Annotated in this window: 46 protein-coding genes, 1 tRNA gene and 4 pseudogenes (1 of these 51 running past the window's edge); 26 read left to right on the top strand and 25 right to left on the bottom strand. The window is 70.9% G+C overall.

Going from position 1 to position 57,671, the window contains the following annotated elements; translation table 11 throughout:
* A protein-coding gene (gene metH / locus ACFV9T_RS28755) for a methionine synthase (RefSeq protein ID WP_385445296.1) crosses the window boundary here: on the bottom strand, positions 1 to 105 show its 5' end (the start). Its footprint begins 3,402 nt before the window's first position; 105 of the gene's 3,507 nt are visible here — the first part of the coding sequence; its start codon is at positions 103 to 105; its stop codon lies off the left edge, out of view.
* Between the two features lie 233 nt (positions 106 to 338).
* Here metH and ACFV9T_RS28750 point away from each other — a divergent pair, with 233 nt between their 5' ends.
* The 9 genes and pseudogenes from ACFV9T_RS28750 to ACFV9T_RS28710 all read left to right on the top strand — a co-directional run.
* Positions 339 to 1,103, top strand: coding sequence for an IclR family transcriptional regulator (locus ACFV9T_RS28750; protein ID WP_385445294.1), 765 nt, complete (start codon positions 339 to 341; stop codon positions 1,101 to 1,103).
* Between the two features lie 337 nt (positions 1,104 to 1,440).
* Positions 1,441 to 2,235 (top strand): MIP/aquaporin family protein, encoded by a 795-nt coding sequence (locus ACFV9T_RS28745; protein ID WP_385445293.1) that lies wholly within the window; start codon positions 1,441 to 1,443, stop codon positions 2,233 to 2,235.
* Between the two features lie 37 nt (positions 2,236 to 2,272).
* Positions 2,273 to 3,820 carry a glycerol kinase GlpK gene (gene glpK / locus ACFV9T_RS28740; RefSeq protein WP_385445291.1) on the top strand — a complete coding sequence of 516 codons (1,548 nt, stop codon included), beginning with the start codon at positions 2,273 to 2,275 and terminating at the stop codon, positions 3,818 to 3,820.
* A gap of 5 nt (positions 3,821 to 3,825) precedes the next feature.
* Entirely contained in the window at positions 3,826 to 5,436 is a 1,611-nt protein-coding gene (locus ACFV9T_RS28735) for an FAD-dependent oxidoreductase (RefSeq protein WP_385445290.1), read from the top strand.
* 252 nt (positions 5,437 to 5,688) lie between these two features.
* Positions 5,689 to 6,159: a hypothetical protein gene (locus tag ACFV9T_RS28730; RefSeq protein ID WP_385445288.1), complete on the top strand. Its 471-nt coding sequence runs from the start codon at positions 5,689 to 5,691 to the stop codon at positions 6,157 to 6,159.
* Between the two features lie 110 nt (positions 6,160 to 6,269).
* Entirely contained in the window at positions 6,270 to 6,941 is a 672-nt protein-coding gene (locus ACFV9T_RS28725) for a FadR/GntR family transcriptional regulator (protein WP_385445287.1), read from the top strand.
* 593 nt (positions 6,942 to 7,534) lie between these two features.
* Positions 7,535 to 8,535, top strand: a pseudogene (locus tag ACFV9T_RS28720) (DUF6192 family protein).
* 2 nt (positions 8,536 to 8,537) lie between these two features.
* Positions 8,538 to 8,879, top strand: a pseudogene (locus tag ACFV9T_RS28715) (RacP protein); the annotation flags it as partial.
* Between the two features lie 6 nt (positions 8,880 to 8,885).
* Positions 8,886 to 9,726 (top strand): annotated as a pseudogene (locus ACFV9T_RS28710) (IS5 family transposase); the annotation flags it as partial.
* Positions 9,727 to 9,794: 68 nt separating this feature from the next.
* Here ACFV9T_RS28710 and ACFV9T_RS28705 read toward each other — a convergent pair.
* The 11 genes from ACFV9T_RS28705 to ACFV9T_RS28655 all read right to left on the bottom strand — a co-directional run bounded on the left by ACFV9T_RS28705 (position 9,795) and on the right by ACFV9T_RS28655 (position 21,621).
* Entirely contained in the window at positions 9,795 to 10,835 is a 1,041-nt protein-coding gene (locus ACFV9T_RS28705; RefSeq protein WP_385445285.1) for a hypothetical protein, read from the bottom strand.
* A 702-nt stretch (positions 10,836 to 11,537) separates the two neighbouring features.
* The gene (locus ACFV9T_RS28700) at positions 11,538 to 12,224 is read right to left on the bottom strand and encodes a hypothetical protein (RefSeq protein WP_385445284.1); all 687 of its coding nucleotides are present in this window, start codon (positions 12,222 to 12,224) and stop codon (positions 11,538 to 11,540) included.
* Between the two features lie 30 nt (positions 12,225 to 12,254).
* Positions 12,255 to 12,407 (bottom strand): hypothetical protein, encoded by a 153-nt coding sequence (locus ACFV9T_RS28695; RefSeq protein WP_385445282.1) that lies wholly within the window; start codon positions 12,405 to 12,407, stop codon positions 12,255 to 12,257.
* A complete protein-coding gene (locus ACFV9T_RS28690; RefSeq protein ID WP_385445280.1) occupies positions 12,404 to 13,219 on the bottom strand; it encodes a hypothetical protein in 816 nt (271 codons plus the stop codon). The genes ACFV9T_RS28695 and ACFV9T_RS28690 overlap by 4 nt, the downstream gene beginning before the upstream one ends.
* A gap of 478 nt (positions 13,220 to 13,697) precedes the next feature.
* The gene (locus ACFV9T_RS28685) at positions 13,698 to 14,549 is read right to left on the bottom strand and encodes an amidohydrolase family protein (protein WP_385445279.1); all 852 of its coding nucleotides are present in this window, start codon (positions 14,547 to 14,549) and stop codon (positions 13,698 to 13,700) included.
* Between the two features lie 9 nt (positions 14,550 to 14,558).
* Positions 14,559 to 15,554, bottom strand: coding sequence for an aldo/keto reductase (locus tag ACFV9T_RS28680; RefSeq protein WP_385445277.1), 996 nt, complete (start codon positions 15,552 to 15,554; stop codon positions 14,559 to 14,561).
* A gap of 46 nt (positions 15,555 to 15,600) precedes the next feature.
* Positions 15,601 to 16,641 (bottom strand): ABC transporter permease, encoded by a 1,041-nt coding sequence (locus ACFV9T_RS28675; RefSeq protein WP_385445275.1) that lies wholly within the window; start codon positions 16,639 to 16,641, stop codon positions 15,601 to 15,603.
* Positions 16,638 to 18,233 carry a sugar ABC transporter ATP-binding protein gene (locus ACFV9T_RS28670; RefSeq protein WP_385445273.1) on the bottom strand — a complete coding sequence of 532 codons (1,596 nt, stop codon included), beginning with the start codon at positions 18,231 to 18,233 and terminating at the stop codon, positions 16,638 to 16,640. The genes ACFV9T_RS28675 and ACFV9T_RS28670 overlap by 4 nt, the downstream gene beginning before the upstream one ends.
* A gap of 2 nt (positions 18,234 to 18,235) precedes the next feature.
* Positions 18,236 to 19,270 carry a sugar ABC transporter substrate-binding protein gene (locus tag ACFV9T_RS28665; RefSeq protein ID WP_385445272.1) on the bottom strand — a complete coding sequence of 345 codons (1,035 nt, stop codon included), beginning with the start codon at positions 19,268 to 19,270 and terminating at the stop codon, positions 18,236 to 18,238.
* A 201-nt stretch (positions 19,271 to 19,471) separates the two neighbouring features.
* On the bottom strand, positions 19,472 to 20,248 hold the full coding sequence (locus tag ACFV9T_RS28660; protein ID WP_385445270.1) for an SDR family NAD(P)-dependent oxidoreductase: 777 nt from the start codon (positions 20,246 to 20,248) through the stop codon (positions 19,472 to 19,474).
* Positions 20,245 to 21,621 (bottom strand): enolase C-terminal domain-like protein, encoded by a 1,377-nt coding sequence (locus ACFV9T_RS28655; RefSeq protein WP_385445344.1) that lies wholly within the window; start codon positions 21,619 to 21,621, stop codon positions 20,245 to 20,247. The genes ACFV9T_RS28660 and ACFV9T_RS28655 overlap by 4 nt, the downstream gene beginning before the upstream one ends.
* A gap of 256 nt (positions 21,622 to 21,877) precedes the next feature.
* Between ACFV9T_RS28655 and ACFV9T_RS28650 the strand changes: the two genes are divergently transcribed.
* Positions 21,878 to 22,942, top strand: a complete 1,065-nt coding sequence (locus tag ACFV9T_RS28650) for a PAC2 family protein (RefSeq protein ID WP_385445268.1) — start codon at positions 21,878 to 21,880, stop codon at positions 22,940 to 22,942.
* 442 nt (positions 22,943 to 23,384) lie between these two features.
* Here ACFV9T_RS28650 and mshC read toward each other — a convergent pair whose 3' ends face one another.
* The 4 genes from mshC to ACFV9T_RS28630 form a co-directional block, all read right to left on the bottom strand.
* The gene (gene mshC / locus ACFV9T_RS28645; protein WP_385445266.1) at positions 23,385 to 24,614 is read right to left on the bottom strand and encodes a cysteine--1-D-myo-inosityl 2-amino-2-deoxy-alpha-D-glucopyranoside ligase; all 1,230 of its coding nucleotides are present in this window, start codon (positions 24,612 to 24,614) and stop codon (positions 23,385 to 23,387) included.
* Between the two features lie 129 nt (positions 24,615 to 24,743).
* On the bottom strand, positions 24,744 to 25,619 hold the full coding sequence (locus ACFV9T_RS28640; RefSeq protein WP_385445264.1) for an SCO1664 family protein: 876 nt from the start codon (positions 25,617 to 25,619) through the stop codon (positions 24,744 to 24,746).
* Positions 25,583 to 26,173 (bottom strand): DUF3090 domain-containing protein, encoded by a 591-nt coding sequence (locus ACFV9T_RS28635; protein ID WP_385445262.1) that lies wholly within the window; start codon positions 26,171 to 26,173, stop codon positions 25,583 to 25,585. Before ACFV9T_RS28635 ends, ACFV9T_RS28640 begins: the two co-directional genes overlap by 37 nt.
* A 143-nt stretch (positions 26,174 to 26,316) precedes the next feature.
* Positions 26,317 to 27,012, bottom strand: coding sequence for a histidine phosphatase family protein (locus tag ACFV9T_RS28630; RefSeq protein ID WP_385445260.1), 696 nt, complete (start codon positions 27,010 to 27,012; stop codon positions 26,317 to 26,319).
* A 106-nt stretch (positions 27,013 to 27,118) separates the two neighbouring features.
* Here ACFV9T_RS28630 and ACFV9T_RS28625 point away from each other — a divergent pair, with 106 nt between their 5' ends.
* Entirely contained in the window at positions 27,119 to 28,111 is a 993-nt protein-coding gene (locus ACFV9T_RS28625; protein WP_385445258.1) for a magnesium and cobalt transport protein CorA, read from the top strand.
* Between the two features lie 36 nt (positions 28,112 to 28,147).
* Here the strand turns inward: ACFV9T_RS28625 and ACFV9T_RS28620 are convergent, their stop codons facing one another.
* Entirely contained in the window at positions 28,148 to 28,951 is an 804-nt protein-coding gene (locus tag ACFV9T_RS28620) for a ferritin-like domain-containing protein (protein WP_385445256.1), read from the bottom strand.
* Positions 28,952 to 29,181: 230 nt separating this feature from the next.
* Positions 29,182 to 30,231 (bottom strand): LLM class F420-dependent oxidoreductase, encoded by a 1,050-nt coding sequence (locus ACFV9T_RS28615; RefSeq protein ID WP_385445254.1) that lies wholly within the window; start codon positions 30,229 to 30,231, stop codon positions 29,182 to 29,184.
* 201 nt (positions 30,232 to 30,432) lie between these two features.
* On the opposite strand from ACFV9T_RS28615, the gene ACFV9T_RS28610 reads away from it, so the two are divergent.
* Complete coding sequence (locus ACFV9T_RS28610; protein WP_385445252.1) at positions 30,433 to 31,413, top strand: aldo/keto reductase; 981 nt, start codon at positions 30,433 to 30,435, stop codon at positions 31,411 to 31,413.
* A complete protein-coding gene (locus tag ACFV9T_RS28605; protein ID WP_385445251.1) occupies positions 31,410 to 33,797 on the top strand; it encodes a helix-hairpin-helix domain-containing protein in 2,388 nt (795 codons plus the stop codon). Before ACFV9T_RS28610 ends, ACFV9T_RS28605 begins: the two co-directional genes overlap by 4 nt.
* 530 nt (positions 33,798 to 34,327) lie before the next feature.
* On the opposite strand, the gene ACFV9T_RS28600 is transcribed toward ACFV9T_RS28605, so the two are convergent.
* The gene (locus ACFV9T_RS28600) at positions 34,328 to 35,017 is read right to left on the bottom strand and encodes a hypothetical protein (RefSeq protein WP_385445249.1); all 690 of its coding nucleotides are present in this window, start codon (positions 35,015 to 35,017) and stop codon (positions 34,328 to 34,330) included.
* Between the two features lie 47 nt (positions 35,018 to 35,064).
* Here ACFV9T_RS28600 and ACFV9T_RS28595 point away from each other — a divergent pair, with 47 nt between their 5' ends.
* A complete protein-coding gene (locus ACFV9T_RS28595; RefSeq protein WP_079038522.1) occupies positions 35,065 to 35,253 on the top strand; it encodes a DUF5703 family protein in 189 nt (62 codons plus the stop codon).
* 106 nt (positions 35,254 to 35,359) lie between these two features.
* Here ACFV9T_RS28595 and ACFV9T_RS28590 read toward each other — a convergent pair whose 3' ends face one another.
* Complete coding sequence (locus ACFV9T_RS28590; protein WP_385445247.1) at positions 35,360 to 36,274, bottom strand: chaplin; 915 nt, start codon at positions 36,272 to 36,274, stop codon at positions 35,360 to 35,362.
* A gap of 346 nt (positions 36,275 to 36,620) precedes the next feature.
* Positions 36,621 to 37,961 (bottom strand): M20/M25/M40 family metallo-hydrolase, encoded by a 1,341-nt coding sequence (locus ACFV9T_RS28585; protein WP_385445245.1) that lies wholly within the window; start codon positions 37,959 to 37,961, stop codon positions 36,621 to 36,623.
* Between the two features lie 245 nt (positions 37,962 to 38,206).
* Between ACFV9T_RS28585 and ACFV9T_RS28580 the strand changes: the two genes are divergently transcribed.
* Positions 38,207 to 38,291: transfer RNA gene (locus ACFV9T_RS28580), tRNA-Leu, on the top strand.
* On the opposite strand, the gene ACFV9T_RS28575 is transcribed toward ACFV9T_RS28580, so the two are convergent.
* From ACFV9T_RS28575 to ACFV9T_RS28565, 3 genes are all read right to left on the bottom strand, one after another.
* On the bottom strand, positions 38,273 to 39,967 hold the full coding sequence (locus ACFV9T_RS28575; RefSeq protein WP_385445243.1) for a recombinase family protein: 1,695 nt from the start codon (positions 39,965 to 39,967) through the stop codon (positions 38,273 to 38,275). The genes ACFV9T_RS28580 and ACFV9T_RS28575 overlap by 19 nt on opposite strands.
* Before the next feature lie 483 nt (positions 39,968 to 40,450).
* Positions 40,451 to 41,413, bottom strand: coding sequence for a TRM11 family SAM-dependent methyltransferase (locus tag ACFV9T_RS28570; RefSeq protein WP_385445241.1), 963 nt, complete (start codon positions 41,411 to 41,413; stop codon positions 40,451 to 40,453).
* A gap of 14 nt (positions 41,414 to 41,427) precedes the next feature.
* Positions 41,428 to 42,099, bottom strand: a complete 672-nt coding sequence (locus ACFV9T_RS28565) for a hypothetical protein (RefSeq protein ID WP_385445240.1) — start codon at positions 42,097 to 42,099, stop codon at positions 41,428 to 41,430.
* 585 nt (positions 42,100 to 42,684) lie between these two features.
* Here ACFV9T_RS28565 and ACFV9T_RS28560 point away from each other — a divergent pair.
* The 10 genes from ACFV9T_RS28560 to ACFV9T_RS28515 all read left to right on the top strand — a co-directional run bounded on the left by ACFV9T_RS28560 (position 42,685) and on the right by ACFV9T_RS28515 (position 55,108).
* The gene (locus tag ACFV9T_RS28560) at positions 42,685 to 43,464 is read left to right on the top strand and encodes a hypothetical protein (protein WP_385445238.1); all 780 of its coding nucleotides are present in this window, start codon (positions 42,685 to 42,687) and stop codon (positions 43,462 to 43,464) included.
* A 315-nt stretch (positions 43,465 to 43,779) separates the two neighbouring features.
* Positions 43,780 to 44,151: a pilin gene (locus tag ACFV9T_RS28555; RefSeq protein ID WP_385445236.1), complete on the top strand. Its 372-nt coding sequence runs from the start codon at positions 43,780 to 43,782 to the stop codon at positions 44,149 to 44,151.
* Positions 44,152 to 44,378: 227 nt separating this feature from the next.
* The gene (locus ACFV9T_RS28550) at positions 44,379 to 46,082 is read left to right on the top strand and encodes a hypothetical protein (protein ID WP_385445234.1); all 1,704 of its coding nucleotides are present in this window, start codon (positions 44,379 to 44,381) and stop codon (positions 46,080 to 46,082) included.
* A 6-nt stretch (positions 46,083 to 46,088) separates the two neighbouring features.
* A complete protein-coding gene (locus tag ACFV9T_RS28545) occupies positions 46,089 to 47,036 on the top strand; it encodes a PrgI family mobile element protein (protein ID WP_385445233.1) in 948 nt (315 codons plus the stop codon).
* Positions 47,033 to 48,883: a VirB4 family type IV secretion system protein gene (locus ACFV9T_RS28540; protein WP_385445231.1), complete on the top strand. Its 1,851-nt coding sequence runs from the start codon at positions 47,033 to 47,035 to the stop codon at positions 48,881 to 48,883. The genes ACFV9T_RS28545 and ACFV9T_RS28540 overlap by 4 nt, the downstream gene beginning before the upstream one ends.
* The gene (locus ACFV9T_RS28535; protein WP_385445343.1) at positions 48,880 to 51,279 is read left to right on the top strand and encodes a type IV secretory system conjugative DNA transfer family protein; all 2,400 of its coding nucleotides are present in this window, start codon (positions 48,880 to 48,882) and stop codon (positions 51,277 to 51,279) included. Before ACFV9T_RS28540 ends, ACFV9T_RS28535 begins: the two co-directional genes overlap by 4 nt.
* A 225-nt stretch (positions 51,280 to 51,504) precedes the next feature.
* Entirely contained in the window at positions 51,505 to 52,365 is an 861-nt protein-coding gene (locus tag ACFV9T_RS28530) for a replication-relaxation family protein (protein WP_385445229.1), read from the top strand.
* Entirely contained in the window at positions 52,362 to 53,294 is a 933-nt protein-coding gene (locus tag ACFV9T_RS28525) for an NlpC/P60 family protein (protein WP_385445227.1), read from the top strand. Before ACFV9T_RS28530 ends, ACFV9T_RS28525 begins: the two co-directional genes overlap by 4 nt.
* Positions 53,291 to 54,178 carry a hypothetical protein gene (locus ACFV9T_RS28520; RefSeq protein WP_385445225.1) on the top strand — a complete coding sequence of 296 codons (888 nt, stop codon included), beginning with the start codon at positions 53,291 to 53,293 and terminating at the stop codon, positions 54,176 to 54,178. The genes ACFV9T_RS28525 and ACFV9T_RS28520 overlap by 4 nt, the downstream gene beginning before the upstream one ends.
* 120 nt (positions 54,179 to 54,298) lie before the next feature.
* Entirely contained in the window at positions 54,299 to 55,108 is an 810-nt protein-coding gene (locus ACFV9T_RS28515; RefSeq protein ID WP_385445223.1) for a hypothetical protein, read from the top strand.
* Between the two features lie 176 nt (positions 55,109 to 55,284).
* On the opposite strand, the gene ACFV9T_RS28510 is transcribed toward ACFV9T_RS28515, so the two are convergent.
* Positions 55,285 to 55,482, bottom strand: coding sequence for a hypothetical protein (locus tag ACFV9T_RS28510; RefSeq protein ID WP_385445221.1), 198 nt, complete (start codon positions 55,480 to 55,482; stop codon positions 55,285 to 55,287).
* A 1,244-nt stretch (positions 55,483 to 56,726) separates the two neighbouring features.
* Between ACFV9T_RS28510 and ACFV9T_RS28505 the strand changes: the two are divergent.
* Positions 56,727 to 57,470 (top strand): annotated as a pseudogene (locus ACFV9T_RS28505) (PP2C family protein-serine/threonine phosphatase); the annotation flags it as partial.
* Positions 57,471 to 57,671 lie beyond the last annotated feature (201 nt).

The following is a 57,671-nucleotide window of genomic DNA, read 5'->3' as shown; positions in this document are numbered from 1 at the left end:
CATCGTGCCCATCGCACCATCGGCGACCACTACACGGGAGGCAAGTGCCTCGCGGAGGGCGTCGACTCGGGCGGCGGATGCGGACGATGACGTGTGCGAGGCCATGGATGTGCTCCCTGGAGTGCGACGGCTGTCGGCTTTGCGCCCTCACTTCAGAGGGCGCACCAGGCCAGCCTAGCTGCCGGGGGCCGCGGAGAGGCGGGCGTCCCATCAGCCGGACGAACGTCGTCCGGTCAGCCGCGGCGGCCTGGTGATCATTTACGTTTGGCTGTGTGTACCGCGGAGTCGACATGGACCGATAGTGTTCAGCATTGTCGAACCGCAGTCAGGAGGTTGCGATGGCACGGAACATCCAGTCGTTGGAGCGGGCTGCCGCGATGCTACGCCTGCTCGCCGGGGGCGAGCGACGGCTGGGACTGTCCGACATCGCCTCCACCCTCGGACTCGCCAAGGGGACCGCCCACGGCATCCTGCGCACCCTCCAGCAGGAGGGGTTCGTCGAGCAGGACGAGAACTCGGGCCGCTATCAGCTGGGCGCCGAGCTGCTACGGCTGGGCAACAGCTATCTGGACGTCCACGAGCTGCGCGCCCGCGCCCTGGTGTGGACGGACGACCTGGCGCGCTCCAGCGGCGAGAGCGTCTACCTCGGCGTCCTGCACCAGCAGGGCGTGCTCATCGTCCACCACGTCTTCCGGCCGGACGACAGCCGTCAGGTGCTGGAGGTCGGCGCCATGCAGCCGCTGCACTCCACCGCCCTGGGCAAGGTGCTGTCCGCGTACGACCCGGTGGCGCACAGCGAGGCGGCCGAGGGCGACCGGGAGCCGTTCACCAAGCGCACGGTGACCGAGGAGGACGCCTTCGAGGGCGTCCTCGCGCTCACCCGGGCGCGCGGCTGGGGCTCGGACGTGGAGGAGACCTGGGACGGCGTCGCCTCGGTCGCGGCCCCGGTGCACGACCGGCGGCGGCTGCCGGTGGGTGCGGTGGGGATCACGGGTGCGGTGGAGCGGGTGTGCGACGACGGGGAGCTTCGCTCCGAGCTGATCGCCGCCGTACGGGACTGCGCGCGGGCGGTCTCCCGCGACCTTGGGGCCGGGCGCTTCTGACGGGACCGCGCCCGACCTGGGCCTGACCCTGGCCCTGGCCTGGCCTGGCCTGGCCTGGCCAGGAGGCTGATCGTCCGTTCTGACCAGGACCTTTGGCCAGGTCTATGGTCATTCATCACGGTTTCACATCCTCCAGAGTTTTCCTCCACCCGACCCTTGACGGGGCATTCGCCGTGAAGAAAACTGCCGTTCATCGGTCGGCATTGTCGAACACCTGACGACAATATTCGCTATGGTGGACTCGCCGCGGGCCGACCAACGCCCTCCCACGAGGGCGCGGATCCCCGGCGGGACCGGGGGTTCGCCTTCCCCTGGACGAAGGACAAAGGAGTCGCGGGTGTCCAGCTCCGACATCTTCATCGGCGAGACCATCGGTACCGCCGTGCTCACCCTGCTCGGCTGTGGTGTCGTCGCAGGCGTTCTCTTGAAGCGATCCAAGGCGTTCGACGCGGGATGGGTGGCCATCACCTTCGGGTGGGGTTTCGCCGTCCTCACGGGCGCGTACATATCGGCGCCGCTCTCCGGCGCGCACCTCAACCCGGCGGTCACGATCGGTCTCGCCATCAAGGGCGGCATCGAGTGGGGCGACGTCCCGATCTACTTCCTCGCGCAGATCACCGGCGCCATCATCGGCGCGGTGCTGGTCTGGATCGCGTACGTGGGCCACTTCCAGGCGCATCTCACCGACCGCGAGCTGGTCGGCGGTCCTGGCGCCCAGGACACGAAGAAGGCCGACGCCGCGCAGGCGGGCGACGCGGGCCCGGTGCTGGGGGTCTTCTCCACCGGCCCGGAGATCCGGAACACCGTTCAGAACCTGGCCACCGAGGTCATCGCCACCACCGTGCTGGTCCTCGCCATCCTCACCCAGGGCCTGAACGGCGAGGGCAAGGGCCTGGGCGTGATCGGCGTCCTGATCACGGCGCTGGTCGTGGTCGGCATCGGCCTCTCGCTCGGCGGCCCGACCGGCTACGCCATCAACCCGGTACGTGACCTGGGGCCGCGCATCGTGCACGCCCTCCTGCCGCTGCCGAACAAGGGCGGGTCGGACTGGGGCTACTCCTGGATCCCGGTCGTCGGCCCGCTCCTCGGCGGAGCCATCGCCGGCGGCATCTACGAGATCGCCTTCGCCTAGCCCCCACCCCATCGGACTCGCAGGAGAGCAACCCACCATGACCGACACCCACACCACGAGCGCCTCCTCCCACGGACACGGTCCGTTCATCGCCGCCATCGACCAGGGCACCACGTCCAGCCGCTGCATCGTGTTCGACCGGGACGGGCGCATCGTCTCGGTCGACCAGAAGGAGCACGAACAGATTTTCCCCAAGCCGGGCTGGGTCGAACACAACGCGGCCGAGATCTGGCAGAACGTGCAAGAGGTAGTGACCGGCGCGATCACCAAGGCCGAGATCACCTCCGCCGACGTCAAGGCGATCGGCATCACCAACCAGCGCGAGACCACCCTGCTGTGGGACAAGAACACCGGTGAGCCGGTGCACAACGCGCTGGTCTGGCAGGACACCCGGACCGACGCCCTCTGCCGGGAGCTGGGCCGCAACGTCGGCCAGGACCGCTTCCGCCGCGAGACGGGGCTCCCCCTGGCGTCCTACTTCGCCGGGCCCAAGATCCGCTGGCTGCTCGACAACGTCGAGGGGCTGCGCGAGCGCGCCGAGGCCGGGGACATCCTCTTCGGCACCATGGACTCCTGGGTCATCTGGAACCTGACCGGCGGGGTCAACGGCGGGGTGCACGTCACCGACGTCACCAACGCCTCCCGCACCATGCTGATGAACCTGCACACCCTCGACTGGGATCCCAAGATCCTCACGTCGATGAACATCCCGGCCGCGCTGCTGCCGAAGATCCGCTCGTCCGCCGAGGTCTACGGGCGCAGCGCCGACGGCATCCTCCAGGGCGTGCCCGTCGCCTCCGCGCTGGGCGACCAGCAGGCCGCCCTGTTCGGCCAGACCTGTTTCGCCGAGGGCGAGGCCAAGTCCACGTACGGCACCGGCACCTTCCTGCTGATGAACACCGGCGAGACGCCGGTCAACTCGTACAACGGCCTGCTGACCACCGTCGGCTACCGGATCGGCGACCAGAAGCCGGTGTACGCCCTGGAGGGCTCCATCGCGGTCACCGGTTCGCTGGTGCAGTGGATGCGGGACCAGATGGGGCTGATCAACAGCGCCGCCGAGATCGAGACCCTGGCCAGCTCGGTGGAGGACAACGGCGGCGCGTACTTCGTGCCCGCGTTCTCCGGGCTGTTCGCCCCGTACTGGCGCGACGACGCGCGCGGCGTGATCGCGGGGCTGACCCGTTACGTCACCAAGGCGCACATCGCGCGGGCCGTGCTGGAGGCCACCGCCTGGCAGACCCGCGAGATCGTCGACGCGATGACCAAGGACTCCGGCGTCGAGCTGACCGCGCTCAAGGTCGACGGCGGAATGACCTCTAACAACCTGCTGATGCAGACCCTCTCGGACGCCCTCGACGCACCCGTGGTGCGCCCGATGGTCGCCGAGACCACCTGCCTCGGCGCCGCCTACGCCGCCGGCCTGGCCGTCGGCTTCTGGCCGGACACCGACGCGCTGCGCGCCAACTGGCGCCGGGCCGCCGAGTGGACCCCCCGTATGGAAGCGGACGTACGGGACCGCGAGTACAAGAACTGGCTCAAGGCCGTGCAGCGGACCATGGGCTGGATCGAGGACGAGGAGTAATCTCAATGACCCCCCTGCAGAGCGTTCCTTCCCTCGGGACGCACCCGGCTGCCGGTTCGCACCCGACCCGCGCCGAAACCCGGGAACAGCTGTCCAAGGCTTCGTACGACCTCCTGGTGATCGGCGGCGGCATCCTGGGCATCACCACTGCCTGGCACGCCGCGCAGTCCGGACTGCGGGTGGCCATGGTGGACGCCGGCGACTTCGCCGGCGCCACCTCCTCCGCCTCCTCCAAGCTGCTCCACGGCGGCCTGCGCTACCTCCAGACCGGCGCGGTCAAGCTCGTCGCCGAGAACCACTTCGAGCGGCGCGCCGTCTCGCGCAGCGTCGCGCCGCACCTGTCCAACCCGCTCACCTTCTACCTGCCGGTCTACAAGGGCGGCCCGCACGGCGCGGCCAAGCTGGGCGCGGGTGTCTTCGCGTACTCGGCGCTGTCCGCGTTCCGCGACGGCGTCGGCCATGTGATCAACGCCGAGAAGGCCGCGCGGGACGTCCCGGAGCTGCGCACCGAAGGGCTGCGGGCGGTCGCCGTGTACGGCGACGGGCAGATGAACGACAGCCGCATGGCCCTGATGACGGTCCGGGGGGCGGCCGACGCGGGCGCCACCGTGCTCAACCACGCCGAGGTCACCGGGCTGCGCAAGACGGACGGCCGGGTCACCGGGGCGGAGCTGAGGGACCGCACGGACGGCACCGAGTTCGGCGTGAACGCCCGGCTGGTGCTCAACGCCACCGGCCCCTGGGTGGACCACCTGCGGCGGATGGAGGACCCGGGCGCGGCGCCGTCCATCCGGCTCTCCAAGGGCGCGCACCTGGTCCTCAAGCGGACCTCCCCGTGGCGGGCGGCGCTGGCGACGCCCATCGACAAGTACCGCATCACCTTCGCCCTCCCCTGGGAGGACATGCTGCTGCTCGGCACCACCGACGAGCCGTACGAGGGCGACCCGGCCGATGTCGCGGTCAACGACGCGGACGTCACCCAGATCCTGGACGAGGCCGCCTTCTCCATCCGCGACCAGCAGCTCTCCCGCGACCTGATCACCTACTCGTTCGCGGGGCTGCGGGTGCTGCCGGGCGGTCCCGGCGACACCGCCAAGGCCAAGCGGGAGACGGTCGTCACCGAGGGCAAGGGCGGCATGCTCTCCATAGCCGGCGGCAAGTGGACGACCTTCCGCCACATCGGCCGCACCGTGATGAGCAAGCTCGCCCAGCTGCCGGGGCGTCCGCTCGCGGACGACATGGAGCCGATCGGGCAGCTGCCCAAGCACATGCCGCTGCCCGGGCTCGCCAATCCGCACGCGGTCGCCCACCGGCTGCTGGTGGACGGCGGCACGCCGGGCCCGCGCATGGCCGCGGACACCGCGCGCCATCTGGCGACCCACTACGGTTCGCTCTCCTTCGACATCGCGCGGCTGGCGAGCGGTGACGCGGCGCTCGCCGAGCGGATCCACCCGGACGCGCCGGAGATCTGGGCGCAGGTCGTCTACGCCCGGGACCACGAGTGGGCGCAGACGGCGGACGACGTGCTGCGGCGGCGCACCACGCTGACGATCCGCGGGCTGGACGACGACGGTATCCGGGGGCGGGTCGAGGAGCTGCTGGCCAAGCGGGGCTGAGTGCTCCGGTTGATCGATGCGCGGACGGCCGGGTGAGAAGACACGTTTCTTCTCACCCGGCCGTCCTTGTGCGTGGGCCGTGCGCGGGGCGCGAACTTACTCGTCAGTTAAAAATTCGCGGAATCACTCTTGCCTTCTTCGGCGGCACGCGCATCAATAGCTTTCCGTCCACGCGTGACGGACAGTCAGGAAGCGCGGACGCACCCCCCACAAGCCCACCGCTCACTTCCCCCACCCGGAAGGCAGTCCCCCATGAGACGCATCAAGCTCGGGATCGGCACGGCAATGGGAGCAGCAGCACTGGCCGCCGGCGCGCTCACGCTGGCGCCGAGCGCGGTCGCGGTCACCCCGACCACCGCGACCCTGACGGCCGACTGTGGAACGTACGGTTCCGGCCTGGCGACACTGACCGCCACGCAGAGCGGCACCGCCGCGACCATCACCCTCTCCTCGGCGGCCGTCAAGGCGCCGATCGACATTCCGGCGGGCGCGGTCAGTTCGACCCTGACGCTGTCGAAGAACGGCTCCGGCACGACGACGTTCACCGGCAACGCCAACCCGGCCATCAAGACCGGCGCCGACGTGACCACCGGCCCGCTCAAGGGCACCGTGGCCGCGGGTGACGTACTGGAGGCCAAGTCGCTGAAGCTGGTGGTCTTCGGCCTGATCACGGTGAACTGCACCGCCACCACCGCCCAGTCCCCGGGCCCCTTCACCTTCTGAGCCCACGCGGCGAAGACTGATAACGGACCGGCGGCGTCCCCCGAAGACGCCGCCGGTCCGCGCGCGTCATAATGGACCCATACATCGGATGTTTGACCCGGAGGTCCATCATGGCGGTCACCGACGAGGCGATCGAAAAAATCAAGGGCATGATCGTCTCGGGTGCGCTGCGCCCGGGTGACCGGCTTCCCAAGGAGAGCGAGCTGGCCGCGGATCTGGGCCTGTCCCGCAATTCGCTGCGCGAGGCCGTGCGCGCGCTGTCCCTGATCCGCATCCTCGACGTGCGGCAGGGCGACGGTACGTACGTCACCAGTCTGGACCCCCAGCTGCTGCTGGAGGCGCTGAGCTTCGTCGTGGACTTCCACCGGGACGACACCGTCCTGGAGTTCCTGGCGGTACGGCGCATCCTGGAGCCCGCGGCCACGGCGCAGGCCTGCACCCGGATCAGCGATGCCCAGCTGGACGCGCTCGGCGCGCAGCTGGACGCGCTGGGGCAGACGCCGTCGGTGGAGGAGCTGGTCGCCTGCGACCTCGAATTCCACCGGGGGATCGTGGCCGCGTCGGGCAACTCGGTGCTGTGCTCCCTCCTGGACGGCCTGTCCGGGCCCACGACGCGCGCCCGTGTCTGGCGCGGCCTCACCCAGGAGGACGCGGTGAGCCGCACCCTCCACGAACACCGGGCGATCCTGTCCGCCCTCCGTGACCGCGATGCGGAGGCGGCGCGATCTTGGGCGACGGTGCATGTGGCGAGCGTGGAGCAGTGGCTGCGGTCGACGCTCTGACGGGGCTTTTCCCCACCCCGCCCCTTCCCGAACCGGGGCCCAGCCCCGTCCCCCGCTCCTCAGTGCGTGTTTCTAAGCCCCGGTCCTGAGTAGCCTTGAGACCTACGCTGGCGGGGTGTCCGAGGGCGCCCGGCGGGCCGGGGAGAGGAACTGTCAGGCTTGTGGCGAGTGGCTGAGACCGGGGGCCCGGCCTGACGCGGTGTTCTGCTCGTCGGCGTGTCGTGCCAGGCAGTGGCGTACGGAACGGCGGTTGCGCATGCGGCTGGCGGCCGTACGGGACGGCCAGGGCGAGGCTGAGTGCCCGGAGTGCGGGGCTCGGTGGGTGGCTGGTGTCGACCGGCGGTCGACGGCCGTGTACTGCTCGCCGCGGTGCAAGGTGAGGGGTTGGCGGCGGGGAAAGGAACCGTTCAGCGAACGGTCACAGTGACCGCATCGCGAACGGCTGAAGCGGTCAGCTTCTGTCCAACTCCGGTCGTCCAAGGCCTTTTGTTGTGATCACGTCATTTCCGGTCTGACGCTCGTTGTGGATGCGGGCCCTGTCCCTTCACGGTCCGAAGTGCCGTGCCCTGGTACGTACTTGGGTGGTGGAAGCCATGTCCGAGGAGACCGAGAAGGTCGGAGCCGTCAGCCAGTCCCGATACGAACAGATCGTGGCCGAGCTGCGGCAAGTCGTCGAGCAGCAGACGCAGGGGCAGTTCACGATCGGCGACCGCGCGCTGGAGATTGAGCCGATGCGGCCCCGCGGCTGGGTGGTCGCGGCGGACCCGCAGTGGACCGTCGCCGAGTCGGTGCGGCGGCTGGCCGAGGACATCGGCCTGAAGGCGAACACGGTCAAGACGGCCAGGTGGGTGGCCTCGCGGTGGCCGAAGGAGCACCGGCAGACCGGGTGTCCTACACCGTTCACCGGATCCTGGCGGACATCGAGGACCCGGACGAGCGGTTCGCCGCGATCAAGACCCCGCCGGAGGGCAAGGCCCGGTGGGCGCCGGATGCGGCCAACCGGCGGGTCGGTCGCCAGGTCGATAACCCCGAGACGCCGCAGGAGAAGATCACGGCGATCCACTCACTGGCCCGGGATGAGGAGGTCGCCTCGTCGGTGACCACCGACTTCCTGAAGCGTCCGCAGGTCGCGGCCAAAATGCCCATGGAGGACAAGGTCCGGGTGGTGGAGGAGTTCACCCGCGACGAGTCGGTGGCGACCACCGCGGCCACCGGCCTGCTGCGGCGGCCGGACGTCGCGTTCAAGGCGATGAGCGACGACACCGCCCGTTTCCAGGTCAACCAGGCCCAGGCCGAACGCGGTCGGCAAGCCCGCGAGGACTTCGAGCGGACCAGCCCGGTTGCTCCGGCCGTCCGCAACATCGACCGGACGGTGGAGTTCCTGGACCTGGTGACCGCCTGCCACTCCTTCGTGGCCGCGACCGGCCGGGTCGTCCCCGGCCTGCGTGACCGGCAGCTCGGCGAGGACGAACGGACAATCGTGCACCAGAACGTCGCGAAGGTGCGGGCCACACTGGACTGGATCGAGACCGCAGTCGACACCGGCAAGGTCGACATGGACGACGAGCTGGCCCGCATGCTGCGGGGCGAGTAAGGGTGCCCCGTGCCTCGCGGCGACGGGGCGAGGCCGCCCAGCGGCATGCGGACACCCTCCGGTTCGTGCTGTTCGAGGCCCGACCGGCCGGGCTGCTGTTCCCGCAACTGGTCCGCGCCAGCGAACTCTCCCCCAGCCAGGTCAGAGCGGGGCTCGCCTGCCTGCGCGACATCATCGCCGAGAACGGCTGGCCGCCGCTGATCTGGACCAGAGCCGACGGCTACCAGCTCGGCGCCGACCGCGCGGCGCTTGAGGCATACGAGCGAGCCGTGCTCGCCGAGAAGCTCACCGAGTTCCGGCGGTTCATCACCGGCACGGTCGCCCCGCACGCCGCCGCTCATCCGCGCGCCGTGCGCCGCCGCCGCTATCCCTCCGACACCACCAACGCCGAATGGGCCCTGATCGAACCGCTGCTGCCCACCCCCGGTCTGCGAGACCCACCGCGGCGGCCGGCCGGAGAAACACCCCCGCCGCGAGATCGTCGACGCCATCCGCTACGTCGTCGATACCGGCTGCAAATGGAGGGCCTTGCCTGCGGATCTCCCGCCCTGGCGCACCGTCTGGGGCTTCATGGCACGCTGGGCCGCTGCCGGGGTCGTCGGACAGATCCGCGACCAGCTCGCCTCACGGATCCGCCGCGAGCTGGGCAAAGGCCCTCGCGCGGTCGCCACGGTCATCGACTCCCAGAGCGTCAAGGCCGCGGAGACCGTGGCGAAGGACACCCGGGGCTATGACGCGGGAAAGAAGATCAACGGCCGGAAGCGCCACCTGGTCGTGGACACACGCGGGCTGCCGCTGCTGGTCATGGTCACTCCGGCCGATCTGCACGACTCCGCGGCGGCGAAGGAAGTTCTCTTCCGTCTCCGGCTGATGCACCCCGAGATCACCATCGTCTGGGCCGACTCTGCCTACGCGGGAAAGCTCGTGGCCTGGGCGAAACGGCACCTCAACCTGACGATCAAGCCGGTCAGCCGTCCCAAGGACGCCTCCGGTTTCGTCGTGCTGCCCCGCAGGTGGGTGGTCGAGCGCAGTCTCGCGTGGATGATGCACGCCCGTCGGCATGCCCGCGACTACGAACGGCTCATCCAGCGCTCCGAGACGCTGATTACCTGGGCTGCCATCACCCTGATGAGCAGGCGCCTGGCCCGGAAGGGGGCCACCCCCAGCTGGCCGAGGAAACCGGCGTCGACCGACGGCTGATTATCCAGATGAAGGCTACCTCCACATCGACGCGGCGCACTTCAAACAGGCACACGTACTTACCGCCATTCCAAGACATATCCAGCGCTCAGTGCCTCTTCCGCACCTGGTTCGCTGATCTTCTTTGGGATGACGCCGGGGGCGGTTGAGGAAAGGTAGTACGTGAGGCGGGTGCCCTGGAGAGAAGCGAAGATCATCTGCTTGCCATCCGGCGAGATGGCCTGCACAGTGTTCTCCCGGTCCGTCGCCGGGATGATCGGCTTACCCATCGCGCTGTCCGGGACTTCATCGACACCGGCGAGGCCGGACGTGTCCAGCGTCCAAAACGAGTTCTGGCGCTCCGGGTCATCCGTTGAATTATCCGGCCCGCACAGCGCCCTCACCTTGTCGACCCAGCCGTAGCAATTGATGTCGGGTGAGATGTAAGACCCGTCCATCCCAGGGCTGAGCACGGCACTGCGCTGCGGGAGGTCGACGATGTGGTAGCCGTCGATATGTGCGAGCGCCTTCCGTCCATCGGGGCTGATTCGCACATCCGCCCCGTGGACGCCGCGCGCCGAATCACCAACGAGCGCGAGGCGTGCGTTGGCGTTGTTCAGGTCGCCGCTGTCCTGTTCGGTGCGTGCGTGGTCTCCCGAGACGGAGCGGCTGGCGATCCGCACGGTGCCTTCGTCGAACTCGGTGAACCAGACGGCACTGCCATCCCCGGAGAAGACGGCATTTTCCTCGTGAGGTGCGTCTGCAAAGTCCTCAGCCCCTTCACCGGACAGCTCGGTCACCTTGCCGCTGGTATCGACGTAGGCCACGCGCGTGGCCTCGGTCTCGCGGTCCATGAGCACGACCGCCATCCGGGTGTAGCCCTTGTCGAAGAGCTGTCGCAGAGAGGATTCTGGAATTGCGCGGGGGTCGTCATCGTTTACGCCGCCCTCGTCGAAGGCATTGCTGCACAGGTCCGCCAGGGGCGAGTCGGCCATCTGAGTGAAGTAACCGGAGTCGTCCACTGCCGCAGCTGGGACAGAGAAGGTACGCAATGCAGTCGGCTCCCAGGTCTGCGCATCCCAGCCCGTGACAGTCACGCGAGCCTGGTCATCCGTTGACATAGAGCATGATGCTGTGACAATCACGCCCTTGTCAGGGAAAGCCGTGGTTTTGGATTTCTGGTCTCCGTCTCCGTTGCGGCCCCGCCGATCCTCTGTGCCGCCGGAGTTCCCTGAGCCACCGCATGCCGTTACAAGGGTGAACAGCATCATCGTGATAGCTAGTCCCGCCCAACGTCGCGGTGTTTGCTGGCTGTCGGTTCTGCGCACTCCTCTTCCGCGCATGTCCTGCCCTCTTGAGGTTCTCGCACTTGACAGTGTCCGCACAATCGTAGGACGGAAAGACCGGAAGGGCGCCGACGTCGTTCAACGCCCCCTCGATATTGGCCACAGGGCGCGGTGGGATGGCCAGATCGCACCGATCGGGGAGCGTCTGCCACGGCAGGCACATGGCGACTGGCTACTCGGAACCGGAGATCAGAAACACTGAGGGCGCGCACCACCCGCGCGGGGTACGCACTCCGTGTCATCGTCCACTGCCGCGGCGTGCACGCTGCCGGTCCTCCTGCTGCGCTGCGGCTGTTCGGGGGGCCTGGGAATCGTCAGCCCCATTTGGCCGGCCGGGGCGGCGCTTGCCAGTAACCGACTTCGCCCGGGCGGCTGCGGTACTGATGCGCATGCCAGCCTCGGTGCTCTGGTGCCGTGGTGTGGGGGCATGCGGGCCGGGGGCGGGCGTTTCGGTCCAGGTACCGCGGTCGAGTTCGATCAGTCCCGCGAGGGCGCCTTCAGCGTGCAGTGGTAGGGCCACAGGCTGAAGCTGTCCTCTCGGACGAAAGGCCGCTCGATCAGCCGCATGACGGGCGCTTGGTGAGTCATACCGGCGGCGCGGGCGGCCAGGTCCAGGTCGAAAGCGTCCAGCAAGGCGACCGAGCGCAGGACATGCCGTTCGTCCGGGGTGAGGTCGGACAGCGTGCGGGCGATCAGGGCACCGAAGTCGTGGTCGAAGTCGCCGGGCTCCGGTGCCCGCCCGGAGCGGCGGATCTCCAGATACCGCATGACGGCCAGAGCGAGGTAGAGGGGCAGACCGTGGGAGCGGCCGGTGATGACTTGGCGGATAGCCGGGGGTATGAGGGGCTGGCCGTCGCGGGACAGCCGACGGGCCAGATAGTCGTCGCAGTCCTCGGCGGAGAAGTCCCCGATCAGGATCTGTCGGCCGTCGGCGGCCGGTGAGGCAGCGCTGGGGGGCGGGAGCGAGTCGGCTGCCAGCCCTGGCCAGGAGTCGGGGCCGGTGAAGTCGAGTTGCCCCTGCAGCCCCGGGTCGACCCACTGCAGCCGGGAGCGGCCGGTGATGATGAAGACGGCGTTGGGCATGAGCCACACCACGCGCTGCAGCAGACGTTCGAAGTCGCGGTGTGTGCGGTCGCCGATGTCCTCGAAGGTGTCCAGCAGCACCGCCAGGGTGGGGCGCTTGTCCGCCGGGATCTAGGCGATCTCCCACGCCAGCAGGTGCGCGTAGAAGGACAGCGCGTCAATGTCGGGGTCGGCCTCCAGCAGATCCGCCAGCCGCGTACACCCCGCCAGCGCGCGGACGGTCTGCCGTCGCTCACGCAGCGCCTGCACCAGTGAGCCGGTCACCTGCCCGATCGCAGAGCCGACGGTGCCGGGCAGCAGAAGCGCCTGGGCGACGTCGGACAGCGCGGACTGCATCTGCTGCGGCATGGACCGGCCGAACCGGGCCAGCGCGCCGCGGCGCAGGTACTCCTCCGGTTCCGGGTACTGCTCGCGCGAGCCCGCGGTGATCCACCTCTCCGGCGGGCCTCTGGGCTCAGCGCCTCCTCAGCCTCCAGGCAGCGGGCGATGACGGACGCCAGGAGGTCCAGGGTGACCGAGGTGAGGGAGGGGATGTCGGCTGGGGTGAACTCGCCGGCGCGTGCGTTGAGGTCGGACAGCCAGCGGGCGAGCACCCCGGCCATGCCATGGCGCCCACTGATCGGGACAGCGAGCAGGCGCTGCACCGTCTTCTCCGGCAGCGGCAGCAGCTTGTGAGGAAGCTGCACATTCAGTTGTGACCAGTTGTCCTGAAGAGCGTGGACGTGCGCGTCGAAGGGACGACTGCTGTCCAGCACCATGAGGTCGCCCACATGAAACGCCGTGTCACTCCTGGCCTGGGAAAAAGACCCCTCCCCACCGAGATGGTAATTGATCATGTACACCTCGGGGTCGGACTGCCGGATCACCTTCGCTGTCCGCGTGATCTCCAGATGCGGGTGGGACAGCGCGGACACCTGTAACTCCCCCAGGTCCAAGACACGCACCTTGGCACGGAAGTCCTCCCGTTCGTTGCTGCGCAGCCGAGTGCGTATGTGCGACCCTGCTGTGATTTCCTCGAACAGCGTGAACCGCTCCGGCACCGCCACGGCCTCCGTGCTGAACTCGGTTACCAGCATTCCCAGCCCCCTGTAGCCGATTCCCCTGCAGCTTCGAACGTGGCATGGGGAGGTACACGCAGCCCCGGACCCTGGCGGGGCTCCGCCACCGCACCCCGCTCCTCAAACGCCGGAGGGGCTGGATTTTGCCAGCCGGGGCTGGTGGTGATACGCGACCGGCCGGGGATGAGTGGCCGCAGGCGCCGGAGGGCTGGGGCGCGGGGCCACCCAGGCCGGAGACCGGTGGCGAGACCCAACCAGCCCGGGCCGGGTGGCCACAGGCACCGGACGGGCCGGAGCGCGGGGCACCCGGGGTGGAGGGGCTGGGGTTGCCGGGCGTCCCCCACTCCCCAGCCCGTCCGGCGCTTGAGGACCGGGGGACGGAGCAGAGCCCCGGATCGGGAAGGGGCGGGGTGGGGGAAACCGCCGGGGAGCGGTCCTCGGCCGCCAGAGGGATTGCCGTGCCTGCTCGGTGCGCTCAGGGGCCCGTACGTCTTGGCTACGTGGGCAGGGTGTAGGCGCGGGTTGCCGTGTTGCCGAAGACTGACGCGCGTTCGTCGGGGGTCAGGTGGGCGGTGGCCTGGGTCGCGAGGGTTACGACGGCTTCGTACGGGGCGGCCAGTTCGCATACGGGCCAGTCCGAGCCGAACAGGACCCGGTCCGGGCCGAAGGTGTCCAGGACGTGGCGGGCGTAGGGCAGGATCTGGTCCGGTTTCCAGGACTCCCAGTCGGCCTCGGTCACCAGGCCCGAGAGCTTGCAGTCGATGTTGGGGAGGGCGGCCAGGTCGGTCAGGAGGGTGGTCCAGGGGGTGCGGGCGCCGCTCGCGATGGGCGGCTTGGCCGCGTGGTCGAGGACGAAGCGCGCCTCCGGCAGCTCCCGCGCCGCGGTGATCGCGGCGGGGAGTTCGCGCGGGGTGACCAGCAGGTCGTAGACGAGGCCCGCGGCGGCCGTGGCGGTGAGGCCTCGGCGTACGTCGGGGCGGGCCAGCCAGTCCGGGTCCGGCTCGTCCTGCACCTGGTGGCGCAGGCCCACCAGCCGGTCCCCGCCGGGGCCCGCCGCCAGGGCGGCGAGGACGTCGGGCAGGCCGGGGTCGGTGAGGTCGGCCCAGCCGACGACGCCCGCGACGCGGTCGGAGGCGCCCGCCAGGGCGAGGAGTTCGCGGGTCTCGTCGTACGAGGAGCTGGACTGGACGATGATGGTGGCGTCGATGCCGTGCTCGTCGAGGTGGGGGATGAGGTCCGCCGGGGTGTACGTGCGGTTGATGGGGTCGGCCCAGGGGCCGTCCATCCACGGCTGCGGCCGGCGGGACAGGTCCCACAGGTGGTGGTGGGCGTCGATTCGGCGCGACACAGGCTCTCCTCAGACCGGCAGCGGGATGTCGTCGTCCAGCAGGCCGCGCCTGACCAGCGCGTGCCACAGCTCGTCGGGGATGTCGTAGCCGAACATCTCGGCGTTGTCCCGCACTTCGTCCGGCCCGGCGGCGCCGACGACCGCCGACGCGACGGCCGGGTGGCCGAAGGGGAAGCGGAGGGCGGCCGCCCGCAGCGGCACCCCGAACTCGGCGCAGACGGCGGCGAGCCGCCGGGCCCGCTCGGCGATCTCGGGGGGCGCCTCCGCGTAGTTGTAGCGCGCGCCGGGGCGGGGGTCGGCGAGCAGGCCGGAGTTGTAGACGCCGCCGACCACGACCGACGTGCCGCGCCGCTCGCACACCGGCAGCAGGTCGTCGTACGCGGTGCGCTCCAGCAGGGTCCAGCGCCCGGCGCACAGCACGACGTCGACGTCGAGGTCGGCGACGAAGCGGGCGAGGATGTCGCTGTAGTTCATGCCGAAGCCGATGGCCCGGACGAGCTTCTGGTCGCGCAGTTCGGCGAGCGCCGGGAAGGCCGTCTCGTACACCTCGCGGATGTGGTTCTCCGGGTCGTGGACGTAGACGATGTCGAGGGCGTCGACCCCGAGGCGTTCAAGGGAGGACTCCAGGGAGGCCCGGATGCCGTCCCGGGTGAAGTCCCACTCGCGGACGCGGTCGGGGGTGTCCGCGAAGCCGTCCGCCTGGACGGGTTCGCCGGGCGCCCGGTCCCGCAGCCGCCGCCCGACCTTGGTGGAGAGCGTGTACGAGGCGCGCTCGCGCCCCGCGAGGGCGCGCCCCAGCCGCTCCTCGGACAGCCCGACGCCATAGTGCGGCGCGGTGTCGAGGTAGGTGCAGCCGAGGTCCAGGGCGGCCTCGACGGTCGCCAGGGCGCGTTCCTCGGGCACGGCGGCGTACAGATTCGCCAGCGGGGCGCAGCCGAGCCCGAGGGGTGGTACGTGGACGCCCGAGCGCCCCAGTTCGCGCGGTCCGCGCGGTAGCTGCGCCATGACTTCTCGCCTCTGTTCCTGTTCTCGGTGAGCGTAGTGCCGCGGCTCAGTCCTGCTTCTCGCCGCTCGCGTAGCGGGAGATGATCAGCGCGACGATGATGATGGAGCCGTTGATGAACTGGTTCCACAGTGGCGGCACGCCGCCGAGGGTCATCACATTGACGACCAATTGCAGCGTAAGCACACCCGTGAGGGCTCCGAAGAGCGTGCCGCGGCCGCCCTTGAGGCTGATGCCGCCGATGACCGCGGCGGCGAACACCTGGAAGATCCAGCCGTTGCCCTGGGTCGCGGCGACCGAGCCGTAGTGGCCGGTGTAGAGGATTCCGGCGAAGGCCGCCAGCAGCCCGCCGACGGCGAGCACGATCCAGGTGACGCGGTCGACGCGGATACCGGCGGCGCGCGCCGCCTCCGGGTTGCCGCCGATCGCGTACAGGGAGCGGCCGTGCCGCAGATAGCCGAGCGCGAGGCCGCCGAGCGCGTACAGGCCCAGGCACAGCCATACGGCGGCGGGCGCGCCCAGCCAGTCGGCCTTGCCGAGGTAGCGGAACGACTCGGGGACGTTGACGATGGACTGGCCCTCGGCGATGCCGACCTGGAGCCCGCGCAGCATGGTGAGCATGCCCAGGGTCGCGATGAAGCCGTTGACGCGCAGCTTGAGCATCAGGAAGCCGTTGGCCGCCCCGATCAGCGCGCCGACCGCCAGGCACAGCGGGATCGCGGTCCATACGGGCAGCAGCCCGAGCCCTTCGAAGCGGGCGCCCTCGGACGGCAGGACCAGCCACAGGGCGATCACGGGCGCCACCGCGATGGTGGACTCCAGGGAGAGGTCCATCCGGCCGCTGATCAGGATCAGCGCCTCGCCCAGCACCAGCAGCCCCAGCTCGGTGGACTGCTGGACGACGCCGATCAGGTTGTCCTCGGTGAGGAAGGCGGGTGAGACGATGAAGCCGATCACGCCCAGGACGAAGATCACCGGGACCAGGGACAGATCGCGCCAGCGGGCGATGTCGATCCGCGGACGGCCCCGGGCCCCCGCCGGTCCGTCCGCCACCGCCTCGGCGGGCTGCTGCCGTGCGGTACCGATCATGTCTGTGATCCTCCTGTGCGGTCTTCGGTTCCCCCGGCCGTGCTCTCTGTCGTGCGGTCCGTGCCCGGTTCCGTGATGCCCTCCATCGCGGCGACCAGCTGACGGTCGCTCCAGCCGCTGCCGAACTCGGCGACGACCCGCCCGTGGAAGAACGCCAGGACCCGGTCGCAGACCCGCAGGTCGTCCAGCTCGTCGGAGACGATCAGCGCGCCGCTCCCGGCCGCCGCGACATCCCGTACGACGCCGAGCAGCGCGTCCTTGGACTTCACGTCCACCCCGGCGGTCGGCCGGATGGCGACCAGCACGCTCGGTTCGCGCGCCAGCGCCCGCGCGATGACGACCTTCTGCTGATTGCCGCCGGACAGGCCCGAGACGGGCTGCGACGGTCCCGAGGTCTTGATGTCGAGCGAGGTGATCATGCGCTGGGCGAACGCGCGGGTCCGGGACGGCAGCACCGTCCCGTACGGCCCGAGCTGGTCGGTGACGGTCAGCGTGGCGTTCTCGGCGACGCTGCGGCCCAGGACGAGCCCCTGGTCGTGGCGGTCCTCCGGGACGTAGCCGATGCCCGCGTCAATGGCGTGCGGCACGCTGCCGGGCCGTACCGGCCTGCCCCGTACGGAGACCCGGCCGCCGCCCGGTTGCCGCAGGCCCACCAGGGTCTCGCCGATCGCCGTGTTGCCGCTGGCGGTCGCCCCGGCCAGGCCCAGCACCTCGCCCGGCCGCACCACCAGGTCCAGCGGCGCGAACTCGTCCTCCAGGGTGAGCCCTTCGGTGCGCAATACCGGCTCGCTCCCGGGGTCGGCCTTGCGCACGGTGACGGGCGCGTGGACGGCGGCCCGGGCCTCGGCGGCGGCCTCGCCGTCGCCCGTCATCGCCGCGACCAGGTCCTCCTTGGGGAGGTCGGCGACCGGGGCGGTCAGCACATGGCGGGCGTCGCGGAAGACGGTGACGGTGTCGCAGAGGTCGTAGACCTCCTGCAGATGGTGCGAGATGAACAGGAAGGCGACGCCCTGGCGGCGCAGTTCGAGCAGCTTGGTGAAGAGCCGGTCGATGCCGCCCGCGTCGAGCTGTGCCGTGGGCTCGTCGAGGATGATCAGCCGGGCGCCGAAGGACAGCGCGCGGGCGATCTCCACGAACTGCCGCTGCTCGACGCCGAGGTCCTTCGCCCGGGTCTGGGGGTCCACGTCCACCCCGTACTCCCCCAGCAGCGCCCGCGCGTCCTCGCGCAGCGCGCGCCAGCGGATGCGCCCGGTGCCCTGGAAGCGGCCGAGGTAGAGGTTCTCGGCGACCGTCAGATGCGGGACCACCATCGACTTCTGGTAGACGCAGGCGACCCGGCGCTGCCAGGCCGCGGTGTCGCCGTAGCCGGGGGCGGGTTCGCCGGAGAAGGTCACCTCGCCCTCGTCGGGGCGTTCCATACCGGTGAGGACGGACACCAGCGTGGACTTGCCCGCCCCGTTGCGTCCGACGAGCGCGTGCGCCTCCCCGGGACGCACGGCCAGGTGGGCGTGGTCCAGGGCGACGGTCGGTCCGAAGCGTTTGACGATGCCCTCCGCCCGGACGACGGTGGGCTCTGCCTCTTCCTCTGCCATGGCTACTTCTTTTCGAGCTGGTTGGCCCACAGCTTCGGGTCGTCGACGTTCTTCTTGGTGACGAGCGGCGCCGGAAGCTGATCCTCCAGGCCGTTCTCGATCTTCACGATCTCCGAGCCGTGATCGGTCGGACCGGGCTTGAACGTCTTGTCCTCAAGCGCCGCCTTGGCGTAGTTCAGCGCCCACTTGGCGTAGAGGTCGGCGGGCTGGGAGAGGGTCGCGTCGATCTTTCCGGCGCGGATCGCGTCCAGCTCCTCCGGTATGCCGTCGTTGGAGATGATGGTGATGTGCCCGTCCGAGCCCGCGGGCTTGAGCAGCTTCTTCTGTTCCAGCAGTGCCAGGGTGGACTGCAGGAAGGCGCCACCGGCCTGCATGTAGATGCCGTCGAGCTTGCGGTGCTGGGCCAGCAGGCTCTGCAGCTTCGCGGAGGCGACGTCGCCCTTCCAGTCGGTGGGCAGCTCGTGCACCTTGATGCCGGGGTACTTCTTCTTCATGCACGAGGCGAACGCCTGCGAGCGGTCCCGGCCGTTGATGGAGCTGAGGTCGCCCTGGAGTTCGGCGACCCGGCCCTTGCCGCCCAGCTGGCGGCCGAGGTATTCGCACGCCTTGGTGCCGTACGCCCGGTTGTCGGCCCGCACCACCATGTAGATCTTCCCGGCGTCGGGGCGGGTGTCCACGCTGATGACGGGGATCTTCTTCTCCTCCAGCTGCTCCAGCGTGGAGGAGACGGCCCCGGTGTCCTGGGGGGCCATGACGATCGCCTTGGCGCCCTGGTCGGTGAAGGCCTGGACGTTGGAGACGAGCTTGGAGATGTCGTTCTGCGAGTTGGACAGGGGGAGCGCGGAGACCGTGCCCTTGTCGATGCCCTTCTCCAGGTACTGCTGGTAGGAGTTCCAGAAGTCGGTGTCGGTGCGCGGCATGTCGATACCGACCTTGCCGCCGCCGGCGCCGTTGCTCTCACGGTTGCAGCCGGCCAGCCCGGCGACGGCGAGCAGCACGGCGCAGGCCGCGGCTCCGGTGGTGCGGAGTCTCGTCATCGAGTCCCGTCCTAAGTCGAGTTGTGCGACGTGCGTGGTGCGGGCGTGCGGATACGAGGTGCGGCGGTGCGGGTGCGGGTGCGTGGTGCGGGTGCGGTGCGTGGTGCGGGCGTGCCGGTACGTCGTGCGGCGGTACGGTCGGTGCGCGGCGGGCGGTGCGTACGGCGTGGTGCTCGGGTGCCGGTGCGTACGGCGTGGTGCTCAGGTGGCGGGGCGCAGGCGCAGGCCCTGCATCCCGCCGTCGACGGCCAGCGAGGTGCCGGTGACGGCCGCGGCGGCGGGACTCGCCAGATACGCGACGGCCGCGGCGACCTCCTCGGCGGACACCAGCCGCCCGGTCGGCTGACGGGCCTCCAGGGCGGCGCGTTCGGCCGCCGGGTCGGCGGCCTGGCCGAGCAGCCGCCCGACCCACGGAGTGTCGACGGTGCCGGGGTTGACGCAGTTGACGCGGATGCCCTCGCGTACGTGGTCGGCGGCCATGGCGAGGGTCAGCGACAGCACCGCGCCCTTGCTGGCGCTGTACGCGGCGCGCTGCGGCAGTCCCGCGGTGGCGGCGATCGAGCAGGTGTGGGTGATGGAGACGGCGCCGGGCCGGTCGGCCGCCGCGGCGCGCAGATGCGGCAGCGCGGCCCGCGCGGTGCGCACCAGGCCCAGCACGTTGACGTCCAGCAGCCGCTGCCACTCCTCGTCGGAGTTGTCCTCGACGGTGCCGATCGCGCCGATGCCCGCATTGCCGACGACGGTGTGCAGGGCGCCGAATTCGGCCACCACCGCGTCCACCGCGGCCCGTACGCCCTCGTCGGAGGTGACGTCGGTCTTGACCGGCAGGGTCCCGGCCGGGGCGCCCGTCGGGTCCCGGTCGAGCACGGCGACCCGCGCACCGCGGTCGCGCAGCGTGGCGGCGATGGCGGCGCCGATGCCCGAGGCGCCGCCGGTGACGAGCGCGGCCAGCCCTTCGAAGTCGCCGGTGGGGCTCAAGAGGTCTCCTCCAGTCGTGCGTTGTGAGGTGCTGCGTGCTGTGGTGCGGCGTTGTGCGGTGCGGCGTTGCGGGCCTGCCATTCGGGCCCGTCCGGGTAGCGGTAGGCGGCGATCGACTCGGGCAGCATCCGGGCGGAGAAGCCGGGGGCGAGCGGTGTGCGGTACCGGCCCGCCTCGACCACCGCCGGGTCGGCGAAGTGTTCGTGGAGGTGGTCGACGTACTCGATGACCCGGTCGTCCCAGCTGCCCGAAACGGCCACGAAGTCGAACATGGCCAGATGCTGCACCAGTTCGCACAGGCCCACGCCGCCCGCGTGCGGGCACACCGGCACTCCGTACTTGGCGGCGAGCAGCAGGATCGCCAGGTTCTCGTTGACCCCGGCGACGCGCGCGGCGTCGATCTGCACGAAGTCGACGGCTTCGGCCTGAAGGAGCTGTTTGAAGATGACGCGGTTGGCGACATGCTCACCGGTGGCGACCTTGACCGGCTGTCCGGCGCGGATGGCGGCGTGACCGAGGACGTCGTCCGGGCTGGTCGGCTCCTCGATCCAGTGCGGGTCGTACGGCGCCAGGGCGCGCATCCAACGCAGCGCCTCCGCGACGTCCCAGCGCTGGTTGGCGTCGACGGCTATCCGGATGTCCGGGCCGACCGCCTCGCGGGCCAGCCGCATCCTTCTGAGGTCCTCGTCGAGGTCGCCGCCCACCTTGAGCTTGATCTGGCTAAAGCCGTCGGCGACCGCCTCCTGGGCCAGCTTGATCATTTTGTCGTCGGAGTAGCCGAGCCAGCCCGCCGAGGTGGTGTAGGCGGGGTAGCCGCGCTCGCGCAGCCGCGCGGCGCGCTCGGCGCGGCCGGGCTCGGCGGCGCGCAGGATCCGCAGCGCTTCGTCGCGGGTGAGGGCGTCGCTGAGGTAGCGGTAGTCGACGAGGTCGGCCAGTTCCTCGGGCGACATGTCGGCCAGGAACTGCCACAGCGGCTTGCCCGCGTGCCGGGCGGCGAGGTCCCAGGCGGCGTTGACCACCGCACCGGCCGCCATATGCATGACGCCCTTCTCGGGGCCGAGCCAGCGCAGCTGCGAGTCGTGGGTGAGGTCGCGGTAGAGGTCGGCCAGCCCGGCCGCGGTGAGCGGGGCGGGGCGGCCGACGACCTGCGGGCGCAGGGAGCGGATGGCGGCGGCGGTCACGTCGTTGCCGCGGCCGATGGTGAAGACGAAGCCGTGTCCTTCGGCTCCGGAGGTGTCGTCGGCGTCCGTACGGAGCACCACATACGCAGCGGAGTAGTCGGGGTCCGGATTCATCGCGTCCGAGCCGTCGAGCTGCTCCGAGGTGGGAAACCGGATGTCATGGACCTCGAACTCAGTGACGGTCGGGCGCAAACTCAATGGGGGCTCCCTGAACGACGCGCGATAGAACATCGGACCTTTAGCGGTGATCCGATGTATAGCGCTGACTTGGGGGGCTCGTCCAGAGGTGTGCCGCAACTTTCGGGAAACAGGTCGGATGAATCACTGTGGGTTGCTGTACGGGGGCTGCGGCGGGGGCCCCTTGAAGCCGTAGGCTTGGGGCGCACGTAAACGAACTGCAACCGGAGGCGGTACGAAGCCGTCCGCCCCGGTCGGAAGGAGGCGCTGGGTGATCGAGCTTGAGGGGGTTCCCGAGCTGATCGACCCGGTCATGATCTGTGCCTTCGAGGGCTGGAACGACGCCGGAGATGCCGCCTCCACCGCGGTCGGGCACCTGGACCGGGAGTGGAAGGGCGATGTCTTCGCCGCTCTCGACGCCGAGGACTACTACGACTTCCAGGTGAACCGGCCCACCGTCGCTCTGGACAACGGGGTCCGAAAGATCACCTGGCCGACCACCCGGCTCTCCGTGGTCCGCGCGGAGGGCGGCGAGAAGACCCGCGACCTGGTGCTGGTGCGCGGGATCGAGCCGAGTATGCGGTGGCGGTCGTTCTGCAACGAGATCCTCGGCTACGCCCATGAATTGGGCGTCGAGATGGTTGTCGTCCTCGGGGCGCTGCTCGGCGACACCCCGCACACCCGGCCGGTGCCGGTCAGCGGTGTCACCTCCGACCCGGACCTGGCCCGCAGCCTCGACCTGGAGGAGACCCGCTACGAGGGGCCGACCGGCATCGTCGGCATCCTCCAGGAGGCCTGCACCCACGCCGGGGTCCCCGCGGTGAGCCTGTGGGCGGCCGTCCCGCACTACGTCTCCCAGCCGCCGAACCCGAAGGCGACCCTGGCCCTGCTGAACCGCCTGGAAGACCTGATCGGCGTCCGCATCCCGCTCGGCGAACTGACCGAGGACGCGCGGGCGTGGCAGCTCGGCGTGGACCAACTGGCCTCGGAGGACAGCGAGGTCGCCGAGTACGTCCAGTCGCTGGAGGAGGCCCGGGACACGGCGGAGCTGCCGGAGGCGTCGGGCGAGGCGATCGCGCGCGAGTTCGAGCGCTATCTGCGGCGGCGCGATGGGTCGCCGGGGGCGCCGGGGGGTCATGCGACGGAGACGGGCACTGGCGGGGTGGCCGACGGCCCCTACCTACGCGACCCCGGAAGTTCCCACCCCCGCCCCCGAAAGCCGTCCGCGAAGGACGACGAGGGCGGCGAGGCCCCTGGCGGGAGCGGCGAGTCCGGCGCGGGCGCCGAGGACGCGGAGAGCACCGACGCGGAGGACCGCCCGGACGACCAGGGCTGAGCCTCCTGGGCCGCGCCCGCCGGGCGGACCGACCCTGCGGTCCGCCCGGCGGGTGCGCGCGGTCGGACCGGTCCGCAGCCCCCTGGGCTCTCGCCGCCGACCGCGGCCCGGTGGCCAGGTTGTGCCCACCCGTTCCTCCCCCAGCTACCGCTGGGAGGTGCCCCCTCCGCGGAACGATTGCCCACAACGGGTCCAACCTGCGGCCCTGGCCCGGCGGGGGCGCCCGCGAAGGGGGCAGCCCCCGCGCGGAGGCTGAGGGCGCGGCCCCGGCAGGGGCTGGGGAACCGGGGGGCCGGGGGCGGAGCCCCCGGTTTCGGGAAGGGGCGGGGCTGGGGAAAGCCCTCCGGCACCACGCCCAGCGGCGCCCCTCAGCCATGTCGCCCCGGCCCCCGGGTAGCGGGGACCGGGGCGACAGCCTCGGGTTCGAGGTGGGCGGGCGTCCCTACAGGGCTACGCCCAGGAGGGCGTCCACCGCGCGTGACACCAGGCCCGGCGCGCCCTCGTCCTCGCCGCCGGTCGACGACTGCGCGGCCGCCCAGCGGTCGACGGCCGCGAGGGCCGTCGGGGAGTCGAGGTCGTTCGCCAGGGCCTCGCGCATCTCCTCCACCAGCGCGTCCGCCGACGGGCCGTCCGGCCGCGAGACGGCGGCACGCCAGCGGGCGACGCGGGCCTCGGCGTCCCGCAGGACGCCGTCCGTCCACTCCCAGTCGGAGCGGTAGTGGTGGGCCAGCAGGGCGAGCCGGATGGCCGCCGGGTCGACGCCGTCACGCCGCAGCGCGGAGACGAAGACCAGGTTGCCCTTGGACTTGGACATCTTCTCGCCGTTCAGCCCGACCATCCCGGCGTGCACGTACGACTGCGCGAACGGCCGCTCGCCGGTGAGGACCTGGGCGTGCGAGGCGCCCATCTCGTGGTGCGGGAAGGCGAGATCGGAGCCGCCGCCCTGGACGTCGAAGCCCATGCCGAGGTGGTCGAGAGCGATGGCGACGCACTCGATGTGCCAGCCGGGGCGGCCGGGGCCGAGCGAGCCGCCGTCCCAACTGGGCTCGCCCTCACGGGCGGTCACCCACAACATCGGGTCCAGCGGGTTCTTCTTGCCCGGGCGCTCCGGGTCGCCGCCGCGCTCGGCGGACAGCAGCCGCATGGCCTCGGCGTCGAGGCGGCTGACGGAGCCGAAGGCGGGGTCCGACTCCACGGAGAAGTAGATGTCGCCCTCGACCTCGTACGCCGCGCCCGCGTCCCGCAGCCGCTCCACGAGCGGCACGATCCCCGGTATGGACTCGACGGCACCGATGTAGTGGCGCGGGGGCAGCATCCGCAGGGCCGTCATGTCCTCGCGGAAGAGGGCGGTCTCGCGCTCGGCGAGGGCCGTCCAGTCGTCGCCGTTCGCCACGGCCCGCTCCAGCAGCGGATCGTCGATGTCGGTGACGTTCTGGACGTAATGGACCTGGCGCTTGGTGTCGAGCCACACGCGCTGAACGAGGTCGAACGCGTTGTAGGTCGCCGCATGACCCATATGGGTCGCGTCGTACGGCGTGATGCCGCAGACGTAGATGCGGGCGACGGGGCCGGGGGTGAGGGTGATCGGTCCCCCGGTCGCGGTGTCGTGGATCCTGAGGTCGCGGCCACTGCCAGGCAGGGCGGGAACCTCGGAAGCGGGCCAGGCATACATGCAATGAGCGTAACCGGATGCCGGTTCCGGATACGAACCGGACCGGCCCTACTGACCGTTTGTTGGCCGGATAGGCGGTCTTGCGTTGTCGCCCGTGAGCTGCTTGGCCACCCTTCCGCAGCGGTCAGCTCAGACCGGCGGCCACGGAATGGCGGGCCACTGACCGCTGGGTGCGGGGTGCACACCGGACCGCAGCAGCGCCGCCACCCGGGCCCGCAGCGCCTCGATCTCGGCGCCGGTGATCAGCTTCGCCAGCCGGGCGCGGAGCGGCCCGTCGTCGGCGAGCTGGTCCGACAGCCCGCGCAGCACGGCCAGCGCGTCGTCCGGCAGGGCCTCCCCGGCCCATCCCCACAGCAGGGTGCGCAGCTTGTCCTCGGCATTGAAGGTCACACCGTGATCAATCGCATAGAGCCGACCGCCCGCGGCGGGCAGCAGATGGCCGCCCTTGCGGTCGCCGTTGTTGATCACCGCGTCGAGTACGGCCAGCCGCCGCAGCCGTACGTCATCGGCGTGCACCAGCAGCGCGGTGCGGCCCTCGCCCACCTCCGCGAAGCCGACCGCCTTCCAGCCGGGCCCGGGCTCGTCCCCCTCGACGAGCGCGAGCAGCTCGGGCTCGCCGGAGCCGTCCCCATCCCGGGATTCACCGGCATCGCCGGAGCCGTCGTCCGCGACCTCTACCCACAGCTGGCACATGCCCTGCCCGTACGGCCCGTCGCGCAGCACGGTGGGCGGGACCAGACCCCACCCGGTCGCCTCGGAGATCTCGTACGCCGCGACCTCGCGCTGGGCGAGCGTGCCGTCCGGGAAGTCCCACAGCGGCCGCTCCCCGGCGACCGGCTTGTAGACACAGGGGGCGCTGTGGCCCTCGTACTCGACCGTGCAGTACAGCACCGCGTTGGACGCCTCCCGGACCCGGCCGCGCACCGTCAGCTCGCCCAGGGCCAGCAGCTCGGACGGCTCCGGGGGCGTCAGGCTTCGCGGCGGTATCCGTTCTGGCGCGGACATACGTGTCCTTCCGGGTCGAGCGGCAGGCTGCACAGCGGGCAGGGCGGCCGGCCGGCGTTGACGACGTCCAGCGCCCGCTTGGCGAAGGCGCGGGCCTGGGTGCCGGTGAGCCGCACCCGCAGCATGGGCGGCCCGTTCACGTCGTCCTGCAGGAGCCGTTCCTCGGCCTCGGCGAGGTCCTCCTCGGACTCCGCCTCCAGCTCGACGAGCGCCTGCGCCTCGACGATCATGCGCTGTTCCTCGCCGTCCCAGGCGAGGGCCATGGTGCCGACGCGGAATTCCTCTTCCACGGGGGCGTCGAGGGGCGCGGTGTCGGAGAGATCGGAGGGGGCGACGGCCGGTACCGGGGCGTTGCCCCCGGTGCGCCGCACCACCTCGTCGAGCAGCTCGTCTATCCGCTCGGCCAGCGCCGCGACCTGGGTCTTCTCCAGTGCCACGCTGGTGGTCCGGCCACCCGCGGACGCCTGCAGGAAGAAGGTACGGCGGCCAGGCAGCCCGACCGTACCGGCGATAAATCGGTCCGGCGGGTCATAGAGGAACACCTGACGGGACAACGTCCTGCTCCATTTACGTCGACTGGTCGGCTGGTTGACTACTGCGGCGGGTGGTTCCGGCGGGGCTGCCGGGGGTCACGACCGCCCGGTCGCGGCTGTGGCGGCGCGGCCGCGCCGCGGCACCACCCTACTGCGCTCGGAGATCATGGTGCCCCCGCGTCGCCGCCCACCGCCGCGTCCCCGCCGCGGTCGGCCGGGGCGTCCTCCCGGGGCGCGAGCCCCGCGAAGTCGCCCGTGTCCCCCAGCCGTACGACGAAGGGCCGGGCGGGGGTGTAGCGGATCGCGGTGACCGAGCAGGGCTCGACCGAGATGCGCTGGAAGAGGTCGAGGTGGAGACCGAGCGCGTCCGCGACGATCGCCTTGATGATGTCGCCGTGCGAGCACATGAGATAGATCGCGTCGGCGCCGTGCTCCGCCTCGATCCGGGCGTTCCAGTCGCGCACCGCGTCGACCGCGCGTGCCTGCATGGCGCGCATGGACTCGCCCCCGGGGAACGCGGCGGCGGACGGATGCTGCTGGACGATGTTCATCAGTGGTTCATCGCCCAGCTCGGCGAGTTTGCGGCCCGACCAGTCGCCGTAGTGGCACTCCCCGATCCGCTCCTCGGTGTGCGTCGGCAGTTCGGGGCGGGCGGCGAGCAGCGGCGCGAGGGTCTCCTGGCAGCGCTGGAGCGGGCTGGTGACGGCGGCGGCGAGCGGCAGCCGGGCGAGCCGCCCGGGCAGTTCCGCGGCCTGCGCGGCGCCGCGCTCGTCGAGGGCGACACCGGGCGTCCAGCCCGCGAGGACGCCTGCCGTGTTCGCGGTGGACCGGCCGTGCCGGACGAGGATCAGCGTGGGCATGCCTGCCACCCTACGACCCCTCCGGGCCCGATCAGGGTGGGTGTGCGCCCGTCTTCGGCCGTCTTGTGACGTCCCCCGGTGCGCTTTCTTACCCGGGCGAGGCAGAATGCCCCGCGTGATCGTGGATTGTGCCATCTACCAGGACGGGTGCCGCACCGAGGGCCCCGCCGACTTCTCCGACGCCCTCGACCAGGCGCGCGCGGCCGGGGACTCGTTCCTCTGGATCGGGCTGCACGAGCCGACGGAGAAGGAGTTCGGGCTGGTCACCAGCGAATTCGGGCTGCACCCGCTGGCCGTTGAGGACGCGCTGACCGCGCACCAGCGGCCGAAGCTGGAGATCTATGACGACTCGCTGTTCCTCGTGCTCAAGCCGGTCCAGTACGAGGAGAAGGCCGGGACCGTCACCGCCGGTGAGCTGATGGTGTTCGTCGGTGACTCCTTCGTGGTGACCGTACGGCACGGCGAGGCCAACCCCTTGAGCGCGGTACGGGAGCGGCTGGAGCACACCCCCGAGGTGCTGGCGCACGGGCCGACGGCGGTGATGTACGCGGTCGCCGACGCGGTCGTGGACCACTACCTGGATGTCGCGGACGGGCTCCACGAGGATCTGGACAGCCTGGAGACGGAGGTCTTCGCGCCGGACGGCAACGGTGGCCACAACACGGCGGGCCGGATCTACGCCTTCAAGCGCGAGGTGCTCGAATTCCGGCGCGCTACGGGCCCGTTGGCGGAGCCGATGACCCGGCTCGCGGGCGCCGGGGTGCCGTTCGTACACGAGGGGTCGCGGCCGTTCTTCCGGGACGTCCATGACCATCTGACCCGGGTGAACGAGCATGTGGAGGGCCTGGACCGGCTGCTGTCGGACATCCTCTCGGCCCATCTGGCGCAGATGGGGGTGCGGCAGAACGACGACATGCGGAAGATCTCGGCGTGGGCGGCGATGGCGGCGGTGCCGACGCTGATCGCCGGTATCTACGGCATGAACTTCGAGCACATGTGGGAGCTGCGGCAGCCGTGGGGCTATCCGGCCGTGGTGGGGCTGATGGCCGGAGTGATCGGGCTGCTGTACCGGATGTTCAAGCGCCGCGGCTGGCTCTGAACGTCCCGCACGCTTGGGCCGAGCCGGAGGCGGGGCTCAGGCGAACTCGGGCTCCTCCGGGGTGGCCGTCTCCGTACCGCCGCCGCCCAGCGCGTCCCGCCGCTCGGGCATCCGCAGCGTCACCATGCGGCGCCAGCCGCCCAGCCGCTCGTACCCGTACCCGGCCTTGACGCCCGCCCTCAGCACCGCGGACTTCCGCTGCGACCAGCCGAGGATGCGCCCCATGTGCCGCATCACGGCGAGGCTGACGCAGCGGTGGACCTCCATCTCGACGAGCGCGCACTCGCGCAGCGCCCGCTGGATGGTCCGGCCGTATCCGGCGGCGGCCAGCCGCAGCAACTCCTCGTGGCAGTAGGCGAGGTGGTTCTCCTCGTCCTTGGAGATCATCGTGACGGCCCGGCCGACCTCCGGATGGTCGCCGAAGCAGCCGCACAACATGGCCATCTGCGCGGCGGCGCGCTGCTCGGTGACCCGGCTGTGGGCGAGGTAGATCACGATGTCGTGCTCGGTGAGCGGTTCGTCGCGGCGCAGCTTCTCGTGGGCGAGGCCGACGCCGCGGGCCTCCAGCAGCATGGTGTAGTCCGCCTCGCGCGGCACCTCGACCGGCTCCAGGCCGCGCTTGCGGAGCAGGGCGTTGAAGATCCGGCCGTGCTTGTCCTCGTCCGCGCCATGGCGGGTGATCTTGGAGGCGAGGGCGCGCTGGGTGTCGGGCACGAGCGCGGCGATCCGGCCGTTCTCCCAGCCGCCCTGCGCCTCGCCGCTGGCGGCGATGGAGCAGAACAGCCGGAACGACTCGTCGTTGCCCAGGATCTCCTGGAAGACGCTTTTCGCCGAGAGCACGATGGCCACCTCCGTAAATTGAGTCAAATGCCGGGTATCGGAAGTGGCAACAGGTGGGACGCCCGGCTCATCCGTACGAGGGAATCACGAGCGATTACGGAGGGTCCCGCCGGGCGCGTAACCCCGGGGCAGCGGAGGCGTTGTGCTCGGTGACGGCCGTGGCGGGGAAGACCCCCGAGCCCCCACCACGGCCGCGGAACCTCCCCGTACGCATCGGCTCCGCGAGTGGGCTACGCGAGCCCGGCGCGCTCCAGCGCCTCGACACCGGCCCGCAGCCCGGCCACCCGCTCCTCCAGCGTGAAGCCCGCCGGGGTGAGCGACAGGGTGGTGACACCGGCCTCCGCGTACGCCTTCATACGGTCGGCGACGCGCTCGACCGGGCCGAGCAGCGTGGTGGAGTCGATCAGCTCGTGCGGGATGGCGGCGGCGGCGCCCTGCTTGTCCCCGGCCAGGTACTTCTCCTGGATCTCGGCGGCCTCCTTCTCGTAGCCCATGCGCTGCGCGAGCTTGTTGTAGAAGTTCTGCTTGGCGCTGCCCATGCCGCCCACGTAGAGCGCGGTGTACGGGCGGAACTGGTCGGCCAGGGCGTGGACGTCCTCGCCGATCGCGAGCGGGACGGTGGGCACCAGGTCGAAGCCGTCGAGGGTCTTGCCCGCCTTCTCCCGGCCGGCGCGCAGCGAGCCGACAGTGGTCGCCTCGGCGTGCTCGGGGGCGAAGAAGATGACCAGCGCGCCGTCGGCGATCTCGCCGGTCTGCTCCAGGTTCTTGGGGCCGATGGCCGCGATGTAGAGCGGGATGTACTCGCGCACCGGGTGCACGGTGAGCTTGAGCGGCTTGCCGGGGCCGCCGGGCAGCGGCAGCGTCCAGTTGGCGCCCTCGTGGGTCAGCCGCTCGCGGGACATCGCCTTACGGATGATCTCCACGTACTCGCGGGTGCGGGCCAGCGGCTTGTCGAACCGCACGCCGTACCAGCCCTCCGAGACCTGCGGCCCAGAGACGCCGAGGCCGAGGCGGAACCGGCCGCCGGAGAGGGAGTCGAGGGTGGCGGCCGTCATCGCCGTCATCGCGGGCGTACGGGCCGGGATCTGGAAGATGGCGGAGCCGACGTCGATGCGCTCGGTCTGCGCGGCGACCCACGAGAGCACGGTGGCGGCATCCGATCCGTACGCCTCCGCGGCCCAGCAGACCGAGTAGCCGAGACGGTCGGCCTCGCGGGCGACCGCGAGGTTGTCCGCGTCCATCCCGGCACCCCAGTAGCCGAGGTTGATTCCGAGCCGCATACCCATGCCACACCTCTTACTGATCAGTAACGTCGCTGTTCCGGGGACTCTAGCGCGCGGAACCCCGGTACGTCAGGGGTGGGTCCGGGGTAGGCCCGGGGTGGCTCGTGGGTGATCCACCGGGGGCTGATGGTGGGTTATCCACAGGCTGACACGGTCCGCTTTCCGGCCAGTAATCTCGATGTTCATGGAGCGACGTACATGGAGCTAAGGCACCTGGGCCGCACCGGCCTGCGCGTATCCCGGCTCGGGCTCGGCACGCTCACCTGGGGGCGGGACACCGGAGAACACGAGGCGGCGGACCAGCTCAAGGCGTTCTGGGAGGCGGGCGGGACGCTGATCGACACCGCCGATGTGTACGCGGACGGGGAGGCGGAGTACCTGCTGGGGCGGCTGATGGAGGGGCTGGTGCCGCGCCGCGATCTGCAGATCGCCACCAAGGCGGGCAGCGTCCCCGACCCGGACCGCCGCTTCGACGGCTCGCGCGGCCACCTTCTGGCGGCGCTCGACGCCTCGCTTGAGCGGCTGGGCACGGACCATGTCGACCTGTGGCAGGTGCACGCCTTCGACCCCGTCACCCCGCTGGAGGAGACCCTGCAGGCGCTGGACATAGCCGTCAGCAGCGGGCGGGCGCGGTATGTCGGCGTGTCCAACTTCTGCGGCTGGCAGCTCGCCAAGGCCGCCACCTGGCAGCTGGCCTCCTCCGGGGCCCACACCCGGCTCGCCAGCACCCAGATGGAGTATTCGCTGCTCCAGCGCGGCATCGAGCGCGAGGTGCTTCCGGCCGCCCTGGACCTGGGCATCGGCCTGCTGCCGTCCTCGCCGCTGGGGCGTGGCGTACTGACCGGAAAGTACCGCCACATGACGCCCGCCGACTCCCGTGGCGCCTCCGAACTCGCCGCCTTCGTCGCCCCGTACCTCGACGAGGAGGCGAGCCGGATCGTCGACGCCGTCGCCATCGCGGCGGACGGCCTGGCGACCAGCGCGCTGCACGTCGCGCTCGCCTGGGTGCGCGACCGCCCGGGTGTGACCGCGCCCATCGTGGGCGCGCGCAACGCCCAGCAGTTGCGCGCGGCGCTGTCGGTGGAGGCCCTTAGTCTTCCGGACGAGATCTGCCAGGCGCTCGACGATGTGTCGGCGCCCGTGCACCGCTATCCCGATCAGGACTGGAGCACGCTGTGACAACCGACCACCTCGCCGGCGACCCCCCGCCCGAGGAGGCCACCGGGGCGAGCGCGGACGCCGCGCCCGCCGCCGCGCCGGAGCCGGATGGGGCCGGGGCCCCGGCCCCCGCTGAGGCGTCAGCCCCCGGGCTGGGCGACGGGCCCGAGGCACAGCCCGGCGAGAGCACCACGGCAGACTCCCAACAACCCGCCGCCGGTGCCGCCGCCCCCGAGCAGCCGAGCCCCGAGAGCCCCGCGCCCGGGGCGGCCGGGGCCGGATCGCCGGACGCGGCGACGTCAACAACTCCCCCGGCAGACCCCGAGCAGGCAGCCCCCGGAACCGGTGCACCGGCCTCGGGCGGCGCTGCCGCCGGGGTGGAGCCGTCTGGGGGCGCCGCCGCGCAGGACACTTCGGGGGCCGACGCATCCGGCGGGAGCCCTGGGGCGGCGGGCGCTGGCTCGGGGGGTGGGCGGTCGGCGGCGGCTGAGGCTTTGGCTGCCGCCGTGCGGGCCGTGGAGAGCGGGGAGCGATCGGCGGCCTCGTTCTTCAACGAGCCCCGACCGGCCCCCGCCCGGCCGCAGCCTGCCGCCGCTCCCCCGCGCGAACCGGCCCGTGCCGCCGCTCCCGTCCCGCCACCGGCGCGGCCTGCGGCAGCGGGGGTGGCCGGAGTCCGGGAGGTGCTGGCGGCGGGCGGAGCGCCCGAGACGCTGGCCGTGTCGGTCGCCGAGACCCTCGGCGAGCGCGCCGCCGAGGCGCTGCGCGAGGATCCCTGGCAGCTGCTGGCCGTCCCCGGGGTGCGCCCCGACCAGGCCGATGGGTTCGCCCGCGCCCTGCTGGGCCCGGACTGCGAGCCGGGCGACGAGCGCCGTTCACAGGCGCTCACCGGCTGGCTGCTGGAGCGCGCCGCCCTCGAAGGGCACACCGCGCTGGAGTCCTCCGCGCTGCGCGCCGCCCTCGCCAAGGTGTCCGTACCGGACCCGGACGAGGCGCTGCGGGCGGCCATCGCAGGCGGCGGCGTGCTGGTCTTCCAGGACGCCCTGGAGTCGTTCCCGGGCGCCCAGCCGCCCGCACCCGCCGCGTCCGCCACGTCCGACGACGAGGAGGACGCCGAGCAGCCGGTCCGGGTGCTGCTCGGCCTCGACCGGTACGCCCTCGCGGAGGAGAGCCTGGCGGACGGGTTCGCGCGGCTGATCAGCACCTTCGCCGATGTGCACAAGCCCGCGCCGGACTGGGGCGCGGCCGCCACCGCCGCGCCGTCCCCGTCCGCCGCGGAGCTGATCCGTACCGCCGCGGCGCACGGCCTGGTCGCGCACAGCGGCGGCGAGGCGGCCCGCGCCGAACCGGCGGCGCTGGTCGCCGCCGCACGGTCGATGGGGCTGCGGGTCTGCGCCGCCGCGCACAGCGAGGACGGCAGGCGGCGGCTGGCCACGGAGGTCGGCGCCGACGCGGCCGTGACCGTCGCCGGGCTGCTCTCCGGCGGCGAGGGCCCGGGGCGCGACGAGGAGGGCACGCTGGCGCTCGACCTGCTCGCCGTGCTGGACGCGCCCCAGCTGGACGTGGAGACGGCGGCGATGCTCGTCGAGTCCCTGCCGGACGGCGCCCGGCTCGTGCTGAGCGGGGACCCGGGCGTGCTGTGGTCGGCCGGGCCCGGCCGGGTGTTCGCGGATCTGCTGGCAGCCCGCCGCTGCCCGCAGGTGGTCTCCCGTACGCCCGACCCGGGGCCGATCGGCGAGCTGGTCTCGGGCATCGGCATCGGTGAGCTGAACCAGGTGGAGGCGCCGGGCAAGGAGGTCGTGATCGTCCCCGCGCGCGACGCGGGCGAGGCGGTGCACCGCACGGTGCAGCTGGTCGCGGACTCGGTTCCGCGCGCGATCGGCGTGCCGTCGGAGCAGACGCAGGTGATCACGCCGGGCCATGGTGGCGCGGCCGGTACGCGGACGCTCAACGCCGCGCTGAAGGAGCGGCTGAACCCCGGCCCCGGCCGGTTCGCCGGTTTCGACCCCGGCGACCGCGTCGCCTACACCCCGGCACCGGGCCGCGCTCTCCCGGGCACCGTGGTCTCGGCGGACGCGGAGGGGCTGCGGCTGGACTGCGCGGGTGCGCCGGTCGTGGTGCCGCGTGAGCAGGTCGGCGACCTGGTACGGCACGGCTGGGCCCTCACCGCCCATCAGGCCGCCGGTATGCGCTGGCCCGCAGCGGTCGTGGTGCTGCCGGGGGATGCGGCGGCCGGGCTGACCCGGGCCTGGGTCTACACCGCCTTCAGCCGGGGCGAGCGGCATCTGTCCGTGGTGCACGGCGTGGAGGCGGCGCTGCCGCGGGCGGTCGCGGAGATCCCGTTCAAGGACCGCACCACGCGCCTGCGGTCCCTGCTCCAGGGCCAGATCCCGCCCACGACGGGGTGACGGGGGGAGCGTGCGTCGCACAAGGCGAAGGGCGTCCCAGCGGGGGATCTCCCGGACGGAGATCGGGGGCGCGGGCCTCCTCTGGCGAGCCGGGTACGCCTCACCGCGGCAGCGGGGGGAACATGCGACCGCAAGGTGGCGGGCCGCCCTCGCGGGGCACCTCCCGTGCGGAGTCCGGGGCAGGCGTACTTGGGCGCGCCGGGCGGCCTCCCAGCGGCAGCCGGGGGAGCGTGCGATCACATGGCGGACGCTCGGGCGGGCCCGGCAACGCGGCGAGAGGGGCGCCTCCCAGCGAGAGCTGGGAAGGCGTGCCATCTCATGGCGGACGGACGCCTTCGCGAGGCGTATCCCAGCGGCAGCCGGGGAAGCGTGCGATCACATGCGGAAGGGGCGTCCTCGCGGAGCACCGGGGCGGGCCTTCACGGGCGGGGCGGGTGCGGCCCCAGTCGTAGCCGGGGCGGCGGGCCGGGCTTCGTGGGTACGGCCTCCGGCCGCGGGGGCGCGGCCGGAGGGACCGGGGTGCGGCCGGGTCAGGTCCCCGGGCCCAGCACCTCAAGGTCGTCCTCGTCCTCGTCGTCCAGCTCCTCGTCGAAGACCGAGCTGACGTCGAAGCGGCACACGATCTGCTCCGGATCGGCCTGGTCGAACGGGGCGGACAGCCACTCGCCCGGTTCGGCGGGCTCCTCGACGGCCGCGACCCAGAGGGTCGAGTCGCCCTCCTCCAGGCCGAACTCCTTGTGCCGGGAGGCGATCTCGTCCGGCTCGAACTCGCCGAACACCACGCCGAGCGCGGCATGGACGCTTTCCCCGGCACTGGCACCGGAACCAGCCGCCCCACCGCCCAGGCGGCCGTTGCCGGTGTCGAGGTCCGGATCAAGGTCGACGATGCGCTGGGCCTGCGACAGCAGCCGCTGCGGTTCGACCACCGCGTAGTCCCGGCGGATCAGCACACTGAGCGCGCTGGGTTCATCCGGACCCGCATAGGCGGGCAGGCTGTCGTCGCCCGGGATCTCGAAGGGCGTCACTTCGTCGTAGGTGTCGTAGAGCAGCTCGTCGTACACCTCGGCTGCCGCCGCCAGTTCGTTGAATGCGGCGTAGACGGCCGGGTCGCCTTCCCCCGACCGGCGCTCGACGGCGTCGAGGTGACGGTCCAGTGCGGCTTTCACCGCTTCAGCGGCGGCGCGTACCTCGGCAGCGGATGGCTGCGCAGCATCAGACATAGTGCAGACGCTATCCGTACCAGGGCAGTTCCCGCACAATAGATGCGATGCCGGAATACGAATTCTGCGACGTGTACGTGCCACGCGGGGTGTCCCGCAACGCCGCTACCCGCCTGCTCACGGACCATGCCGAATACGGACACTGGGAGTTGGATCGACTAAGACTCAACCCCGACGGCAGCCGAAGAGTGCGGCTGCGGCGTCGAATCATCCGCCAGCTCCGCGCCACCTGGTGACGCGCTGCGGGCCCCGCATCAGGCGGGGCCCGCAGTGATCGACCGGATCGGACCGGCTCAGACCGGACCATCAGACCAGGTCAGGCGCCCGGGGGCCGGGTGCGGGTCAGCGCCGCGCGGTGCGCGCCCGGCGGTAGAGCACCGTACCGGCGAGCAGCATGCCCGCGGCCGCCGGAATGGCCAGTTCCATCGGTCCGGCACCGGTGTGAGCGAGCTGCTCGCTGCCCGTGAGGTGGGACCCGCCGAGGTTCGCGGCCGGGTCGGCGCCGTGGGATCCGTTCTGGTTCTGCCCGTTCCCGTTGCCGCCGCCGTCGCCGTTGTCACCGTTGTCGCCGGGGGTGTCATCTCCCGGGTTGTTCGGCTGACCGGGGGTGCCGGGGTTGCCAGGGTTACCGGGCTGACCCGGGTTCCCGGGGTTGCCCGGAGTGCCAGGCTCACCCGGGTTACCGGGGTTGCCAGGGTTTCCGGGGTTACCAGGGTTCCCCGGGTTGCCAGGGTTACCGGGGTTTCCCGGATTCCCAGGGTTCCCGGGATTCCCCGGGTTGTTCGGCACGGCCTCGACCACGCCGCAGCCGCCCGAGCTGCTGTTCCCCGCCGCGATCACCCCGATGCCGTTCCCGCACACGTTGACCGGAACGTGCACCGGGGCCTGGATGTTGTTGCCGGAGGCGATCCCCGGCGAGGACTCGGTGCCGCCCTCGGCGGAGGAGCCACCCGCCTGGGAGCTGGAGGTGCCGGACGTGCTGGACGAACTGCCCGAGCCGCCCGAGCCGGAGCCCGCCTGCGACGCCCCGCCGCCGCACTGCGCGTCGTTGAGGAACCCGAGGACGTTCACCGTGTTTCCGCACAGGGTCACCGGCACATGCACCGGAGCCTGGATGTTGTTGCCCGACACCACCCCGGGTGAGTACCCGGCGCTGCCGTTCGCCCCCGAATCGGCTTGTGCGTAGCCCGCGGTCACGGCCAGAACGCCACTCGCCGCCGCTACGGTGATCAGGCCCTTTTTCGCAACCTGTCGCATAACTCTTCGTCTCCCCTGCCGGTGGCCCGGCCGGAACGCGTGCGGGCGGTGTTCGCCCGAACCCCCATGCCCGGACGGCCCCGGAGCGCGTGGCACGCACTCCGGGCCGCCGGGATCACGTTCCGGTGGACCGTGACTCAACGTCACGTGATCGATGCGGTAGTCGCCGAAGGCCGGGGTTCATCGTCCCGCCCCCTTTTCGGCTTCGCGGCCCGGTCACGAGCCGCACACCCCATGTAACGAGGAGGGAGCAATCAAGCTATCAAGCTACGACACCATTCACCCTTTTGTGATGCATTCAGTATGTGTGAACGATTAGGCCATTCAGGCAGGCCTCAGCACTGCCTCAGCACCCGTCGAGGAAGCGGTCCAGGACCCGTACGCCGAACTTCAGCCCGTCCACCGGAACCCGCTCGTCCACGCCGTGGAACATCCCGGCGAAGTCCAGCTCCGGGGGCAGCTTCAGCGGCGCGAAGCCGAAGCAGCGGATGCCGAGGTCGTCGAAGGACTTGGCGTCCGTACCGCCGGAGAGGCAGTACGGCACGGCGCGCGCGATCGGGTCCTCGGCCTTGAGCGCCGTCTGCATGGCCTCGACGAGCGCCCCGTCGAAGGTCGTCTCCAGGGCCTTGTCCGCGTGCACGTCCTCGCGCTTGACCTTCGGGCCGAGGATCCGGTCGAGGTCGGTCAGGAACTCGTCCTCCAGACCCGGCAGGAAGCGGCCGTCCACGTGGGCCGTCGCCTGCCCGGGGATGACGTTGACCTTGTACCCGGCGCCGAGCATGGTCGGCGCGGCGGTGTTCTGCAGCGTCGCCCCGATGAGCTTCGCGATCCCGCCGAGCTTGGCCAGCGTCTCGTCCATGTTGTCCGGGTCGAGCGGGGTGCCGAGCGCGTCGGACAGCTCGTCCAGGAAGGACCGTACGGTCTTGGTCACCCGGATCGGGAACTTGTGCCGCCCGAGCCGCCCGACCGCCTCCGACAGCTCGGTGATGGCGTTGTCGTTGTTGGTCATCGAGCCGTGCCCCGCGGTGCCGTCCACCGTGAGCCGCATCCAGTGCATGCCCTTCTGGGCGGTCTCGATCAGATACAGCCGCAGGTCCTCGTTGACGGTGAAGGAGAAGCCGCCGACCTCGCCGATCGCCTCCGTCACGCCCTCGAACAGGTCCGGATGGTTGTTGACCAGGTGCCGCGCCCCGAACACGCCGCCCGCCTCCTCGTCGGCGAGGAACGCGAGCACGATGTCGCGCGGGGGCTTGCGGCCGGTGCGCAGCCGCTCCCGTACGACGGCGAGCGTCATGGCGTCCATGTCCTTCATGTCCACCGCGCCCCGGCCCCAGACGCAGTCGTCCACGATCTCGCCGGAGAAGGGGTGGTGGGTCCAGTCCTCGGCGTTGGCCGGTACGACGTCGGTGTGGCCGTGGATGAGCAGCGCGGGCCGGGACGGGTCCTCGCCCTCGATGCGGGCCACCGTCGAGGCGCGGCCCTTGCGCGACTCGAAGATCTGCGGTTCGAGCCCCACCTCGGCGAGCTTCTCCGCGACGTACTCGGCGGCGGCCCGCTCACCGGGTCCTGAGTGGTCGGGGCCGTAGTTACTGGTATCGATCCGGATCAGATCACGGCACAGATCGACGACCTCGTCCTCGCCTCTGACCGTTCCGGCTTTCGTCCCGCCCGCTTGCGACTCACTCACGCTGCCTCCTCATCATTCCCTGCCCCCGGGGCGGGTCCACCCGGACCGGCCCGCCGCGGGGCTATCCCGCCATCCTCCACCTCCCGACGCCGCAGCCCAAGGCCGCAATAGGGCTGTCATATCCCGTACACACCGCGTGCCCCCTCGCGCACTCCCCGCCCCCGACCTCACGTGATCGAGCACGCCCGGATGTTTGCTATGGTTTTCCACGTCGGAACGGCCGCAGGCCGGACGGCAGACACCTGGTCCGGGTGGCGGAATGGCAGACGCGCTAGCTTGAGGTGCTAGTGCCCTTTATCGGGCGTGGGGGTTCAAGTCCCCCCTCGGACACGCACTGATGGCCCACGGGCTTCGCGTAAGTGCTGGTCGAGTCTCATCTCGGCCAGCACTTTGTGTTTCCCGGAGTCGTACGTGAGCCGCACCCCGAGCTGCCGATAGATCTCGGCCTTGTCCTCGGGCTCGGCTTGGCGTACCACAGCGGCCAGATCCTTGATCGAGCGGACGAGCCGGGCAATCTCGTCGCGGGACATCCGGGCCCACGCCCCCTTGGATGACGCGCGCAGCTCGGCTTCGGCCCTGGCCCGGCGGGCCTGGGTCTCGGCGATCCACTGGGTGACGACGACGGGGTCGGCGCCCGCTTCGAGGGCGGCGCGGTGGGTGGCGAGCTTGGCGTCGCAGTCGGTGATCACCTTACGGACAGCCGCAACGGCAGCGGTCTCTTGTTCGGGGGCCGCCGCGGTGGTCATGAGGTCGATGGTGTCGTCGAGACGATGTGGGAGGAACACTTTGGCCAGCCAATCGTCGAGGGGCGGGACGACCCAGCTCTCACGCAGGTACACGTTGCGGGGATGCTGGACACGGTTGGCGAGCGCGTACTGGTCGGGAAACCGGCAGCGGTAGTACGCCTGCTCATGTGCCCAGTGGCCCTGCATCTTGCGCTCGCAGGCCGCACAGACGATCGCCCCTCGGAGCAGGTAGGGGTTGCGGGTCCGCTTGATCCCGTGGGCGGGACTGGTCCGGGTGCGGGCTTGGAAGATGTCCTGGACACGGGCGAAGGTGTCATCGTCGACCAGCGGGGTATGGACGATCTTCTTCGAGACGATCCACTTGTCCTGGCTGTTCCAGCGCATGGCGGTCGTGTAGCCGAGGGTGACGTCGTCGATGTCGAGCAGTGCCTCGTGCTTGTGCTGCCGGTTCCAGACTTGGCGGCCGGTGTAGCGGGGATTGCCGAGGATCGCGCGGACGGCGCTTTTCGCCCAGGCGCGGGTGTCACGGTGGGGGTTGCGGGCCCGGTCGTGGGCGGAGGGGCTGGGGATGCCGTCGCGGGTCAGGCCCTCGGCGATGGCGAAGATGCCAAGGCCGCTGAGGAACTCGGTGAAGATCCTGATCACGACCGGGGCGGTGTCCGGGTCGGGTTCGAGGCCGTACAGGCGTTTGCCGTCCTGGGCCTTGGCGGGGTTGGGGTGCGGGCCGAGGTCGACGAGCCGGTATCCGTACGGGGGTCTGCCGCCGAGGTAGCGGCCTTCCATGAGGGCTTGGGAGGCCATGGCGGCGTGCACGCGGACCTTGATGCGGTTGCGCTCGCCCTTCGACATGCCGCCGAAGACCGACATGATCAGGTCGTGGGCCTCGTTGTCCGGATCGATGGGACCGCCCACCTCCGGCACCCACAGCGGCACGCCGTAGTGGACGAAGAGCGGGAAGGTGTTGCCGAACTGGCTGCCGTAAAAGGCTCGCTGGGGCTCACCGATCACCACCGCGTCGAACCCGCGGCGGCTGTCGGCGAGCGCGGCCAGCAGCGCAGCCGCCCGGGGACGGCGTTTCCAGGGCAGGGCGCGGCTCTGGCCGACGTCGAAGTGCTCGGCGACGATTTTCCCACCCGCGGGTTCGATCAGAGCCTGGGCCCGGTTCAGCTGCCATAGACGCGAGGCTTCCGGGTCCTGCTGGTCCTCGGTGGAGACACGCCCGCAGAAGGCGAACAGCATCCTGCGGTCGGCAGCCGGCACGGGTGAAGGCGCGGGCCGGTCTCTTCGGAGCCATGGAAGCGGACGGTCGTCATCAGCCATCGGGGCACCCTCTCGACCCGTGGTGGTCCTGGTGGACCACCACCGATAGCTGCGCCTCTTCCAGAGAGCCAGCCCGCCCGGCGTGGCGGGTGAGGATCCGCAACAGGACCTCGGCTGCCGGCCGTGTCAGCGTCGGGCCATCAGGCGGGAGAACTACTTGGAAGCCGTCCGGGGGTGCTTCGCCGCCGCTTCGGGAGTCGCGGCGGCGCCCGCCTCGTTGGGAGCGGCCACCGGCGATTCGGCAGCCAGGGACGCGAACTCGTGTGCTGGCGTCGGCGCATGAACCGCCGCTGGGGTGGGGCGAGTCGATGTGGCCGCCGTGGGCGGCCTGGATGCTCACCCCGGAACACAGGCCGCCCATCCGCGGGCCGTCGCCATCGCCGTGGTCGTCACGGTGCACGCTGCCGCCCGGCTGGTACCGGTTCACCCGCTGCTCCGTCTGTCCGCCCGCCGATAGCCGCAGTGGTCTGTCGTCAGCCGAGTGGGGTGCTGCACGCGGCTGGTGCAGGGGGCCCTCCGGGACACGTCGGGGTGCGCCGCAGAGGGGTCGGGCCGGGTGAAGACCAGCACGTCTTCGTGTTGGACGAGGTGGAGGGGGATGCCCTGGCGGCGGGCGTCGCCGACGTTCTTCATCTGGAAGAAGGAGGGTCGGGCGATGAGTCGGTTGTCGCGGATACCGGCGAGGAGGGCGACGCAGCGCTCAGTGGGGATCAGTCCTGCGGTGCGTCCGGCGGCAAGGACGGCAGAGGGAAGATCGATGAGTTCGCCGCGTGACCGCCAGGGCCGGGTGGTGACGACGGCCGTGCCGCCGGGACGCAGCATGGTGTGGCACTGGGTGAGGATCTGGGTGAACGCGTCCAGGAGGTGATCCGTGGAGACGTGGGCGAGGTTGTGCGGGTCGCGGCTGTAGCGGTAGTCCCGTTTGACCACGCCCCTTTCTCCGGTTTCGCGGGTGGAGCGGACCTGGCCATGGACCGATCGCCCGTACGGGGGTGAGGTGACGACCAGCGCGATCGTCCCGTGGTGGTGGGCGTCGATGAGCTGGGTGAGACGGCGGGCGTCGCCGCACACCACGTGCCCGCTGCCGTGTCCGGTTCGCCGCACGGTGCGGGCGATGTTGGCGCGTGCGAGCCGGGCCCAGCGGGACTCGTACTCGACTCCGAGGGCGGGGCGGCCGAGGCGGAGGGCTTCGACCAGGGTGGTGCCGATGCCGCACATCGGGTCGAGGACCGTTTCCCCCGGCCGGGTGTAGGTGCGGATGGCGTGGGCGGCGATCGCGGGCAGCATCTTGGCCGGGTGCGCGTTCGAGCCGGACACGTAGCGGCCGGCGCGCTGGGCGGGGGCGGAGGTGGGCGCGGTGTTCCACACCGATTCCCGGACAGACATGACGTACTCCTTGTCTACGCGCTGGCGATGGCGGACAGGACGAGCAGGTCGGAGTGGATCAAGCCGGGCGGAGCGCCCTCGATCGGTGTGGGCTCGATGCGGTCGCCACTGGGGTGGCCGTGGACGATCACGATGTGCTGCAGGTAGGAGAACCCGGCGGTGCGTGCTGCGGCGATCAGAGGGCCGAGGGGGTCGGTCAAGCGTCCGGCGTCGCGGCGCTGGCGTGCCGCGAGCAGTAGGAGTCCGTCGCCGGGGAGGAGGCGGTGGGCGCGGTGGAAGAAGCCCGGCCAGCCGTTCTCCATCGCCCCGGGCATGTCGTCGGCGTTGGGGAGCAGCGTGTCGTCGGGGGCCGGGAGGGTGTCGGGGTGCAGTTCGGCGAGCAGTACCGGCCCCCGGCTGGGGCGGCTGGCGCCACTGGGGTCGGTGGCGTAGGTGACAGAGCGGGTGCGGGCGTCCATGCCCGGTCCCGTGTCGTGGATGCGGATCGTGATCAGAGGCGCGGGCACGTGCCCGGGGCGGTGGGAGAACTCGGCGCGGATCCTGTCGATCGCCCACACCGGCAGCACGCCCTCGGGGGCGGGCACGTGCTCCGGGTCGTTCGGGTTGGGAAGCCAGATGGTGGTCGGCAGCGGGCGGGAGGCGCTGGAATTGCTGGACGCGCTTCGGCGGTCGTGAGCCTTGGGCATCGGGTGGCGGCACCCGGGTAGGGGATCCGGCCGTCTGGTGCTGACGTGATCAATAGAGATTCCGCGGGTGGCTCTTTGCCGTCTTCTGCGGCCGCTTCGATCTCCTGCACGCCCTGGCCGTTACGTCCGCGCGGGCGCTGCGCCGGGCAGTGAACCACCTAAAAGCCCAGGTAGACGGTGCTGCGAGCCGGTCGCGAGCCACTGGCGAACCACCTCAGCCTCCTCATTCATCGCCGCTTCGCCAATGCCTGCCCTGCTGCCAGGAATCCCGCGCGACGCATCGCAGACGGACTCCGCACGAATCCGCGTAGTGATTCCGGCACCCCCTCACTCGCACGGGACACCGAGGGTGGGCGCTGAATGGTCCGGAGACGTCTTCAAGATTTTTTAGTTCGATTCTCGCTGAGGAGCTGCGAGCACCGATCCTGCTCGCAGCAGGCGGGCCAGACGTGGGCCATCGCACGGGGCGGGCCATGCGGCGGGGTGTTGTCCGGTGGTGGGGCGCGGGTGGGTCTGTGCTGGCGCGGCGGGGTGAAAGGGCTGGCGGCGGAAGTTGTCCGAACCCCCATCTCGCAGGAGACCGCCATGTACCACCGTCCTGTCGCCCGCTGCCCGCACACGACCACGCTATCGCCGCTGGAGGAGCTGGAGCAGTCCTTCCTCGCCCTGGCCCGTACCGCCACACCGCTGACCATGCCCGCACGCCTGGTCTGTGACGAGCCGTCGGAAGAGGTGTGGCCGGTGGATCAGATCCGTGTCCGACTGGCTCATCCCAGCACCCGGCCCGAGTTGCGGGCACTGACGTGGGGCGAGGTCGTGCGTCGTGCGCACGACCTCGGTGAGCCGTGGCCGGTGGTTGCGATGGCTATGACGATTCCGGTGCTGCGCCGGATGCTGTCCCGCTTGGCCCGTCCAGCTCATCTGGAGCGTCAAGAAGTCGAGCAGGAAGCTCTCGCCGCGGTCGCGGTCGCCCTTGCGGAGGTGGATGCGAGTGATCCAGGGGTGGACCGAGAGCTGTTCGCGGCGGCTGACCGCGCGGTTCACCGTCTGGTCTACGCGGCTCGCCGCCGCGGTGAGCGGGAGGCGGGCGAGCTGATGGTCCATCTGGGACGCCTGCGCACCCGTGCAAGCGTCGAGGACATGGAGGGCTCGATGGTGTCGGATGAGTACCAGGTGTTGGCTCGCGCGGTACGGGCCCGGGTCGTGGACTTGGCCGAGGCGCAGTTGATCGCCCGTACCCGGCTGCACGGTGAGTCGATGGGGGCGCTCGCCGGCGAGCGTGGGGTGAGTATGCGTCAGCTGTACCGGCATCGCTCCGCTGCCGAACAGCGCCTGGCTTCTCACCTGCGTCATCAGGCTGAGTAAGGAGCCATACGAGGGACGTCCGGCGCTGGGGCGTCAACGCTCCGGCGCCGGATTCTCTATCAGAAGGCAGACGGGGCCGCTTCCGATTTCCTGGATCGGAAGAAGCTCCGGGGCCTGGCAGGGGCCGTTGCCTCAACGCTCCTGTGCTGTCGGGCCGTGTGCTGGGTGGGGTGTGCGCTCCGTCTCGTGCTGACACCCCGAGAACCATCCGGTAGCCGCCGAAGGAGGCCGGCCCCGGGCGAAGGATCTGGCTCACCCCCACCCAGCTTCCCGCTTGCCTTTCGTTGTTCTTGTGCCTGATGGAGGTGTCCTGCCATGTTCAGCCGCTTCCGTCGGCCGCCCGGCGTACGTCACGTCGCGCGCGGTGGGGTTCCAGTGGTGTTCACCGCGGTGATGACGGCCGTAGTGCTGTTGGCGGATCCGCCAGCGGTGTGGGCCGTGGCCACGATCCCGCAGGTGATCTCGAATTTGCGGGACTGGATCGTGGGACTGCTGACCGGGTTGGCCACGCTCTTCCTCACCTTCGGCGGTCTGCGCTACCTCATGGCCGGCGGTGACCCGGGGGAGGTCGAAGCCTCCAAACGGGCCCTGAAGGCCGCAGCGGTCGGATACGGGCTGGCGATGCTCGCCCCCGTCGTGGTGGGGGTCTTGCAGCAGATCGTGGGCGTGGATGGCGGCGGACAATGACCCGCACCGGCTACCTCCTCTCCACCCTGTTGCTGACGTCCATCGGGCTCGTCATCGGTGCCGGGCCGCCTACCGCGCCGGTTGCCCATGCGGTATCCCTGCCGGAAGCGACTGCCCGAGTGCCTGGTGTGCCAGCTGACCCGGAGCCGCAGCCCGGGCCCGCTGCCAGCGCCTCCGCGCCTGGGGCGGCTCCTGCCCGGCCTCGAGCCACGCCGGGGCCGAGTCCCGTGCCCGGCCGCCCGTCGCACAAGCCCTCGCGGCACCCGAAGCTGGAGCCCGCTCCTGGGCCGACGCCGCCTGCCTGCAAGGTCACCGGCGGCGACTGTTCTCCCGCCGGCTGGGGTCTGGACGGGCTCATCGACATCCCCGGCATGATCGTGAACGCGATCACTTCCTTTCTGGGGACGATCGTCGAGCAGATCATGAAACCCGCGCGAGAACTGCTCGCCGACACTCTGCTTGCCACACCCGATGTCACCCGGCACGCGGACCTGAAGCGACTGTGGGCCGGGGCACTGGAGATCACGGCTGGGATCTACGTACTGTTCGTGGTCGCGGGCGGGATCACGGTGATGGGCTACGAGACCGTCCAGACCCGGTACGCGCTCAAGCAGATTGCCCCGCGTCTGCTGACCGGGATGATCGCCTCGGCGATGTCTCTGACCGTGATGGGCAAAACCATCACGCTGGGCAACGCCCTCTCCCACGCGATCATGGGTCTGGGTATGGCGGATGCCGGGCAGGGACTGGTCGAACGCGTCCTTCCTTTCGCCCTGTTCGGCACCACCGGGCTGAAGATCTATCTGCTGATTCTCGCGATCGTGCTGCTCGTGCTGGTCCTGGCCGTGCTGATCGGATTCGTGGTGCGGGTCACGGTCATGGCCCTGCTCGCCATTTCCGGCCCCCTGGCGTTGGCCTGCCACGCCCACCCGCTCACCGCCCCGGTGGCACGGCTGTGGTGGCGTGGCCTGGCCGGATGCCTGGTCATCCAGGTCGCGCAGTCCATGACCTTCATCGTCGCCCTCAAACTGTTCTTCGCCCCCGGCGCCACCGCGCTGGGGATCACGTACTCCGACCAGCTGGGCACGATGCTGGCCGGGCTCGCCCTGTTCTGGGTGCTGTTCAAGATCCCCGGCTGGACGATGCAGGTCGTCTTCCGGGCCACCCCGATCCACAACCCCCACGCGCCCACCGCGGTACGCCTCCTGCGGACCCTGGCCCTGTACCGGCTCATGGATCGATATCTCCCCGGCACATCCCTACTGCGTCGCGGCCCCGGTAGAGGCGGCGGACCAACTGGCGGCGGGCCCGCCGGTCGCGGCGGTGGCCCCGCGCCACGGCCAGGGCCCGGGCTCGCCCCTGGTTCGCGACCGGGCCGCGTCCGGCTCGGTCCTGGCTCGGCCGGTCCGAGGAGCGGGACATCAGGTTCGGGACCTCGAGCGGGCGCTGACTCTCCTGGACAGGGTGGTTCTTCGGGCCCCGCAGGTTCATGGGCGGCCCGAGCCGGAGGCCCGGTGACCGGCTCGGCAGCAGCGCTCACGCTCCCAAGGGGACCGGCGGGCCGCCTGAGTGCCGGCTCGCGGGCGGCCTCACCTGGTACGTCTCGGCAGAAGGGTCCGCTCACCGTGGTCCATCCCGCACAGGCGCGCCGCCGGCGGCAGCTGACGCTGCCCGTGGCCGCGCAGCGCGTCCCCACCCGTACGCCGCGGCCGGTCCAGACCTGGCTGCCGATCCGGGCCGAGCGCATCCCGCGACCGCACGCTGCGGCCAGCGGCTCGGCCTCCCGGCCTTCCACACGACCGCCCGTCGGCCCGGCCGTTCCGCGGATGGCCTCGCGGCAGATGGTGCTGCGGATTCCGGCCGAGCGGGTGCGTTCCCGGCCGGTGCGTCCCGTGCAGTTGCGACTGCCTCTCGAACCACCCCGGAGGTGAATGTTCATGACAGATGTGAACGACGACGGTGTCGCCGTGACCCGGATTCCCGCGGATATCGCGCGCCCTGACCGCGTCCTGGGTCCGCTCACCGCGCGGCAGACCGCGATCCTGGCCGGGTGCGTGCTGGTGCTGTACGGCGGGTACTGGCTCGCGCGGCCGTTCATGCCGCCGCTGGCGTATCTGGTCATGGTGCTGCCCGTGGCCGGAGCCGTCACCGCGATCGCGGTGGGCGCCCGGGAGGGCATCGGCCTGGACCGTTTCCTCCTCGCCGCCCTCGTCCACGCCCGTGCCCCCAACCGGCGAGTGCACGCTCCGGAAGGCGTGCCCGCTCTGCCCGAGATCGTGAACAAGACGTTGGGCACGGCATCCGGACCGATGCCGGTGCCGGTGCGGATGCCGTGTCGTGGTGTCGGCCCAGCGGGGACAGTGGATCTGGCCGGGCAGGGGCAGGCGGCGCTGGGGACCTGCTCGCCGGTCAACTTCGACCTGCACAGCGGTGCTGAGCAGCAGGGCCTGGTCGCGGCGTACGGGCGCTGGCTCAACTCGCTGACCGGCCCGACCCAGCTCCTGCTCCGCTGTCACCGCACCGACCTCATGCCTCTGGTCGACCAGCTCCACCACTGTGCCCCGGCCCTACCGCACCCGGCGCTGGAGCGGGCGGCCCGCGCGCACGCCGACTACCTTGCCCACCTCGCCGGGACAGGGGGCCTGCTGACCCGCCAGATCGTCCTTGTCGCACGGGAAGCAACATCGCCGCGGCGGGCCCGGCCTTCGGCCTGTAGCGGGCGGGCCGTCCAGCGCCTCCAGGAAGCGGCTCGCGGGCTCGCTCCCGCCGGCATCAGCGTCACCTCACTCGACCAGGAGCAGACCACGGCACTGATCACCGCTGCCTGCAACCCCGATCCCCCCATCCCGCCGCTCGCTACGGAAGCGCAAGGAGACGAGGCATGATCCTTCGTTCCCAAAACCGGCGCCGCCCGGACCACGAGGTCGTCCGGGCCGGAGAACTGCTGCACCTTGCGGGCCCGGAGGCTCTTGAGGTGCATGCCCGCACCCTCGCGATCGGGGGCCATGTGGCCTGCTCGCTGGTCGTGACCGGCTACCCGGCCGAGGTCAACCCCGGCTGGCTGGCACCCCTGCTCGCCTTCCCTGGGCACCTGGACATCGCACTCCACATCGAACCGGTCCCGAACCCGGTCGCGGCGGCCGGGCTGAAGAAGCAGCGTGCCCGACTGGAATCCGGCCGCCGGGGCGCATTCGACAAAGGGCACCTGGACAACCCGGAGGTCGAAGCCGCCGCTGCGGACGCGGCCGACCTCGCCTACCGGATCGCCCGTGGTGAGGGAAAGCTCTTCCACGTCGGCCTGTACATGACCGTCCAAGCCGCTGACGAGGAGACCCTGGTGGAGCAAGTCGCCGCCGTCAGGGCGGTCGCGGAGTCACTGCTGATGACGGTCGCACCGACGACGTACCGGGCATTGCCCGGCTGGCTGGCCACGCTCCCGCTGGGCATCGACACGCTGAAGATCCGCCGCACCTTCGACACCGCGGCGCTCGCCGCCTGTTTCCCCTTCGCCAGCCCCGAGCTGCCCACCCCTGCGGGCGAGGCCGGAGCGGGGTCGCAGGTGCTGTACGGGCTGAACGCCGTCTCCGGCGCGCCGGTGTTGTGGGACCGCTTCGGGTGCGACAACTACAACTCGGTCACCCTCGCCCGCTCCGGGGCGGGCAAGTCCTACCTGGCCAAGCTGGAGCTGTTGCGGCTGCTGTTCACCAGGGTCACCGCCTCGGTCATCGACCCGGAAAACGAATACGTACGCCTGGCAGAGACCGTCGGCGGCAACGTCGTCGCGCTCGGCGCCGACGGAGTACGCCTGAACCCCTTCGACCTCCCTCGCCACGACCAGGCCGACGACGGTGACGACGTTCTGACGCGACGCGTGCTGTTCCTGCACCGCTTCCTGGCAGTGCTCTTCGGCACCGAGGCGAAGGGAGCGGAGGAAGCCGCGCTCGACCGGGCGCTCCTACGCACCTACGCCCGGGCGGGGATCACAGCGGATGCCCGGACCTGGAGCCGGAACCCACCGGTACTTGCCGACCTCGCGGAGGTTCTTGACGAAGACGGGAGCGAGGCGGCCGCCGGGCTGGTGGAGCGGCTCGCGCCGTATGTCACCGGTTCGCATTCCTGTGTCTTCAACGGCCACAGCACAGCGAGCACCTCCGGGCATCTCACGGTTTTCGCGCTCCGGCAGCTGCCGGAGGAGATCAAGGCTCCGGCGATGCTGCTCGCCCTGGATGCCATCTGGCGCCAGGTCACCGACCAGGGCAGGAGCGGCAAACATCTGGTGATCGTGGACGAGGCATGGCGGCTGCTGGGCGACGAGACCGGGGCACGCTTCCTGTTCCGGATGTCCAAGGCCGCTCGCAAGAACTGGACGGGGCTGGCCGTCATCACTCAGGACGCAGATGACGTCCTCGCCTCGCCACTGGGAAGGGCGGTGGTGGCGAACGCGGCGACCCAGATTCTGCTCCGGCAGGCCCCACAGGCGATCGACACCATCAGCGAGTCATTCCGGCTCTCTCATGGCGAGCGGGAGTTCCTGCTGTCGGCCGCGCGGGGCGAGGCGTTGCTGCTGGCCGGGGAACGCCGCAAGGTCGCTGTGATTTCCGTGGCCGCGCCGGGTGAGCACGAGATCATCACCACCGACCCCGGAGAACTCGCCGCCCAGCAGTGGACCGAGGACACCGATCCCGACGCCACCGCTGCCCACGATCTCGACGACGAGACGTGGAACCAATGACCCCCACCGCGCTCGTCGCCGGGACAGTACCCCATGGCCCGGTGGTGGACTTCCTCACCGACCCCGCTGCCTTCTGGGCCTCCGCTACCCGAACGGTTCTCGGCTGGGCCGTCCCGTACACGCCTGTGCTCGTACCGGTCGCGACGGCGGTCGCCGTGTGCGTCACCACCGCCTGCGGCCGGATGCGACGCAGACGCCAGCAGCGCTTCGCCGACGACGCACGCTGCGTCGAAATCCTCGCCCCGCCCCAGATCCCCGGCAAGGGAGGTGACGTTCTATGGGCGCAGCTCGCGGGTTTGCTCCGGCCGTGGTGGCGACGCCTCACCGATGGCCAGCCACATCTGGGGTTCGAGTACGCCTGGTCGCCGGCGGGACTGGCGATCCGCTTGTGGGTGCCGGGGACAGTGCCACTGGGATTGGTACGCCGGGCGGTGGAAGCGGCCTGGCCCGGAGCCCACACCCGCGTCCAAGAACCACCGGAGCTCATCCCGCCTGGCCATGTGGTGACCGCAGGGCGGCTGCGTCCGGCCCGGCCGGAGGTGCTGCCGCTGCGCACCGAGCACGCGGCCGACCCACTCCGGGCCCTGCTCCAGGCAGCCACCGCCATGAGCGAGGGCGAGACCGCGCTCGTGCAGATCCTCGTCCGCCCGGCAACCGGAGCCGCTGTGCGGCGGGCCCGACGGGCCGCGCGACGGTTGAAGGCCGGAAGCTCGACCCCTCGGCTGCCCTCGCTCGGCGCGCTCCTGCTGCACCGGCCACAACCGGTGCTGGCCCAGCGGCAGGACGTCGAGCACGGTGCCGCGGTCCGCCAGTCCGCCGCCAAACTCACCGGCCCCCAATGGCACACGACCATCACCTATGCCGCCACCTGCACACCTGAGGAAATGCGGGCCCGGGATGTAGTGCGGGGGCGTGCGCACGCACTCGCCTCCGCGTTCGGCCTGTACGCGGAGCACAACTGGCTCGCCCGCACCCGACTCGCCCGCCCCGAGCGATGGCTGGAGGGCCGGGTCTTCCCCCAGCGCGCGGCGCTGCTGTCAGTCCCGGAACTGGCGGCCCTGGCCCATCTGCCCGTGGATGCGGACGCCCCCGGAGTACGGCGTGCGGGAGCCCGCTCGGTCCTCCCACCACCCACGGTCCCCGAGCCGGCCCCCGGCGCCGGAGTCAAGCCCCTCGGCCGCTCCGACACCGGCGCCCGCCGCCCGATCGGTCTCGCGGTCCCGGACGCCCGCCACCACGTCCATCTCATGGGCGCCACCGGCTCCGGCAAATCCACCCTCGTCGCCCACCTTGTCCTCGACGACGTCCGCCACCACCGGGGCGCGATCGTCATCGATCCCAAGGGCGATCTCGTCACCGACCTCCTACACCGCCTGCCCGACACCTGTGCCGACCGCCTCGTCCTCATCGACCCCGACGACTCCCATGCCCCGCCGTGCCTGAACGTCCTCGACGGGGCGGACATCGACGTGGTCGTCGACAACATCACCGGCATCTTCCGCCGCATCTTCACCGCCTTCTGGGGACCGAGAACCGACGACGTCATGCGCGCCGCCTGTCTCACCCTCCTCAAACACCGCGCCCACAGCGGCCAGCTGGTCACCCTCGCCGACGTGCCCCGCCTCCTGGGCGAGCCCGCGTACCGCCTGCGCCTGATCCCGACCATCAAAGACCCCGTCCTCCGCGGGTTCTGGGCCTGGTACGAGTCCATGTCCGAACCCTCCCGGGCGGCCGTGGTCGGCCCGGTGATGAACAAGCTGCGCGCCTTCCTGCTGCGCGACTTCGCCCGCCGCACCATCTCCGCCGGGCCCTCCACCTTCGACCTCGCTCAGGTCCTCGACGGCGGAATTCTCCTGGCCCGCCTGCCCAAGGGAGCCCTGGGGGAAGAGACCGCGCGGCTGCTCGGCTCGTTCATCGTCGCCGGCACCTGGCAAGCAGCCTCCGCCCGCGCCCGCACCCCCGAACACCAGCGCATCGACGCATCCCTCTACGTGGACGAGGCGCACAACTTTCTCACCCTGCCCTACCCGCTGGAGGACATGCTCGCCGAAGCCCGCGGCTACCGCCTGTCCATGACACTCGCCCACCAGCACCTCGCCCAACTCCCACGCGACCTGCGCGAAGGCATCTCCGCCAACGCCCGCAACAAGATCTTCTTCAACACCTCCCCCGAAGACGCCACCGCCCTGGAACGCCACACCCTCCCCACCCTCACCGCCCACGACCTCGCCCACCTCGGCCCCTACCAAGCCACCGCCCACCTGCTCACCGCCGGCGCCGCGACCCCAGCCTTCACCCTCACCACCCGCCGCCTCCCACCCCCCGTCCCCGGCCGCGCCACCGACCTCCGCACCGCCGCAGCAGCCCGTACCCACACCCGAACCACCCGCCCCTGACCACCCGATCCGCCGCGCGCCCTCTTTCCGCTCACCCGGCCTTTCCGACTGATGCCTTGGTGGTGATCTGCCATACCTGCTCTGCCCCGCCCTTCCTCCGGGCCCGGCTCGCGTTACACCGCGCGCGCCGCCCTCACCCGGCCCCGGCCCACACCAGCACGGCACCGCACGGACCCCGCCGCCCTCACCCGCAGCCTCACCGCCCGCGACCTGTGGATCACCGCCATGGTCCACGAACACCGCGTCCTGACCACCCCACAGATCGCCCGCCTCGCCTTCACCAGCCAACGCTCCGCCCAGCGCCGCCTGCGCGTGCTCCACCACCACGCCGTCCTGGACTCCTTCCGCCCCCTGACCCAGCACGGCTCCTCACCCGAGCACTACACCCTCGGCCCCACCGGCGTCAGCGTCATCGCCGCCCACGCCGGATGCGAACCCGCGGCTCTCGGCTGGCGCCCCACCACCACCGGCCGCATCGCCTACTCCCCATCCCTCGGCCACGACATCGGCGTCAACGAACTCCTCACCCACCTTGCCGCCCCCACCCCAAACGCCACCCACGGCCACCTCACGGTGTGGCTGTCCGAACGGTCCTGCGCCAGACGCTGGGACGACATGATCCGCCCCGACGCCTACGCCCACTGGCATACCCCTACCACCACCGACGCCGACCACCCAAGCCTGTTGCCGTTCTTCCTCGAATACGACACCGGCTCCCAGCCCCTGCCCCGCGTCGAAGCCAAACTCGCCGGCTACGCCAACTTCACCACCTCCACCAACACCCGCCCCGCCCTCCTCATCCACACCCGCACCGCCTCCCGCGACCGCGCCCTCCGCCACCGCCTCACCCAACCCGCCCACGACCTGGGTTTGTGCGTGGCGACCTCCTCGGCGGACTTCACCACCCACACCCCGTGGGGCCCGTGGTGGGCACCCCTGCACCCCGCAGCCCCCCGCACCACCCTCACCGGTCTCACCACCCACTGGCCCGACCTCACCCCGGCCACCATCGACCCCACCGACGCCGACACAGCCCTCACCCTCCCCACCTCACCCCGGCCACCCACGACGCCGGATGGCCGATGAGCCTGCTCGCCAAGACGACCATCGGGATCGGCTGCGCCCTCATCGCCCTCCCCTTGCTCGCCGGCGTCGCGGTCGCCGCACTTCTCAGCTCCCTCATCCCCGACTCCAGCGGCAGCACCACCGCCCCGGGCAGTAACGCGCCGCGGGACATCCCTGCGAGCATGCTGGCGCTGTATCAGCGCGCGGCCCTTGAGTGCCCGGGCCTGTCCTGGACGATCCTCGCCGCCATCGGCAAAGCCGAGACCGACCACGGACGCCACCCCACCATGCGATCCTCCGCCGGGGCCGTGGGACCGATGCAATTCCTGCCGTCCACCTTCAAGTTGTACGAGGATCCGGTACCAGCCGGTGGACGCAGACCTCCGACGCCGTGGGATCCGGTCGACGCGGTGTTCGCCGCAGCCCGACTGCTGTGCACGCACGGCGCCCGACACCACAAGAACATCGAGCAGGCGATCTACGCCTACAACCACTCCCACACCTACGTCGCAGACGTTCTACGCATCGCACACCGCTACGCCACCGCCCTCCCCACGACCTCCGCCGTCGGCCCGGCGGTGGTGGCCTTCGCCCGCCGCCAGCTCGGAACCCCCTACGTCTGGGGCGGTGACGGGCCCGCCGAAGGCGGCTTCGACTGCTCCGGCCTCACCAAAGCCGCCTACGCCACCGCCAACATCAACCTCCCACGCGTGGCACAGACCCAGTACGACGCCGGCCCGCGCCTCCCCGCCGGAACACTCCTCCTGCCGGGCGACCTGCTGTTCTTCGGCACTGGTACGCGGGCTGTCACGCACGTCGGTATCTACAGCGGCCGCCACCGCATGATCGACGCACCTCATCCCGGCGGCACCGTCCGGGAAGCCCTCGTCGACCTGACCAGCCCCACCTATCAGGGGGCGACCCGACCGAGCCGCCGCGGTGCGCGGTGAACACACAACCCACCGCTGCCGAGATCGACACCCTGCTGCGCGCGCTCGTCCGCATCCTGGCCGGCGTCGCCGCCCTCGCCCTCGTCTTCACCGCCGTCAACGTCACCCTCTTCGCCGTCGACCACCACATCCCCTGGCCGATCGCCCTCCTCCTCGACCCGATGGTCGCCCTCACCCTCACCACCGTCCTCTACGCCGACGCACGCCTCGCCGCCTGGAACATCCCCCCACCACGCTGGTCCACCGCCCTGCGCTGGTCCGCCGGCATGGCCGCCACCGTGATGAACACCTGGACCTCCCTCTGGCCCGACGACCACATCGGCTGGCCCCGCCACGCCGACCCCGCCGGCGTGCTCCTCCACGCCGTACCGCCCCTGCTCCTCATCGGCCTGACCGAAACCGTCGCCGCCTACCGCCGCTGCACCTCCCAGACACACCCGCACCCCACCACCGCACCCCACAACAACCAACCCGAGGAACACCCCGGAAACACCCCAGGAGCACCCGCACCCCCCGCTCCACCACCATCCGAGCGCACCGATGACGAAGGTGGCGGCCCGACAGCGGCCACCACGCGCCACGACAGCCCCCAACCCACCCCCGATGGGCCGCGGGACCAGCCCGATGGGCACAGCCGCGCAGACGCCGATCTGTACGCCCGGGCTCTCGCACTGGATCTCGCCGCTCGCGAACGCACCGGGCTGCCGATCAGCATCCGCCAGCTCCGCCGCCACCTGCACCTGGGCCAACACCGTGCCCGCGAGCTCCGCACCCGGCTCGATACCGAACGCACCCCGGGAGCACCCGCACCTCACCCCGCACCCGAAACCGCACCCAGCGGGCCGCTCCAAGAAGCACCCGCCCGGGGGACGGGAGCGGCTTGACTAGTCGGTCACCACAGAGCGTCCATAGTCGTCGCCGCGGATCCATCGCGTAGGCCACGCGCCGCGAGCACCCCGGCCGGGGCTCTCCACACCCAACCACCCCACACGGGAGACCCCACCATGCCAACCACCACCAACACCGACCACACCACACCCACTCCCAACCAGCCCGACCCCGCTCAGCTGTCCGGCGCCAACGCCGCCGTATGGGCCGCACTGAACAACCACCCCGGCGCCACCAGCACCACCCTCGCCCAGACCGCCGGTGCCGGCCGGTCCACCGTGACCAAGGCCCTCCGCCACTTTGAACAGACCGGCCTCGCCCGCCGCGAAAGCGCCACCCCTGTAGGCAGCGGCCGCCCCGTCAACCACTGGTACCCCACCCCCACACCCGACCCGGACACCAGCACCTCGCCGGACACGACGGACGAACCGCCGACCGCTGACGACAACAGCCACGAGACGCCCACCGAGCACGACAACCACCCCACGCCCGCAGCAGAACCGCCCGCACCCGAGAACGGCACACCAGAACACGACGACCGTGATCAAGAAGAGGAGCGGGATTCCGCGAACGCACCCTCGCAGGGAGCAGAAAGCGACGATGCGCCGACGCCCGCGGCCGAGCCTCCGACAAGCGAGGCCGTCTCGGAGGTCACAAAGACGGAGGAGACCCAGCCGACCGTCAACCAGAGCGGCTACCGGACCCGCCTCGCCCCTGGCGCCCTGCGCCAGATGGTCGTGGACCACCTCACCGCCCACCCCGACGAGACGTTCACGGCCACCCGCATCAGCCGGATCATCGAGAAGAGCTCCGGTGCCATCGCCAACGCCCTGGTCACCCTGACCAAGCAGGGCATCACCGAGCAGGCCACCGAACGCCCACGCACCTACCGACTCACCACCACACCCAGCAGCGACCAGACATAGACCGGCACGGATCATCCAGCATGGCCGGGTGCCGCCCCGCGAGCAGGGCGGCACCCGGCCATGCTGTCGCTCCACGCGTTCCTCGGGCCCGAGCCGTCGCCTCGGACGAGCAGCCGCCCTTCCGTGGCGGCCGCCCGGCGCTCTGCGCAGCCGCGAGTCCTGTCGGGGCCGGAGGCTCACCGGCCGATCGAAGAAAGAGCGGCAAGGCACAGGGTGAGGCTTGCGGCGAACGTAACGCCGCTGCGAGCAAAAGCCGCTGGAATCGTGGCACCGTCCCAGCACGCCAAGGCGAAGGAGATCGCCGCGACAACGATGGAGAACAGCACGGCCACAGCCAGGACGAGGAACAAGAAGGCCGCAGATGTATGGTCCATGAAGGCACCGCCTGAATCGTGTTGTACCGGTGGAAGAAAACAACGATCCCTGGGCAGAAAGGGCTGGCGGACCGGTTGGATGTATCTCCGGGGACAACAGGGGTTGTCCGCCGGACAACTGAGGGGGACGGTACATGGGCGGCACGAGGAACCGACCAGGGCGACCCTGGGCACCGTCCCGGGGATCGTGCACCGAGATCAATAGGCTCGTAGAACTGGTGCGATCCTGGATCGACGAGTCCGCGGTTCCGGTGAGCCAGCTACATCGGCAGCTCACACCGGACCATTTCACGACCCGCGCGGTGCCCGAGCTGCGTCGGCTGCGTGACCTGCTGGCCGGCGACGGGCTGGAATGGGACGTGGTCGAGGCTATGGCCGACGTGTGCTTTCCGAACGAACCGGGCGACCAGTGCGGGCCACGTCTTGAGGCAGCGAGAGCGTTATGGGACCAGGCACAAACCAGCCCCACACCGCTCGCGGGGGCGCAGGAACTGGTGCTCGCCAGGGAACTGCTGGCGGCCAAGGACCGCACGATCGAGATCTACCAGGAGATGCAGCGGCTCCAGACGGCCTACGAGGCGAGCGAACGGGGCCGGTACCAGGCGTTGCAAATCGCCACGCTGCTCTTCGCGATGCTGGGGCAGGCCCAGGCGAAGGCCACAGAACTGAAGCGCCGGGCCGATGCCCTGCAGCCGCTGTCGGCCCGGCATCTGGACGAGCGCACGCGGTTGGATCTACGACTTTCCCGGGCACAACATCAGCAGACGGAGCTGAGTGAACAGCTCTCCCGCGCCGAACGGGAACGCGACATCGCCCAGCAGGTAGCCGACCATGCGGCCCGCCGAATCCATACGCTGGAAGACGAACTTGCCGAGCTGCGCTTCCGGACGGGACATGACGACCCGACTCTGCTGCCGGGAAACTCGACCACATCGTTGCTCCAGCCCGATCTAAACGCCACCAGCCATGACGAGGCAGCCCTCGATGACGTAGACCGTGCGCTGGAAAAGGTGCGAGCAGTCCTCGACGAGGAGCACGCCGCCGTTCAGCAAGCGGCGGACGATTTCGGTTTCCAGACGACTTCAAGCTGTCAGCTGCCAACCTCTGACGCTGCCAGAGCAACGACTGTTCCCGGACACATGCAGCGCTCGCCCGACGTACGCGCTTCCTCCCAAGCGAAGCAGTCCCAGAGCCCTGCGTGGTTGTCCCGGACAACCTCGCACAACTGGCGGCAGTTGCGTCACCGCATCAGTCGACCGTGGCGACGGCGCGGTGGCATGATGCAGGTCGACCTGCGTGAACGCCTCCGGGTACAGAGCAAGCTGCCCAACCTTCCGCGTGGCTGGCACCGTGAGATGGCGCTCCGCCCGGCGCACGGCAAGTCCTTCTCCGGCGACTTCGTCGTGGCAGCTCGCACGAACAGCGGCCGCACGCTGGAGGTAGCCCTAACCGACGTCTCCGGCAAGGGCGCGGACGCGGTCTCCCGCGCTGTCCTCCTGTCCGGCGCCTTCAGCGGACTGCTGGGCTCACTCCCACCTCGCGCGTTCCTCCCCGCAGCGAACAGTTACTTCCTGAGGCAGGACTGGGACGAGGGCTTCGCAACCTCGATCTACCTCACCCTGGACTTGGACTCGGGTAACTACGAACTGTTCTCCGCGGGCCATCTGCCGGGCCTCCAGTTCAATATGTCGCGTAACCGCTGGGAAGAGAAGTTCCCGGACGGCCCGCTCCTCGGACTGTACGACGGAGCCCAGTTCCACCCGATCCAGGGCTCCCTCCGCCCCGGTGATGTCCTGTTGCTCTATACAGACGGCCTGGTCGAGACCTCAGGGCGCGACATTTCCGAGGGCATTGACCGTCTCGTCGGCGAGGCAGACCACTACATGACCGACGGATTCCACGGCGCAGCCTGGCACCTCATTGAGGCTGCAGCAGGGGACATCCACGACGACCGAGCCCTCCTCCTCATCGGCCGCAGAGAAGAATGAACTGCTGCCGCCGCTAACCCAGGCGGAACTGCCGCGGCCAATCCAGCCCGCTGCTGCCAGCGCGCAGGAGACGTGGTCAGCGGCTGGAGAAGCCTGGTGGTGGCTCAGAAGCCGTTGCTCTATCGATCACGGTGATCACTGGTTCGAGTGCGGCGACTCGGTTGGGTGATCTCCAGCCGAAGCGGGCATGAAAGCAGGGCC

It is taken from the genome of Streptomyces sp. NPDC059850, from assembly GCF_042731515.1.
In the GTDB taxonomy this organism is placed as follows: domain Bacteria; phylum Actinomycetota; class Actinomycetes; order Streptomycetales; family Streptomycetaceae; genus Streptomyces.
Note: the sequence above shows the minus strand (reverse complement) of the source record. Positions and strands in the feature narration are given on the sequence as shown.

Bases quoted from the DNA above. Each gene is read 5' to 3' on its own strand.
- glpK (WP_385445291.1), top strand. From the start codon at position 2,273: ATGACCGACACCCACACCACGAGCGCCTCCTCCCACGGACACGGTCCG.
- ACFV9T_RS28570 (WP_385445241.1), bottom strand. From the start codon at position 41,413: ATGTCTGTCCGGGAATCGGTGTGGAACACCGCGCCCACCTCCGCCCCC.
- ACFV9T_RS28555 (WP_385445236.1), top strand. From the start codon at position 43,780: ATGTTCAGCCGCTTCCGTCGGCCGCCCGGCGTACGTCACGTCGCGCGC.
- ACFV9T_RS28545 (WP_385445233.1), top strand. From the start codon at position 46,089: ATGACAGATGTGAACGACGACGGTGTCGCCGTGACCCGGATTCCCGCG.
- ACFV9T_RS28540 (WP_385445231.1), top strand. From the start codon at position 47,033: ATGATCCTTCGTTCCCAAAACCGGCGCCGCCCGGACCACGAGGTCGTC.
- ACFV9T_RS28725 (WP_385445287.1), top strand. From the start codon at position 6,270: ATGGCGGTCACCGACGAGGCGATCGAAAAAATCAAGGGCATGATCGTC.
- ACFV9T_RS28510 (WP_385445221.1), bottom strand. From the start codon at position 55,482: ATGGACCATACATCTGCGGCCTTCTTGTTCCTCGTCCTGGCTGTGGCC.
- ACFV9T_RS28750 (WP_385445294.1), top strand. From the start codon at position 339: ATGGCACGGAACATCCAGTCGTTGGAGCGGGCTGCCGCGATGCTACGC.
- ACFV9T_RS28615 (WP_385445254.1), bottom strand. From the start codon at position 30,231: ATGCGGCTCGGAATCAACCTCGGCTACTGGGGTGCCGGGATGGACGCG.
- ACFV9T_RS28625 (WP_385445258.1), top strand. From the start codon at position 27,119: ATGCCCCGCGTGATCGTGGATTGTGCCATCTACCAGGACGGGTGCCGC.
- ACFV9T_RS28595 (WP_079038522.1), top strand. From the start codon at position 35,065: ATGCCGGAATACGAATTCTGCGACGTGTACGTGCCACGCGGGGTGTCC.
- ACFV9T_RS28630 (WP_385445260.1), bottom strand. From the start codon at position 27,012: ATGCCCACGCTGATCCTCGTCCGGCACGGCCGGTCCACCGCGAACACG.
- ACFV9T_RS28590 (WP_385445247.1), bottom strand. From the start codon at position 36,274: ATGCGACAGGTTGCGAAAAAGGGCCTGATCACCGTAGCGGCGGCGAGT.
- ACFV9T_RS28525 (WP_385445227.1), top strand. From the start codon at position 52,362: ATGAGCCTGCTCGCCAAGACGACCATCGGGATCGGCTGCGCCCTCATC.
- ACFV9T_RS28600 (WP_385445249.1), bottom strand. From the start codon at position 35,017: ATGTCTGATGCTGCGCAGCCATCCGCTGCCGAGGTACGCGCCGCCGCT.
- ACFV9T_RS28665 (WP_385445272.1), bottom strand. From the start codon at position 19,270: ATGACGAGACTCCGCACCACCGGAGCCGCGGCCTGCGCCGTGCTGCTC.
- ACFV9T_RS28610 (WP_385445252.1), top strand. From the start codon at position 30,433: ATGGAGCTAAGGCACCTGGGCCGCACCGGCCTGCGCGTATCCCGGCTC.
- ACFV9T_RS28565 (WP_385445240.1), bottom strand. From the start codon at position 42,099: ATGCCCAAGGCTCACGACCGCCGAAGCGCGTCCAGCAATTCCAGCGCC.
- ACFV9T_RS28515 (WP_385445223.1), top strand. From the start codon at position 54,299: ATGCCAACCACCACCAACACCGACCACACCACACCCACTCCCAACCAG.
- ACFV9T_RS28730 (WP_385445288.1), top strand. From the start codon at position 5,689: ATGAGACGCATCAAGCTCGGGATCGGCACGGCAATGGGAGCAGCAGCA.
- ACFV9T_RS28670 (WP_385445273.1), bottom strand. From the start codon at position 18,233: ATGGCAGAGGAAGAGGCAGAGCCCACCGTCGTCCGGGCGGAGGGCATC.
- ACFV9T_RS28535 (WP_385445343.1), top strand. From the start codon at position 48,880: ATGACCCCCACCGCGCTCGTCGCCGGGACAGTACCCCATGGCCCGGTG.
- ACFV9T_RS28735 (WP_385445290.1), top strand. From the start codon at position 3,826: ATGACCCCCCTGCAGAGCGTTCCTTCCCTCGGGACGCACCCGGCTGCC.
- ACFV9T_RS28530 (WP_385445229.1), top strand. From the start codon at position 51,505: ATGGTCCACGAACACCGCGTCCTGACCACCCCACAGATCGCCCGCCTC.
- mshC (WP_385445266.1), bottom strand. From the start codon at position 24,614: ATGTATGCCTGGCCCGCTTCCGAGGTTCCCGCCCTGCCTGGCAGTGGC.
- ACFV9T_RS28680 (WP_385445277.1), bottom strand. From the start codon at position 15,554: ATGGCGCAGCTACCGCGCGGACCGCGCGAACTGGGGCGCTCGGGCGTC.
- ACFV9T_RS28690 (WP_385445280.1), bottom strand. From the start codon at position 13,219: ATGCTGGTAACCGAGTTCAGCACGGAGGCCGTGGCGGTGCCGGAGCGG.
- ACFV9T_RS28560 (WP_385445238.1), top strand. From the start codon at position 42,685: ATGTACCACCGTCCTGTCGCCCGCTGCCCGCACACGACCACGCTATCG.
- ACFV9T_RS28705 (WP_385445285.1), bottom strand. From the start codon at position 10,835: ATGTCAACGGATGACCAGGCTCGCGTGACTGTCACGGGCTGGGATGCG.
- ACFV9T_RS28675 (WP_385445275.1), bottom strand. From the start codon at position 16,641: ATGATCGGTACCGCACGGCAGCAGCCCGCCGAGGCGGTGGCGGACGGA.
- ACFV9T_RS28640 (WP_385445264.1), bottom strand. From the start codon at position 25,619: ATGTCCGCGCCAGAACGGATACCGCCGCGAAGCCTGACGCCCCCGGAG.